The organism is Evansella clarkii (assembly GCF_002019695.1).
Lineage (GTDB): Bacteria > Bacillota > Bacilli > Bacillales > Salisediminibacteriaceae > Evansella > Evansella clarkii.
The window spans coordinates 425624-483294 of the sequence record NZ_KV917376.1; the positions used below are offsets into that span (position 1 = coordinate 425624).

Consider the following 57671-nt stretch of genomic DNA (forward strand, 5'->3'; position numbering starts at 1 on the left):
GATTTCAGTTCCGCAGTGGTAATGCCGTCAACGCCCTGGCTCCCTTTATTTTGGACTACCTTGAGATATGCTTTATTCAAATTGTCTCGGTGTAATATCTCTTCCAACATCACATTAACCTCCACGTGGCTCTTCCTTTCCATTGTGTGGTATCATTCTCCACGCTTCCTAAGCCCTGGAGGGATTCACCTCTGCTTCCTAGGCAAGCTGGTATGTTCTGTGTCATCGAATGATACGTACGCAGGTGGATGAGCACTCTTTTCATGATTCAGCCCTTCCCACAAAATCTAGAAATCTGTGGTACTATGGCTTCGGCTGACTTCTGACAGTTCAGTGATTCCTCCTGGAATCAGTTACCGCATTTGTACGGCGTTCCTGTCAGACCTCCCCGGGTAAGTGCATAAACTTCCTCTCCATATACCCGCCTCATTTACTGCCGGATCCTTCGGTCGTTAGGACTTTGACTTGTTTTGCAGCCTCATCCAGACCAGACAGCCTTGTATGAGATTCGTGTTCCTCGGGTCGGAGATTTGCCTCCGGCTTCCTTCAGATTCCGAGTCGCCCCGGACACCCTTGCCTTTAGCTAGCAGTTACAACGACCTTCACTGTTCGGGACTTGAACCCTAAAGCGTATGCACATGCCGGGCACACAAAAAAAAGAAAAGCCATTAAACAGGCTTTCCTCTTAAGAATATTTGTATTAACAATTACCCCAGGTATGCATCCAGCATCCATTTATCTTTCTCGATTGCCGTTTTCATTCCGATAAACATGTCAGCGGTTGGCTCATCTTCCTGTTTTTCCGCTAATTCGATTAACTCCTCAAATCCTTTGCTCAATTTACCAAGATCTTCAGAAAGGACGGAAACCATTTCTTTCGCCGATTCTCCACCGCCGGCTTCTTCCAGGCTGGCCAGTTCCAGATACTCCTTCATGGAAGCAGCTGGCTTTCCTCCGATTGTGAGGAGCCTTTCTGCAATCTCATCAATATTCGCTGCAGCACCTGTATACATTTCCTCAAACTTTTGATGAAGGGAGAAAAAATCAGGTCCTTTCACAAACCAGTGATAGTTATGCAGCTTTGTATAAAGTACTTGCCAGTTCGCTAATTGCTTGTTCATTGCTTGTGTAAGTTCGTTATTCATGTGTATCAACTCCTAATATTTTTATTAATTGTATTATATATTTAATTATAATAATTATCAAGTAGTAGGAATTATAATTTATATACCTCACTTTTTTACTCTTTAAACATATCTTCTTTCTCAATTGGAATTTCTATGCATTGAAAAAACAGCTCCCTTTTAAGAAGAGAAGCTGCTTAAAGCAATTACTATCGTCAGAGCCTGCTGAAAGAGTCCATAAAAAGATCACATTTTCTTTTTATTCATGCTTTATTAGGAGCTTCGTGATTTTGTCCCTCTTCCCTGATCATCGGGTGAGTATCATGGATATATGCCGGCGCCGGTTTAAGAACAGGCCTGTCACCATAAGCAGGTGCCTGAGGGTAATACTTGAAGTTATCGAGTCCATCCATACTTCTCCCTTTAGCCCAGCGTCCTGCTTTACTTTGCTCTCCTTCAGACAGATTATAGAAATCATACGCCGCCTGGAATTTCTCCAGTTCCGTAGGGAATGTACTTGGAACTACTATATTCTCCTGGGCTTCGAGCTCGGAAATCGCTGCTTGCCACATATTCTGATGCATTCTGTCACGTGCAATTAACCAGGAAAGCATATCCTTCACTCCACGGTCATTTGTCGCTTCGTAAAGCCGGACAGCCTGAAGACGCCCTTGAGACTCCGCATTCAGGTTTGCCCGGAAGTCTGCGAGGAGGTTGCCGCTTGCAATAACATAACTTGCCGTCCAGCGATTTCCAACTGCATCGGCAGGCATAGCTCCTAATCCGGAGACAATCGCATGCTGTGGGTTCATCCCCCCTAAAACAGCCCCAATGACTGGATTTTTCGCTGCTGTTTCCTGATCCCCAACAGGAGCTCCATCAAGCAGGCGCGCAATCATCGTAGCAAGCATCTCTATATGGGCCAGTTCCTCTGTACCTACATCCATTAGTAAGTCACGATATTTATCTGTCCCACGGAAATTCCATCCCTGAAATAAATACTGAATTGCCACCGAAATTTCACCGAACTGCCCTCCCAGTATTTCCTGAAGCTGTCTCGCAAATATTGGATCCGGCCGTTCCGGTTTCGCATGGTATTGAAGCTCTTTTATATGATAAAACATACGCCACAACTCCTTAGCAATTTTTTCTATATCAGCTAATTCACTATGGCATGTTCTCGTGACAATTTTTTAGGCGGGAATTTAGTTTATTGGTGTGGGCTGCTTAAGATTTAAAGAAACAGCACCATATGGTTTTCATCCCAATACTTGTCTTTATATTTAAGAGCCCGTTTCTCAACTCCATATGTGATGAAGCCTAAAGATTCATAAAAGCTGATTGCCGGTTTGTTCCTGGTGACAACGGCAAGCTGCACCTGCTCAACCTGTCTCTCTTTAGCTATTTCAAGAGCAGCTTCCACAAGCTTTCTGCCGTACCCTTTATTTCTGGCTTGAGGTGAAACATACATCGCCAGCAGATGAGCCTTATGCTTCAGCTTTTCGAGCGTGTAAAACCTGAGTGCTGCTGAAGCTGCCAGCTCGCCTTCCTGAAAAATCCCCAGTGTGACAGAATCATCTGAATTCAGGTTGGCACGTATATTCTCCAGTGCTGTATCTGATACAGTTTCCTCATAGGTAGAGGCAAAGGCTTCCGGACTTTGTTCCAATGCCTCCAGCCGGTAATCCCGGTATATCTCTGCGTCTTTTACCGTTAGAGTTCTAATTTCCATTTTATCTGCTCCCTTATATTACTGTTTATGTATCATTTCAATTGTCCTGCTGGCATACTGTTAAAAATAAATGTTGCATATTTTCCATAAGGATGGTATGATAATCAATGGTGTGTTTATACTCCGCCAATTTTCATGCTGTATTATGGTTTTAGACTTTTCAATTCGTAAAGAATTATTATATATTAAAAATCTCACGTAAACGATGTTTTACGATTATTATCTGGCATCCTGTTAATACTCTGAGCGAGCTTATTTACACTGGCGCGGTCTCGGAGCCGTTGGATGAAAGAGAGGTAGGGCTTTCATTATCCAGGAAGGGGTCGTTATCCTTCCAGGATAGGTATTTTAAGTAATTACAGGAGCAGTACAGGACATGTACCGCGGCATTTACTTTAAAATCATAATAAATAAGTAAGGGTATCTCAAGTTGCTGAGATACCCTTTTTCTATGCAGAGGTTTTGGGTCAGAAGCATTGGCAGAGGCAGGATTTTCTCCATCATTAGTCGCGGGCTGGGATGATGGACGCTCCAGCGTTACCTTTCTGCTCAGATTTTCCGAAGTTCGGGCATGATGGGCGCTCCAGCGTTACCTTTTTGCTCGGTTCTTCCGAAGTTCGGGCATGATGGACGTTCCAGCGTTACCTTTCTATGCGGATTTTCCGAAGTTCGGGCATGATGGACGCTCCAGCGTTACCTTTCTTTGCGGATTTTCCGAACTTCGGGCATGATGGACGCTCCAGTGTTACCTTTCTGCTCGGTTTTGCCGAAGTTCGGGCATGATAGATGCTCCAGCGTTACCTTTCTATGCGGATCTTCCGAAGTTCGGGCATGATGGACGCTCCAGCGTTACCTTTCTTTGCGGATTTTCCGAACTTCGGGCATGATGGACGTTCCAGCGTTACCGCTTAACTAGCATTTTCCCCCGAGCGGGCATGCAAGACGCTCTCTCGTTACCGCTTGACCATCTTTTTCCCTCGAGCGGGTATGCGAGACGCTCCAGCGTTATCGCTCGGCAATCATTTCCCCCCGAGCGGGTATGCGAGACGCGCCCAATTAATTACTCGAGGAAGTCAGCTTCCGCAATGCGTCTGCCCCCTGGATTTCATCCTTAATCCATGGGATCAGCACTGTATTTTCCGCCCGGCTCCATACCTCTCTGATCCAACGGACTTCATGATTGCCTCTCGCTTTAAGAATTGGATCGGTTGTGTCAGCTGCTGCAAGGCTTTGGTTAATCACCCACCAGCTTGGAGTTATCTCTGCCCGTTCCAGATCTTCTTCAAGTCGGGATGCTTCCAGCACAGGGGTTGCTTCCGGGAGTGTTACAACAATTACATCTGTTTCCTCTTTGTTACGAAGACGAGGGAGGAGTTTCACAACAGAATCAGGCACTTCACCGGAGGAACGTTCAATTTCCTTGTGATAAGACTGGGACGCATCGAGAAGCAGCAGCGTATGGCCTGTTGGCGCTGTGTCAATCACCACAAACTCAGAGTCCGCTTTCTCCACAGCATTTGCAAAAGAACGGAAAACTGCTATTTCTTCCGTACATGGAGAACTCAAATCCTCCTCTAAATAAGCAAGGCCTTCCTCATCAAGCTCTTCCTGCGCTTTAGAGAGCACTTCCTGTTTGTAATGCTCTACTTCTTTTTCCGGGTGGATCCGGCTTACAGAAATCTCTCCCGGTATATTCCCGCCTTTAATGACATGTTCTATATGGGCTGCCGGGTCGGTCGTTGTAAGATGGACCTTTTTTCCTTTTTCGGCAAGGCCGGCTGCGACTGCAGTTGCGATCGTTGTTTTGCCAACGCCGCCTTTTCCCATTGTCATGATTACACCTTTTGTTTTTTCAGCGAGCTTTTCTACGAGCGCTCCGAGCCCGGGCAGATCAGGCTTTTCCTGTTCAGCCGCGTCTCCGGCGACTTCCGAAACATCCCCCTGGAGAAAACTTCGCAGAGCACCAATTCCCGTCAGAGGATATGGAACATATGGAAGCTGGTGAACAGGCATCCCCTCTAACAGATGCTCCATTTTACTGATTGCCGCCTGCTGTTTGGAAAACAATGCCGCTGCGCTTTCGTCGGTATCATCACCAGGCTGGAACACCCCATTCATTAAAGCCATCTGATTTTCCAACCCTGTTTCAGCCAGTTCCGCCGCTGCACGCCCCCCTTCTCTTATAGAAGACTCATCCGGGCGCACAACAAGGAGAAGAGTCGTTTTCTTTTCATCGGCTAGAGCATTCACCGCAGACTCGTATAAAGACTTTTTCTCATCGAGACCGGAGAGGGGGCCTAAACAGGATGCCCCGTGGGTGCTCTCTTCAAGAAAGTCTGTCCAGGCATTCGGCAGCTGCAGAAGCCTCAGTGTATGACCTGTTGGTGCTGTGTCAAAAATAATGGTGTCATACTGGGAGGTCAATTCTTCCTTTGTGAGAATGGTTGTAAACTCATCAAAAGCGGCGATTTCTACCGTACATGCCCCGGAAAGCTGTTCCTCCATCTGGGAAACTATCGCTGCGGGAAACCTGTCACGGTAAGGGCCCACGACCTTGTCCCTGTATGCTGCAGCTGCGGCTTCAGGATCAAGGTTAACGGCTGATAATCCTGGCACAGCTGGAATAGCCGTAATATTTTCACCGATCTCCATATCAAAAACGTCCTGAAGATTTGACGCAGGGTCCGTGCTTACGATTAAGACTTTTTTTCCCTGGTCTGCCAGAGCAACCGCTGAAGCACAAGCTGCAGAAGTTTTCCCGGTGCCTCCCTTACCGGTGAAAAATAAGTAAGGGGTTTTCGGAATTTGTTCAGGTGAGAATTCTTGAAACATATTTACTCCTTCTCTCTATAACAAGTTCAGTTTAGTTTTTTCGTCTTTTTTATTCAGTTCTCCAGCCGGGACACCGCTCCACTCAGCAAGCTCTTCGTTAGTCGGGTATCCGCCAATCTTTTTAACTTCCCCGTCAACAAGAGTTAAAGGAAGCGCCTCTGTTTCACGTTCCGTGAGCAGCACTTCTACTTTTTCATTTATAATGAATGCGTCTGGTTCCGTAGCCAGATTATAGCGGTTTACATCAACACCCTTTTTTTCAAGGAGAAACAAAGCTGTTGCCACTCTCGTCAATTCCGGGTCCACACTCGGCCCGCATACTCCTGTAGGGCAGCACAGCGCAGGATCAAACACTTCTATTTTTGCCATATTAACATCTCCTCTTTGAAAATTATTTTCCAGTCTCGGCGTATCTTTTAATTCTCTCGCCTATTTCGTCACGGACACGGCGGAACACTTCCCACTTTTCTTCGTCGGTTCCTTCCGCTTTTGCCGGGTCGTCAAAACCCCAGTGGACACGGTCTCTGTCAGGAGGTGTTGCCGGACAGACGTCATTCGCATGCCCGCACAAAGTGACTACAAGATCTGCTTTTTGCAAAAGATCCTGATCGATCGTATCTGAGGTCTGGTCTGTAATGTCGATGCCAGCTTCCTTCATCGCTTCCACGGCTTTCGGGTTCACTCCGTGTGCTTCGATACCGGCGGAATAGACATCATTTTTATCGCCTAAATATTTTTTCCCCCACGCTTCCGCCATCTGGCTTCGGCAGGAGTTTCCTGTGCATAAAAAGTAAATGATTGGTTTTGACATTTCGGTTTTCCCCTTTACATATTGGATTAGTTATCGTTAGTTTTTCTCCGGAAGCTGTATTTCCACTGGAAACCAGTGTCTTGTGTTATTGGCAATTCGTACAAGAAAAAGCATAAGCGGGACTTCCACAAGCACACCAACAACTGTCACCAATGTTGCTCCGGAATTAAGTCCGAACAAAGCGATAGCAACCGCTACTGAGAGTTCAAAGAAGTTGCTTGTGCCGATCATTGCGGCAGGTGCGGCAACACTGTGCTCGAGCCGCCATTTTTTCGCCCACCAGTATGCGATGGCGAAAATAAACAGCGTCTGGATGATCAATGGCACTGCGATGAGCCCTATATGGAAAGGATTATTTAAAATGACTTCTCCCTGGAAGGAGAAAATGATTATGAGCGTAAGCAGTAATCCCACAATCGTAAATTTACCTGCTTTTTTCAGATAAACGTTCTCGAACCAGTCCCTGCCCTTTTTCCTGATGAAATACATACGGGACAGCCAGCCTGCCGCCAACGGGATGACTACAAAGGCGAGCACGGAGAACAATACTGTGTCCAGCGGGACAACCACATTATTCAGGTGCAGAAGGAGCATTACAATCGGCCCGTAGGCAAAAATCAGAATGATATCATTTACAGAAACCTGTACGAGTGTATAGCCTGCATCACCCTTTGTAAGATAACTCCATACGAAAACCATCGCGGTACAAGGCGCCGCTCCGAGCAGCACAGCCCCGGCGATATACTGGACTGCCAGCTCATCAGGTATAAACGGACCGAAGATGACCCGGAAAAACAGCCAGGCGAAAAACAGCATCGTAAACGGTTTGATCAGCCAGTTTACAACTAAAGTGACAGCCAGGCCTTTCGGTTTTTTCCCGGCATTTACAATACTCGTAAAATCGATTTGGGCCATCATCGGATAGATCATCAGCCAGATGAGGATTGCCACCGGAATGGAAACCTGGGCGTATTCAAACTGGCTCAGCGTTTCAGGCACCACCGGGAGCCACTGGCCTACAGCAATACCGATAATAATACAAAGGGCCACCCAAACCGTTAAGTATCTTTCAAAAAAGCTTATTCCTTTACCTTCCTTTTCTTCGAGTAATTCCTGTTCTTTATCCACATGTCACTCCCCCAGACTAATTATTTGCAACAGACTCTCAGCCCGTTATTTTCAAGATCTTTCAGCTTATCCCCCTGATCAGGAAGATGGGCTGCGACAGATTCAAGCAGGGGATAAAGTTCCGCCTCTGTATTAAGCCTGTAGAAAATCCACTGGCCTTGCCGCCTTTCTTTCACCAGGTCCATCGCTTTCAGCTTCTTTATATGCTGGCTGATGCCAGGCTGGCTCATTTTTAGGATTTCCACAAGTTCACACACACACAATTCATCCTTTAAAAGCAATGAGATAATTGTTAACCTTGTTTTATCCCCAAGGAGCTTTAACAAGCTGGACGCCTCTTCTATCTGTACAGGTTTTATGGTTTTCACTTTTTCCACCCTCCATTCATCGTCCATTATATAAGTGGACGTTTATATAATCAACTGTTTATATGTTAAGGTTTTGTAAAGATACCTTTCAGGTCATATATGAATCAATTTCATAATTCAAGATTTCCATCATTAATACGAACAATGTTACTTTGCTGTTCGATTTACGCTACAGTCGGACGCGTTCTTCGGGCACGGCTTCAACTAATTTTTGACGGCTGAATGCCGTCAAAAATGGATTTTCAGCTTTTCATGCTTTTCCCGCCAGAGTCGCCGTCTTACGCTGCAATCGAAAAGTAATTCGTCTTTTTTTTATGCAAAGTCTATATATGAAATTCTCATATAAAAAAACACACCACCCTCACAAAAGGGTAGTGTGCTCATAAACTTATGACATCTTTACTGAAGCTGGCTGCCAGGAGTATCCTGGCTGTTTTGCAGTGCCATGTCGGTAGCCTGCTGATCCATTGCGATTTGCTCTTCAAGGTTATACGGCTCATAATAGCCTTTGCTTACCATGTAGTCAGCAACCTGCTGCTGAAACATCACTGCCTGCTGCAGCTGCTGGTTCAACGCTTTACGTACATTAACAGAATGGGCTTCCGTAAGAGCCGCAGCACAATTTTTCACTCCTGCCTTTGCTGAAAGAAGCAAATCCGCGGCAACAGCCTGGTCATTCATCGGGTTCTGCATTTGATACATAAGTTTTCACCCCTATTAGCTAAGTAATTGCTGTAAAGCCTTAATATTAGTCTGAGACGCTTTAACATCCTGCTGCAAAAGGGTTTTCAGCTCCTGGTCCTGAACCAGGCTCTGCATCGCCTGGGACTTCTGCAGGCAGTTAGTTTTAAACATTAACATTTCATGCAGCTCTGCTTTTTCATGTACTGCCAAATAATCCTGAGCCAAATCATTTCACCTCCAAGATCAATGTTTCGTGCATTCAAGCGTGGTTTACGTTCATTGAACAGCTGATTCCGGTTTGGCCCCTTCAATTTAGACACCTACTGCTCACTTTTAGGTAGTCACTTCTTCACCTTTCGAAGGATAGTTGATTGCGCGCAAGCATCAAGCCAACACCGCTTGACCCTTACGCTTAATCAACTGCTGGGTAGTTAGGTGAAGAAGAGGAAAATCACTCCCCTTGGTTCTATAAGTTAATTATTTGTGGACAGTTTCCTTTGCTATATAATTTATAGAACTTTGCCGGCGATAAATATTTTAGGCTTCCATGGTAGCGCCGGTTATTATAAAAATCCATATACTCATCAATCCTGTAATAGGCTTCTTCGAAGCATTCAAAACGGTAACGTTGGTAACACTCCCTTTCGATGACGCTATGGAACGATTCAATATAGGCGTTTAAATCCGGTGATTTGCTTGGTATGCGTTCATGATATAGGTGTTGATGCTCACAAAATCTGCCAAAATGTTCACTGACAAATTGTGGGCCGTTATCTGTACGAATAATCAACTTCGAAGAAGTCTCACTTTCATAGTGAATACCGCGTCTCAATAACGCCCCTTGAAGCATTTTCGTAATGTTTGTTGCTTTACATTCTGGACCGCGATAGTATCCAACGATACACCGGTCATATACATCAATAGCACTAGCTAGAAAAACGAATCGTCCACTACCTTCAATCGAGCCATACTTTATATCCACTTGCCAAAGCTGGTTAGAAGCTGTTATCGTGTGCTGCTTCGCCAACCTTCGAGGATACTTAGATTTTCTTCGCTGAGGTAACAGAATATTTAACTTTTCACAGAGGCGATAGACCTTTTTAGGGTTTATTACCAACTTATGTTGGTCTTTAAGGTAGTTGGTGAGTTTTCGGTATCCGTAGATACCTTCCTCACCCTCTACAGCTTCCATTAGGAATTCTTCAATCTGCTCATCAGATATTTTTATACCAGTCTGAGCCAAGGAAAATCCTGGTACTGGCCGGCCCTGGAAGGACTCTTCTGTGACCTGTTTATTTTTTTGATGGTAATAATACAACGAACGTTCCACGTTTAATGCTCTTGTAGTTCTAGTTACTGGAAAACCGTCTTTCACCCACTCCTCGATTTCTTTTAGCAGGAGGATTAGAGGAACTCGTTTTTTTTTATAACATTCTTGAGCATGGCAACTTCCAACTCTTTTTCGCCTAATAGAAGCATCGCCTGCTCATATTTCTTTTGAAGTTCCTCCTTTGTGGGGTTATCGGATAAACCCGTTGATCCTTCGGTTTCCATCACGTCACGAACTTCATCTTCGTAAAGTTTGAACCAATTCCTAAGAGTTTCTCTGGATATTCCAGCCTTTCTGGCGATAGAGGTATAATTCCCAGTCTCCAAGGCCATGCGAACGTATTTCTTTTTTACATCTTCAATAACATCAATTCTCTTAGCCATTCTGTACTTTCTCCCTTTTTTAAATCATTTTTGCCATCATCTAGGTGTTTTCATAACCTGTATATGGTGTCTAAATGATTAAGGGGGCTTAAAAGATTCCGCACATTGCATCACCGTTTTCGTTCATTAAACCATTGATTTCGCACACGAAAACCTTCAGGCGTTTATATTTAATGCCCGCCTACAAGATCATCTTCCTCATCCAGAACGGTTCCTGCCATATATTTATGGAAGAACCATTCGCCGCCGCCAATTAACAATGCTGAAATAAAGGCAAGGCTGAATGGTACGGCCGCTCCAAGAATGAATGGAGCTAACACCCAAATTTTTAAAGTACAAAGCGCTATATCAGCTACTGTTGATACCGTATTATTAGCCCGCTGAAGTATCAGGAGATCACCGATAACATAAGCAAGCCCTGTGATTAGCAAAGACAGGAAAATGGTGTTCAGCAGCGGGTAGCCATTAAACATTGTAAGGAGGGTGACCAGCACTAACGTAATCATTAATGATTTAATTACTAACGCCCTTAAATGCTTCAATTGATCACTCCTTTAAATTATTGCTTTGCCAGAGCTTATGGGTGTTTTCCAAAAAAACCGGCAGTAAAACTTCAGCATTAATATCTTTTGTTTAATCAACATTTTTTATAGAAACTTCGCAAGGTAATTTCAGCCAGTCCCGTGCCCATGGTTTTTATGCCCTGAATGCCGGCCCGCAGTTAATAGCGGCCATCTATTACAAAGGTGTGCCGGGAGAACTCAGGAAGATTCTCAGGAAAACAGCACTTATTTTATAAGTGCTGTTTTCCATCCTTAACTTTCATCTCTGTCCATAATTGTATCAACGTCATTTTCATCCAGGTATTTTTCATACTTATGGTGGTCCACGCTGACACCGCTGAATTTCCCTTCAATGTCTGCAGTGAGAATATCTTCAATTTCCTCAGGCACTTCTGTGTCCTCTTCCCCTTCCACATACATGGCGTTATAGTCTTTGTCTGTATCGGAAAAATCGGAGGGTGTCTCCGAAGTTCCAAATTTGGCAACTGTCTGCCATGAGTCCTCAGCGTCAAAGAACGTTTGCTGCTCGTTGCTTTCATCGTATTCAAATTTTCCGAAAGCAGGCTTTAATACATCCTCTTCCACTGGTCTTGTATTTGATACAGTGTTATCTTCCGCATGCTTTACGCATCTCCGGGTGGTTGGCACAGCTTCCAGCCGCTCGTATGGAATAAGGTCACCGCACTTTTCGCATTTCCCGTACGTTTCTTCCGCAATGGCGTTCAGTGCAAGATCTATTTCCTTTAACGTATACTCGGAATGCTCATCGAGAGCCAGGTCCTTTTCCCGCTCATATAGCTCTGTGCCAAGGTCCCCAGGGTGGTTATCGTACCTTGAAAGCTCATCCATGGATTCTGTGGCATGTTCCAGATCAAGTCCGTAATGATGATCTTTAAGCCTTTTTTCCAGGCTTTCTTTTTCTTCAGTAAGCACTTGCCGCAATGTCTGTATTTGCTCTTCGCTTAGCAAAACTCCGCACCTCCTCAAGCATCACAAAATTCTGCTCTGTTCTAGTATGCGGCAGATACGGCGGGAATTTGCTAGGATTTTATGGAAGTAACAAGGGATGCAAAAACCTCTTGTGTCCCTTGAATTATAGGACCGCCCCTGCTCAAGGGATGCAAGACCTTCTTGAGTCCCTTCAGTTGCAGGATTGCACTTGCTCAAGGGATGCAAGGACCTCTTGCGTCCCTTCAGTTGCAGATTTACTCCTGTTCAAGGGATGCAAGACCTTCTTGCGTCCCTTGAGTTGCGGATTGCACTTGCTCAAGGGATGCAAGGACCTCTTGCGTCCCTTGAGTTGCAGGATTGCACTTGCTCAAGGGATGCAAGACCTTCTTGCGTCCCTTGAGTTGTAGATTTACTCCTGTTCAAGGGATGCAAGGCCTTCTTGCGTCCCTTGAGTTGTAGAATTGCTCCTGTTCAAGGGTTGCAAGGCCTTCCTGCGTCCCTTGAGATGTAGAATTACCCCTGCTCACGGTTAAAAAATACCACACCTCACAGATGTGTAGACGAGAAAAATTATATACTTTCTTATCTTTTGAAGAAAACCGCAGGCGCCTTCAGGCAAAAAGAAAAACCGCTATGCAGCGGTTTTTCACGGTAATTTATTACCTTTCATGATTTTTAGGATCGTCATCGAGGTCAGAACGGCTGCCAGACCCTCCTTCATGCTCTTTCCTGTCTGAGGTTATCCCAGTATCATTCCCTTCAATGTCTGAAACCGGAACATCCTCCACGTCTTCCGTAATTCCTGTATTATTTTCAGAGTCCTCCTGCTGATTGTTATACTGCCTGGCTGAGTCTGTGTAGTCTGACGGCGACTGGGAAGTGCCAAAGTCACTGACCGTCTCCCAAGCGTCTTTTCGATCAAAGGCGACTCTTTCCTTTGCTTTAGAATCGTCTTCAAGGGAAGCATTTTGTACTTCTTCTTCTACTGGCCGGTATCTGCCCCGGTCTTCCTCCTGTGCATGCTGCACACATTTTACAGCTTCCGGCACAATTTCAAGGCGTTCATATGGTATTTCTTCTCCGCACACTTCACATTTTCCGTATTCTCCATCCTCGATGGCCTGCAATGCTTTTTCCACTTCCTCTAGCCGCTGTCGTGAATGATTATTTAATGCTGTGTCCTTTTCCCGTTCAAACAACTCGGTTGCCTCGTCTGCAGGGTGGTTATCGTAGCGGGAAATTTCTCCTGTATCTTCGGCTCTTCTTTCATTGGCAGTTTCATTTTCTGCCGGCGCAAGACGTTCTTCGTGCTCCTTTTTCAGTTCAAGGAGCCTGTCCTTCAATGTATTTATTTGATCTTGTGTAAGCAATGGTATTCCTCCATTTCTGCAATCTTATCATCATGTGTAAAAAATATGGTTAGTTTGCTAATACACAAAAATCAAAATTACTAAACCTCTGCAAAAAGGGAAATCACCATCTCAGAAAGAGACGGTGATTGCAGCAGCAGTATTTACAATTAAAGCAAGAAGGTTTTTCTTGTTATTCATCTCGCATAGACAACGCCTGCCTGGCAAGACGTACATCGCCGTCCAGGAGCTTCTCTAAATTATAGGCAGGGTAATAGCTATTTTTGTACATATAATTGAACACAGCTGCATGAAGGTCTATATGCCTGTTCAGCTGCTTTCTTAAAACCTGCCGTACAGAAGGCGTCGCAGTTTCCGTAATTGCAATCGCATAGTTCCTTACAGATGTCTTAGCGAGGGCGAGCAGGTCACCGGCATAAAAAGCAGGTGAAACATTCCCATCAGCCCGCTCTTCTTCCTCTTCAGCGTCCCTTGGCATATTCGGATAAAATTCCAGAAGTTCATTCAGATTGGCAGTTAACCCCTGAATACCTGTCCGGTAAATTTGCTGCAGTTCTCTCTCTTTGACTTCCGGCAGAGCTTTTTTCAGTTTCATTAAACCAATGGACTGCATGGCTGTCAGTTCGTGGATTTCAAGTGTCTCGTGCCAGGCTAAATGTTTCTCGTTCATTCAATACAACTCCTTATAGGTAAATATTAGAACTACACATCTACCTTATTCTCCTAAGGGTTGTATTTGTGACGATTATCCATTTAATTACAATAAAGTTGACAGCTCAGCTGCTTTTGTCCGGTTAATCAAGCGCGTTATTTTCGTTTTGCTGCTTAAGCTCTTCTTTTGCCAGGTCCAGATTCATTTCTTCTATTTCTTTATGCTCGTTAACGGAATCCCCTGGATAATATTTATTTGTGTTAAATGGAGCCCTGGGGCTTGTCTCGGTACTTACCGTGATTTCTTCATCAACAGGTGTATTTGTTAATGTAACTTCGTTTGCGGCAAAGCTTTCCTTCTTTTGTTTTTTTGCCAATTAAATCTCCTCCTGTCATTATTGTGAAGTAATATTTTTACCGTTTATATTCCGCATCATAACTGTTTTCTCCCGCATGTACTGAAAGAAGGGTATCCGCATACCCTACAAGACGGTTCACAAGCTCATCACATGCGGCATACAGCAAGGGATAAGCCGGGATGTCGTGGAGAGCAGGATCATCAATGATAACAGTGGTGTTAATAAAAACATCCCTGTTGCCCATTAAATTATAATGAATGATGGCCTTCCCAGCCGCTCCTCCTGTTTTTGGATCTTCATACCCAGGCAGAAAAACATACCATTCCTCCGCAGTAGCTGACCGGAAATTCTTTGTAAAAGACAGACCTTGTACTAATTCTTCTATTTTCTCTTCCGTCTCAGGGGTGACGAGTTCAGTAATTTTTTTCTTATCCAATTAATTCCCCTCCCGGTTTTACAGCTTAATCAGCAGTGCTTGCGACGAAAAAAAGCTCATTATACATAAAGCATTTAGAATACTTTTTAATCACCTTACAGGCAAAGCCTCCATCCTGGAAAAAATCGAGATAATTTTTTTCACCCTGTATATATTTGCCCTTGTCGTATTTCTTCATAAACCAGTTGCTCAGCCGGGTATTATCAAACAGACATGGTTCAATTACGGCTACCTGGCCCCCTTCAGCTTTTAAAACTCTCCTGAATTCTTTTACAAAGGCCGGAATGTCTGCTGAAGGAATATGATGGAGCACAGCGATGATAAGCACGAGATCTACAGTGCCAGATTCTGCCGGAAGTCTGCTGCCATCACTCGTTTCAAATTTATATTCTGGGTACATATTTTTGGCAAAATCCACACGGTGTTTGTCCGGATCCACCCCAAGATAATGTTCTGCATCACAGAGACAGCAGTTTGCCCCTGTTCCACAGCCGAAGTCAAGTATTATTCTGTTTTGAAACTGAATATGGTCATTGAGCAAATCATGTATGTATTTTTTCGTAATCCATTTAGGTCGAATTAAATTATGATACAGCCTCGGTGTCAGTTCCAATTTCAGCGCCCTCTCCAATGTTGATATGCCAGGAAACCTGCCTCGCTCTGTTACATAGTGGTGAGCAATTAGACGCAAATTTATACTACCCTTTTCCGGACACATGCAGCTGCCATTCTTGCATTAGGAAGGCTGGTACTCTCCGGTGTATGGCCCCAAAAAAAATCGAAAGGAAAGGGGTAAGGTTGTTGGCCTTTAGTTAATCTTTGCTTAAAAATTCAATAATCTGTTTGTTAATAAGAAGTGGCTGTTCATGGTTCACCCAGTGGGTTGCTTCGCCTGCAAAAATAAGCTCCCCATTTTCGCAGTATTCAAGACTGGCTTTCGCAGACTTCATGCTCAGAAACTGGTCTCCCATCCCCCAGATAATTTTTACCGGGACATCAATTTTTTCCCCGTCAAAAGCGCTCAGACCACCATACCTTATTGCCCTGTACCAATTAAGCATCGCAGTTATACTACCTTCCTGTGACCATGCTTCTTCATATTTTTTCAGATCAGAGTCAGAAAAAACTTCTCTTTTTGAAGTTTTAAGAAGTGCTTGTTTCATAGGGCTGTAATTATTCCCTGCCAAAACCGCTTCAGGTAATTGCGGCAGCTGGAAAAAAGCCATATAGGAGCTTTTAAGCCATTGCGGCGGGTATCTTAACATGATTTTTTTCATCGCTTCAGGATGAGGAATATTTATGGCGATAAGCCTTTCGACTAGTTCAGGCTTCGTTGCGGTCAAATACCAGGCAACAGCACCTCCCCAATCATGGCCGATGATCGATGCTTTCTCTCTTCCGGAGGCGTGGATTAAACCAATAATGTCATCTCTTAATTTATCAATCGTATAATTTTCAATTCCACTTGGCTTGTCACTCAAATTATAACCACGCTGATCCGGAGCAATTACTCTGAATCCTGCATGGGCAAGTGGTTCAATCTGGTTTCTCCAGCCATACCAGAACTCCGGAAAACCATGCAGCAAGATAACAAGGGGGCCATCTTCAGGACCTGCCACAGCCGTATGAAGCGTTATGCCGTTTGTTTCTGTGAATTGGAATTTCATTTTTGGCTTCATTTTCCATCCTCCTTTTCTCACAAGATGTATTCATATCATTATTCCACTATGGTCTAGCCGTAAAACAGAAATATGGCAGGAGCAACCTGGTCGCTCCTGCCATCGATCCTATTTTATTCACCCTTGAAATACTGTACCGGGAGTGTGTCCCAGAAAGAAGCGTCTGTTGTATTAATGGATCTGTCTGCAATAGCATCTATCGCAGCTTCCATTGATATAACAGCTTGCTGTATCAAGTAACCGTTACTCTTCTGGCCAAGAACCTGGTTTGGATTCGTGTGGTCCGTCATACCTCTCATTTCAAACAGTAACGTAGCAATACCGTATTCATAAGCAAGTCCGTTACGGGAAATTGTAAGCGCATCTCCTCCGTTATATTTTCCTAAATGACCAAAACCTCTTGCTTCTACGGCGTCATACATAACAGCCCCTAACTGTTTGGACATTTCAACAACGCCTGCATCTACTTGTGCATTTGTCGGGTAAAGGATGGACCCTGATACATAGCGGTCGTCCACAGCAGAACGAGCTCCCTGATGGTGGAAGTCGACGAGATAATCAATATCGTACTTTTGGAGAACATTTGTATGAAGCGCATAAGTTTCAGGTTCATTTCGGTCTACATGGTCACGGTTTAAGTCAACGCCATTTGCGTTAGTCCTTGTAGCCTGGCCCCCTCCAACGTGATCAGAAATATCAAAATTAACATCGCCCGCAGCTCCATCAGGATTCAGACGGGGAACGAAAAATACATTTACCTCTTCGGCAAGCTCACGCACTTGTCTGCTGTTACCAGACAGAGTTCTAATAACATTTAACGCCCCTTCTGTAACAAGAGCTTCGTTTCCGTGCTGTTGTGTAAGGAAAAGAATAGTAGGGTTTTCCGGATTGTTCCCAAACTTAACTAAGTGAAGGTCACGCCCTTGTACAGATTGTCCAATCACTTCCAGCTCTATATTTTCTGAACGGCTGTCTGCACGCTCCAGTTGCTTCACAAGGTCTTCATAACTGGTCAGTCTTTCATTTTTAATTGTCTCATTTCCATTATAATTTGGCCCTTCTCCTACAGCACCCGCTTGAATCGGCAGTAATGACATAACAAGCAAAGCAGCTAAGATCAGTGTAATAGTCTTCTTCAAGAAAACCATTCCCTTCTATGTTTTTTTAGTAAGGCGAAACAATTAGCTAAAAAAAGACACCTCCTGTTTTACAGAATGTGAGTATATGTATGGAGAATCCTGTTGTAACTCTATTTTAACGGCATACTTTTGTTAGATATATCGGACGTTAGGCGTTTTGTGCACGTTTAAAAAGGATGTTCTTTCTGGTAATATAAGGAATACACTGCCGGGTTTTATAGGAATATTTAGACAGCAGACCTGCTGTAAAAGAAAAGAACATGACTAATTATTCAGGTATTTTCTTTATAAAAAATTGAAATTTAAATACATGAAGTCCTGTCCTGCCGCCTTTTTAACCAATTAACAGATTAATTACATAAACTTCTCCATTCAGGAGGAATATTTACGTACAGGGTTATTAATCACTTAGGTATTTTCTATATATTTAAAAAGGCTGCCAGGCTTTTCCGATAAACAGAGTGAAGAATTTAATAAATGGCCGATATTAACCGGCAGCGCCATAGGGAGGAAATCATACATGAAATTTCTGCGGTCTTTATATATACGTTTTAAAGATCATGGCTTAATTGACCTGGGAGCACAGTGTTCTTATTATTTGATCTTGTCTCTGTTTCCTTTTCTCATATTTATCATTACTTTGATGTCTTTCCTGCCTTTCACCTTTGAAGATGATCTGGGACTTATCAGCGATGATATTATCCCGTCTGGTGTACTCCAAGTTGTGGAGAACCAGTGGGATGTAATAACAGAAGCTCAGCATACAGGGCTCATGTCTTTTGGTATTCTATTTACACTATGGACAGCCTCCCTTGCTCTCAACTCCATCCTCCGCTCCCTTAACCTTGCATATAATGTTACAGAAGAAAGAGGCATGATTAAATCTAGGTTTATCTCTATTCTTCTCACAATCAGTATGTTTGCAGTTGTGCTGGTAGCTCTTGTACTTCAGGTTATCGGAGGGGCAATGAAAGAATTTCTGGCAGTTGGATTTACTTTTTTTGAGTTCGATCTCCTGCGCTGGGGTATAAGTTCTCTTATACTTTTTATTGTTTTTACTTTGTTATATGTCACCGGGCCAAGTCTGCGCCTCTCCCTGAAAGATGTTTATATTGGAGCTGTATTTGCAACTATCGGCTGGCAGCTGACATCCTTAGGATTTACCTATTATTTAAATAATTTTGCTGACTACACAGCAACATACGGGGCCATAGGAACAGTCATCGCCCTGATGGTCTGGTTCCACTTCTCCTCGATCATCGTCCTTCTCGGCGGAGAAATCAACGCAGCCCTGAAAGAAGACTAAAAATTCGAAGCCAAAAGTTCGGGGGCCAGACCCCGCACAATTTTGTGTGAAAATATGAAAAAATACGATGCCCCTTCCAGGAGCATCGTATTCTTCAAGTGTAAACAGAGGAGCAGCAGGTGGTTTCTGCAGAATTTTCCCGCACCATCCATCTCTCCTCTCATTATCATTGCTTTTTATTTTCTCTTTCTCATAGCTGCCCATGCAACTAGTCCGAATATTGCCCCGAGCAGAAGGAACAGTATGAGTACCATTGAAACACCTTCCAATGAAAACAACCTCCTTTCATTGGTCATTCATATTTTCTGTTAATCTCTGTAAATTTCTTTCATTGCCTTATTCTTAAAACCACTTTTCCTTGATTTCCAAATATTTAAACCAGCCTTGTTTTTTCTGGTATTGTGGTTGTTTGCTTCATTGCGTCCTGGAGGAGACTTTGCGGCCCTCCTTTTCTAAAGCAATTAACAATCTGAATTTCCCCATACAGGAACTATGATTACATGGAACAAAATCGGGTAATGTACACTCTGAAACTTATCATTTTTAACGCAGAAAGGAAGTTGTTATTATGCGCAAACAAAAATACTTATTGAGCACCGCAGCACTTTCAGCCGCAATGTTAGTGACTGCCTGCGGGGAAGGTAACGATACAACAGACAATACAGCTAACCAGAATGGTAATACAAACCAGGGAACAGAAGTTAATAATACAGATGAAAACTCTCCTGCAGACGATACCGGAAATAATAATTTAGATGATACAGATACGAATGCTGATACTGATGCCGATAATGATGCTGTTAATAACGGTGCGGCTGATAATAATGCTGCCGATAATGACAGTACAGCAGAAAACAACGGAGGCGAGGACACTTCAAGCACACTCGCATTCGGTGTTAGAGAATTTGAACTGGAGATTGATTTTCAGGACGGAAGTCAATGGGAATTCGAATATGAAGATGACAATGGGGAAACAGAGGCCGAAATAGAAAGGGAAAACGGAGACGAATCTGAGCGTGAAGGCTCTGAGGCAATTGAGGAAATGGAAGCGATGCTCCAGGAGCTTCAAATCTTCCCTGACACTGCAGAAGATGATGCAATTGACCAGGTTCTCTCTTACCTTGATATCACCGAAGATGAACTAACAGAATTTGAACTGGAGATTGAATATCAAAATGGAGATGAGCTTGAAATAGAACGTTCGTATTAATTAATTTTTGCGGGGGTTATTTTCCGGGTAAGCGGATATCGAGGAAAAAAGTGATGAAATTTTTATTTAATAAAGAGACAGCCTGATGATTCCAGGCTGTCTCTTATTGGTGTTTTAGTAGTACTGAATGGTTTGGTTCATTCATTACTTGAGAAGCAGGGTTGCTCTCTATCGAAGAGCGCGAGGTCTTCTTGCGTTACCGCTTGCTTCGTTTTTTTCCTCGAGCGGGTATGCGAGACACTCTTGCGTTACCGCTTGCTTTGTTTTTTTCCTCGAGCGGGTATGCGAGACACTCTTGCGTTACCGCTTGCTTCGATTTTTTCCCCGAGCGGGTATGTGAGACACTCTCGCGTTACCGCTTGCTTTGTTTTTTTCCTCGAGCGGGTATGTGAGACGCTCTCGCGTTACCGCTTGCTTTGTTTTTTTCCTCGAGCGGATATGCGAGACACTCTCGCGTTACCGCTTGCTTCATTTTTTTCTCCGAGCGGGTATGTGAGACACTCTCGCGTTACCGCTTGCTTTGTTTTTTTCCCCAAGCGGGTATGCGAGGCACTCCAGCGTTACCTTTCTACTCGATTCTCCCTAAGTTCGGGTATGATGGACGCTCCAGCGTTACCTTTCTACTCGATTCTTCCTAAGTTCGGGCATGATGGACACTCCAGCGTTACCCTTCTACTCAATTTTCCCAGAGTTCTGGCATGCAAGGACCTATCCGTCCCTGAGTAACAGTGCCCCCCCTCCTCAGGAGGCTTCAAGAAGCCTCCCTATCACACACCATCGCCCCAATACGTTTCTCCAAGCTTAAAGACCTTAAGCATCCCTTCATCTAAGTCCAGGCGGCTCCACTCTTTTAACAACCTGTCCAGTGCTTCCGGGCCTGTATCGTCGGCAAGCCTGTATGCCCCATAATGCATGGGCACAAATTTCTTCCCCTTCAGCTCCAAAAAAGCTTTTACAGCATCTTCCGGGTTGATATGTGACACCTTCATGAACCACTCCGGTTCATAGGCACCAATCGGCATTAAGACAATATCCACCTTAAATTCGTCCCCGATTTCTTTAAACCCGCGGAAGTAGCCTGTGTCGCCAACAAAATATACGGACCGGCCGCTGCTGTCCTCGAAAATCCACCCTCCCCAGTGGGAAGTATTCGTGTCTGTTATCGTCCGTTTTGTCCAGTGCTGGGCGGGAACAAAGGAAAGCTTTATGCCCCCTGCTTCAAAAGTGTCCCACCAATTCGCTTCGGTTACCTTTTTGTAGCCTCTTCTCGTAAAGGCAGACTTCAAACCTTCAGGGACATAAAAAGTAGGCTCTCCCTTCAATTTCCTTATTGACCTGAAATCCAGATGGTCGTAATGACCGTGTGAAATAACTACTATATCTATTTCCGGCAGCTCTTCCTGCGCCAGCCCGGGCTCTGTCAGTCTCTTCTGTACGCCCATGCGCTTCGCCCAGACCGGATCAGTTAAGATGTTGAGCCCGTCCATTTGAATCAAAAAGGTCGCATGGCCAATCCATGTAAGAGAGAAAGCCTCTTTATTTTCCCGCAATTCTTCTGCTTGTTTTTGTTCTGAGTGGGGCAGCTGAACAGAGAGATCTTTTTTCTTCTGCCTCCGTTCCTTCGCCCACCTGAGCATATCTGAAAAAGACTGTTCATTTTTTACGTTATCATAGTTTTTGTACCTTTTTCTTTTCCCCATCCACCATCACCTGCATTAACCTGTATAATAGTTCTGTCCGGAAAAAATTTATGCCTGACAGATAATAACAATGTGAATCATATTCATAGCTTACTGCAGAGGGCGATGATTTATCAAAAATATTGTCCCTTCCATCCAGCTGGAGTTCAAACCCTGAAACCCTTCTGCCAGTAAGACGTAAATACAACTGATACTATGAAAGTAATAAGGAGAAGAAAAAATGAATAAATTTACTGGGAAAATATTGACCGTGGCTCTGGGAGCCGGACTCGTGCTCAGCGCATGTTCAGGCGAAGGCGATACTGACTCTGAATCAGCTGAACAAACTGGAGAAGAGATAATCTCTAAACTTATTAATGAAGAATACGAGGATATATACTCCGAGTACTTTACGGCTAATTTGCAGGCTTCATTGTCTTCAGATGACTTCGGGGACAACTGGGAAAGTCGTACAGAAGACGCAGGCAGTTTTTTGGAAATTTCATCGATTACTGCTGCAGACTGGAATGACACCCATTCAGTAGCTGAGGCAATCCTTGAATACACAGAAAGTACTGTGGAAGTCAGGATGACGATTAACAGCGATGATCAGCTCGACGGGTTTAACATCACCGGAATTTATGCAAGTAATGAACTGCCTGAGGGGGCAGTTGAAGAAGAGGTCACTATCGGGGAAGGTACAGACTATGAGCTTGGGGGCACACTGACCATCCCGGTTGAACCACTTGATGGTGCTCCCGCAGTTGTTCTTGTTCACGGTTCCGGTCCGATAGACAGAGACGGAAGTGCTTTCGCCTATAAGCCCTTCCGCGATCTGGCCTGGGGCCTTGCGGAAAATGGAGTGGCAGTACTCAGGTACGATAAAAGAACTTATACCCACTCTGCTTCCATGGACCCTGACAGTATGAACAGATTTACCGTTAACGAAGAAACAATTGAAGACGCTGTCCGTGCAGCAGACCTGCTAAAATCAGATGACCGTTTTAACGAAGAAAACATTTATTTAATCGGGCACAGCCTTGGAGGGATGCTCGCTCCAAGAATCGATAAGGACGGGGGAGATTTTGCAGGCGTTGCTATTCTTGCCGGCTCACCACGCCCTCTCTGGGAAATAATCTATGACCAGAATATAAATATGCTTGAAAATGAATCTGCTGAGATGTCCGAGCAGGAGAAAACAGAATTTCTCCACCTGGTTGAAGCAGAGATGCAGAAAGCCCGAAACCTGGAAGAAATGACCGATGAGGAAGCTGCCCAGTCCACTCTTTTCGGCCTGCCAGCATATTATTTTAAAGAAATGGACCAGTATAACCCTGGGGAAATTGCAGCTGAGCTGGATAAACCTTTGTTTATAGCCCAGGGTGAGGCGGATTTCCAGGTATCAGTGGAAGAGGACTTTTCCGCATGGCATGATTATCTGGAAGAAACCGGCGATAATGTGACTTTCATTACTTATTCGCAGCTAAACCACTTTTTTGTTCCTTCAGAAGGGCCCGAAGCAGGTACTGCCGGGGAATATGAACTGCCGGCAACTGTTGAAGCACAAGTGATTGCTGATATTGCAGAATGGATGGAAGAAACATCAGGAAATTAAGTTTAGTGACCGCGGATATATGTGTATATTACGGAGGGAGACAGAATCCTGTGAAAAAGTCTTTGTATATCTTCATCATCTTAATGATCAGTTTAATTGCTGCCGGATGTAATAATGAGGACACCAGTGAATTAAATGAAGAGACTGAAGAGCTGGTTGAAACTGCGGAAAGTTTTATAGATCACCTTGACGCTGGCAATTATGAAGAGGCGTATGAGTACTTCGATGAAACAATGGCAGCAGAACTGCAGCCCGATGTACTGGAGGAAGTCTGGGAAACAGCTGCCGGCCAACTGGGCGGCTTTATCGATCATAATTACAACAGAGTAATAGACAGAAATACTGAGGCAGGCAATTATCAGGTTGTTCTCATGGACGGCTTGTTTGAGGCTTCTGAAATGGTTTTCCAGATTTCTTTTAATGAAGAGAACGAAATTGCCGGATTCTTTATCCAAAACCCACAGTAAATAACCGGATACGAACAATAGCCCATTAACTGGAGTGTTTATGCATGGAAAAAATATATCTGGATTACAATGCAAGTACCCCTGTAGACCCGCAGGTGACAGAAGTGATGACTTATTATTTAACAAGGCATTTCGGCAATCCTTCTACAACCCACTGGGCTGGACGGGAAGCGAAAGAAGCAATCGAACTTGCCCGGAACCAGGTTGCCCGAATGCTGAATTGCCGTCCTGACGAAATCATCTTCACAAGCGGCGGGAGTGAAGCGAATAATTTGGCTTTAAAAGGAATCTATTTTGCCTTAAAAGAAAAAGGAAATCACATTATTACAAGTAAAATAGAGCATCCGGCAATTATGAACCCTCTCGAATTTCTTAAACAGCTTGGGGCCGAAGTTACTTATGTAGAAGTGGATGAAAACTGCCGGGTTGATCCTCATGATATTGAGAAGGCAATTACAGACAAAACGATTCTCATCACTGTCATGCATTCTAATAACGAGGTTGGCACCATTCAGCCAATTGAAGAGATCTCACGAATTGCAAGAAAGCACGAAGTACTGTTTCATTCAGATACAGCACAGTCTATAGGTAAAGTCCCTGTGCAAACAGACAGCCTTGGGGTTGACCTGTTAACCTTGGCCGGCCACAAATTTTACGCGCCTAAGGGCGCTGGAGCTTTGTATGTGAAGAAAGGGACACCTCTCGAGCCTTTAATTCACGGAGCCGGCCATGAACACGGTCTGAGAGCAGGAACAGAGAGTCTTCCGCTTATTGGCGCTCTCGGGAAAGCGGCCGAACTTGTCTCAGAAACTGACAATCTGAAAGTCCAGCAGCTCCGTGATTATTTCTGGGAATCCTTACAAGCTCAATTTGGAGATGAACTCGTTCTCAATGGACAGCTCTCTGGAACGTTGCCTAATACACTGAGTGTTAATTTCACAGGACGAACCGGGGACGACGTTTTATCCTCTGTTCCTGAAATTGCCGCTTCAACAGGTTCCGCCTGCCATTCAGGGAATGTGGAATTATCCCCTGTGCTAAAAGCAATGAAAGTTAGTGAAGCAACAGGTAAAGGAGCAGTGCGCTTCAGCCTTGGAAGATATACAACGAAAGAGGATATCGATAATGCCCTGGATTTATTGAAGAGCAGGCTCTGATATATATGGTGAAAGACGCTGCAAAGGCAGGATACGGGCCTGTTTTCTGGCGGAGCGCCCTTTTTATTGGCGGGTCGCCGATAAATTGGGATTATCGCCAATAAAACACCTATTACGTTAAAAGAGGCGCATCCAATGATGCGCCTCTTAATTTTAGTAGCCTTCATATTCCCATTCCGAATGGCTCATTTCCTCTCTGTCCTTTATGGTATGTTTGGCGTCAACAAAATTTTCCCATCCCATAAATATAAGTATCCATGAAACTAGTAAAAATAAGGGCAGCAGTAGTCTCTTCATCTTTTTCCTCCGTTAATTTTTTGATGTACCACCATATCTTATTAACAACTCTCGAATTTATGACAAAAAAATTTTACAAATCTGTAACTCGTGCTAAGACCCCATTGCCATCAAGTTAACGAATCTTGTATCGTAATGCTGGCTTTCACTCTGGGCAGCCGCTTCACTCGGGCAATGCTTCAGCTAAATCGGGAACGAATGAGGCGCATTCATTCCCAGAGTATTGGCGTTACTCCGAGCGATGCACGAATGAGGCGTATTCGTTCCCTGAGTAAGGCACTTGCTCCGAGCGTGGGTACGAATCCAGTTTTCTTAACTTGATAGGTACGGGCTAAGACTCCTAAAATGGAAACACAGCCTGCAGGCAGCAGTACCTTCCCGACTCCCCGTAAAAACAAAACTTACCTGTAAAGTATACTTCCCGTTCTCATATTCGAATAGTTTTTCATTTTTTAAATAAGGGAATAGCTAATTGGTTCCTTATTTTGACGTTAATAATTCCCTTCACAAAATTATCACACTCTGTTCATTTTTTGCTCACAATTTCACAAAAATAGGTGTTTTCCCCTATAAACGAATGAAGTATAAATTATTAATATATAGATAGTGTTAATTTATTCACAAAGTAGCCATATAAAATTCAGATAATTATCATACAAAGATGGGAGAGAGCCAGTATGTTTGAATATGATCCGGTCCTGTACAGCCGGCTGCTGACGTCATTGACTCTGGGATTTCATGCGATCTTCGCTACCCTGGGCGTGGGGATTCCGCTGATGATAGCAATTGCCGAATGGATGGGGATAAAACGAAATGATCCTCACTATACATTAATGGCCAGACGCTGGGCCCGGGGCTTCGTAGTAATAGTTGCTGTCGGAGTTGTAACCGGGACAGCAATCGGCCTTCAGCTGAGCCTTTTGTGGCCTAACTTTATGCAGGCTGCCGGGCATACGATCGGCTTGCCTATGTTCATGGAAGTTTTCGCCTTCTTCTTTGAAGCTATCTTCTTAGGAATTTATTTGTATACGTGGGATCGGTTTAAGAGTAAAATGAAGCACTTCCTGCTGATTATCCCGATCGTCATTGGGGCTACAGCCAGTGCATTTTTCATTACAACAGTAAATTCATTTATGAACGTGCCTCAGGGCTTCGAGATAATTGACGGAGCAATCAGGGATGTAAGCCCGCTTGCAGCGATGTTTAACCCTGCCACACCGACAAAAATCTCGCACGTGATCATTACCTGCTACTTAACAGCAGCATTTGTCTTAGGGGCTATAGCAGCCTTCAACCTGTTAAAAGGAAGAAACCATGTTTACCATAAAAAAGCACTTCACTTAACGATGGTTTCCGCCGCTATTTTTGCCATTGGTACTGCTGTTATCGGGGATTTCTCCGGAAAGTATCTGCACGAGTACCAGCCTGAAAAATTAGCTGCTGCTGAATGGCATTTTGAGACGGAAAGTGAAGCACCTCTGATTCTTGGGGGTATACTCACAGAGGATAATGAAGTAAGGTATGCTCTGGAAATCCCTTACGCTCTGAGTATCCTTGCAGGTAATACTCCGGATACAGTCGTTACCGGCCTGAATGATTTTCCTGAGGAGCTCCATCCGCCGCTTTGGGTGCACTATATGTTTGACTTAATGGTATTTATCGGCATGTATCTTGCAGCAATTTCTGCCCTGTTCGTGTTTATGAACTGGATGAAAAAATGGAATGCCTTCAGACGCCCCGTATTATGGGCTATTTTTGCCGGCGGTCCCCTGGCGATTGTGGCCATTGAAGCAGGCTGGATTTTTGCGGAAGTCGGGCGCCAGCCATGGATTATTAATGGGGTAATGACAGTTGCAGAGGGTGCTACCGCATCTCCGCACGTCGATATTATGCTGTATGTGTTTATCTTGCTGTACGCAGTGCTTGGAGCGACATGTATTGCGGTACTGAGAAGAATGTTTAAATCAAACCCTGCCGAGCATGAACTGGAAGAACGGGGCATTGCCCACACGAAAGAACAAAATGTTAATTAAAAGGAGGGATAGGCATGAGCTATGAAGTTATTGGGATTACGGTGCTGTGGGTATTTCTCTATGGATATCTTATTGTGGCATCGGTTGACTTCGGTGCAGGATTCTTTAGTTACTACACGAAGCGGACAAACAAAAACCATATTATTCACGACATCATTCAGCGCTACCTGTCCCCCGTGTGGGAAGTGACGAACGTATTCCTTGTATTTTTCTTCATTGGAATCGTCGGTTTCTTCCCGCAAACTGCCTTTTATTACGGCAGTGCCCTCCTTATTCCCGGGAGTGTGGCGATTATTCTTATTGCAATCAGGGGTTCTTATTATGCATTTGCAACTTATGGCGCAAAGGAAAGCAGATTCTTCACCTTTTTATACGGGGCTACGGGGCTGCTGATCCCCGCCTCCCTCACCACGGTGCTGACGATTTCGGAGGGAGGATATATCAGTTACGAAGACGGCCACGTGCAGCTTCTTTACGGTGAGCTGTTCGGAAGCCTTTATTCCTGGGGAGTGGTTATCCTCGCCATTGTGAGTGTGCTGTTTATCTCAGCCAGCTTCCTCACCTACTACGCCTCACGGGCGCAGGATAAGGGAGCTCTCGAGCTGCTCAGGAAGTATGCGTTAATCTGGTCATTCCCTTCAATCATAATGGGAGTCATCGTATTCTTCCTTCTCGGAGGAAGAAATCCGGAACACTTCTCTAACATGGTTGACCTGTGGTGGATGTTTGCCATCTCATTCCTGGCCTTCGCAGCAGCAACGTATTTAATCTGGAAGCGAAGAAATTATGGAACTGCATTTATGATGGTTATGCTTCAGTATTTCGCAGCCTTCTTCGGCTACGGAGTCTCACATTTCCCATATTTGCTGTATCCTTATTTAACGATTTACGATGGATTTACAAATGAAACGATGGCTATCGCGTTAATCAGTGCCTTCATTGGCGGCCTGCTGATGCTGATTCCTTCACTCTATTTCCTGATGAAACTGTTCCTGTTTGACGCAGATTATGTACAGGGTAAAAAATAAACATTAATCTGTTGAACGAAAGCAATACTCTGACCAGATTAAAGGAGGCTTAAGCAATGGATTTAACACATTTCCTTTTAACATTTGCCCCGCCCCTTACGCTGTTCCTGTGCGTATTTATCGTCTTCTTCTGGGGAGCGAAAGCAAAACCAGTTTTTACAGAAGAGAAGGAACACGAGGTGACGGGCCGAAAATCAAGCAGATCAAAAAAATAGATGCAAGTTTAACAGCGAAGCCCATCGAGCTTTGCTTTGATATAGATGGCTCCTTCTTCAATTGAAGAGGAGCTTTTTTATATGCGGGAGCATTCATTCATTGAGTTAAATCCACTTCCACCGTAAAAAGGTGTAAAATAACCGGAGATTTTCCGGTTATCTGCAGATTGGGGCTCGTTTCGGGGCGATATAAGGGGAAGTTTTCCGGTTATGCAGTGCAAAACCTCCCATTTTCGACTTTTTTTAAGTAATAGGCGGAATACCTCCGCCTATTTAAGCGTATTTAATAGTCATTTACGTATTAAGCGGAATTTTTCCGTCTATTTATTACATCGGGTTGCTGGCCCTCCCCCCAGCCGACCAACCGGTAAGTAATTGCCAACCCTCTTTATCCTGGGTGAACGATAAAGAAAAAAGACGTATGCCAATTCATACGTCTTTTTGTCTCTTTTAGAGGGAAAGCATCCCTTACAAGAAATGCTTCCGAACCTATATTATCCGCAGCCCAACAACTACGATTACCATTACTGAAAGAGCCGCGGATAAAAACATAAAGTTAGTATACATCAGAGCGAGAGATTCAAGCGGCTTATCTTTCTTCAAGGCAGCCCCGTTCAGCTTTTTCCCCATCTTCCTGCTGTATATCGAAACAAAGACAATGGTTAATAAGATTATCATTGTTCCTGCCTGCTCCATAAAACTGAGATAAAAAGGCATGCTATCCCGGTCAAACTGTAAAATCATGAATACGCCTGTAATGAGAACGATAAACAATCCAGGTAATATCCCTAAATTAACCCAGCGTCTTATTTTTTCAAGAATAAAAGAATGATCATCAAGTCTTTCTCCCTTCTTAACTATAGACCTCAGCAGAAAACCAAATGCTGCAAAAGATCCAATCCATAAAGCAATGCCGACTATATGCAAAATATATGAAATTGAATACATACTGTTCCGCCCTTTCCTTTCACTTAAAAATTATATTAATTAAAACCGACAGGACAGGGGGAAGTTAAGGCTTCCCCTCTCCCTGTCTTCCTAAGCACGTTCTATATTTTTTAACGCAGTTTTCCCCCAAGGCCACCAGTTCCATTTTCCACACAGAGTAACAATGGAAGGAACAAGTATCCCTCTCACAAGAAAGGCATCCATTAAAATTCCAATGCTGACAATAAACCCAAACATAAACAGTTCTAATATTGGCTGTGTCATTAGTACCCCAAACGTGGCGGCTAAAATCAGGCCCGCTGAGGATATCACGCCACCAGTTAATGCGACGCCTCTTCTCACTGCCTGTGACAGAGAAAAGGCTCCTGCCTCCTCTTTAATCCTGGAGATGAGCATAATATTGTAGTCAACTCCCAGGGCTACAAGGAAGACAAATGCATAGAGAGGTATCCGGTAACTCATACCTTCAAAACCGAAAAAGTTCTCGAAAATGAACCAGCTAAGCCCCATTGCCGACAAGTAGGAGAGTAATATCGTCGACATCATATATACAGGTGCGACAAGAGAACGAGTATGGAAGATCAGCATTGCAAATATCACAATTGTTACTAATATTACTACCAGGGCTGTATCCCTTTCGTTCAGTCCCCTGATATCAGCTTGTTTTGCAGTCTCACCTGCAAAATAAAGGGAATATACATCCGGGCTTAGCCCGCTCTCTGAAAGGATCTCCTCCCGGTTTTCATTAAGAACATCCAGCGTATCAAGAGAGTCATGGTCATAAGGATGGCCGGAGAGTACTACATCAAATTTAAGAGCCTGATCGTTTTCAGCAAAAAAGCTCGTCCCCTGCGCCTGCCCCTCTGCTGCTGCCTCAACCTCTTCAGGCATAGTTGTTGTGCTAATACCATCTGTTTCCTGGAAAATTGCGTTTAAAGCTTCTACTCCTGCAAATTCTTCACTCTCATAGACAAATCCGCCTTCCCTCTCCAGGATGACAGTAACAGGAGCCAATTCCCCAGCCGGAAAACTCTCTTCCAGCTGCTCGAACCCTTCTCTGGAAGCCATATCTTCCGGAAAAGAATTTATCAAATTGAAAGAGTACTGGATAGTTGGAACATTTAACCCGTTAATAATAAGAAATATAAGGACTGCTCCTCCTGCAACTAAAGGTTTTTTCGTAACAAAGGAACCTGCAGACCCCCAGAACCTGTTTTTTTCCAGAGTATTTTCTCCGACCTTTGGTACGGATGGCCAGAAGGAACGTCTACCCACGATGGTAAACAAAGCAGGAATTAACGTAAGTCCCGCCAGGAGAACAATTAAAATAGTAATGGAAAAAATCGGCGCGAAGTTCTGGTATGGTCCGTAGTCCGCTACGAAAAGCACCAGCATAGCAGCAAGGACTGTCCCCCCGCTGTAAAATATAGGAGAAGCTACTTCCTTCACTGCCCCTTCCATAGCTTCATACTTCAATTCTATTTTTCGCAGCTCTTCCCTGTACCTGGAGAATATGAAAAGACTGTAATCTGTCGTCGCCCCGAAGAGAAGTATCATAACGATAGACAGAGATTGTGATTCAATGGTGAAAGCTCCATTCGCAGCCAGAAGCCCTAATACCCGGTCTGTCACCTGGTATACAAAGACTGCCGCTACAAGAGGGATAATCGCCAGTAAAGGAGAACGATAAATAACTATTAACAAAACAAGGACGAGTAAAATAGTACTGAATAACAGAACCAGATCAGCGTTTGTAAAAATAGCAATTGTATCTGAGGCAATTCCCGCAGGGCCTGTTATCAGCAAGGTTCCCCTTTCCATTGCCCCGTCTCCGTACTCCTGGATACTCGTAACCGTATCATTTACCTCTGACATCTCCAGACCATCCTGCAACATGGCTGGCAAAACCAGTGTGGTTCCATCCTCTGAAAGGAACGCTTCCTTTGCATGGTCAGGAAACTGGTGAAAAGGGACGACTCCCTCCAGTGCCGGAAGATCAGCCTCTTCTGTCATCCATTCACTGACATTATCCACCGGCTCATACCCAGCTGCATCCCAGCCGGATTCTTCCCGGAATACTAACAGCGCCAGCAGGCCGTCTTCATCGGGAAAATGCTCCTGTAATTTTTCAGAAGCGATAAATGACCTGGCATCCTCCGGGAGATCATTCTCCCCTGTATTAATCGTATAATCATTTGCAGACGGCGCCGCACTCAGTGTCCCCGCCGCAATCACCCAGATACCCAGGATCAGCCAGACCCATTTTCGATTTGAAACAAATTTCGCAAAAATATTCATGCTACTCCTCTTCCCTTCCGATTTACACATTGCTTTAAAGTGCAATAACAGCATACCAAGTTAATATGAACGTCTGATGAACAAAAAAGGACGACAGCTTCAGCCATCGTCCATTACTTCAATATATAATAACAGTTAAGCCAGTGGAAGTTTAAACGAGAATACTGTTCCCGCGCCTCGTTTACTTTCGGCTTTAATGGAAACACCGTGCAGCTCGAGGATCGATTTTACAATGGATAACCCAAGCCCTGTGCCTGATTTCCTGGAGCGGGCCGAATCCGCTTTATAAAACCTGTCCCAAATATGGTTCAGCTCTTCTTCATCCATTCCAATGCCCTGATCTTTTATGGATATCTTCACCCTGTCATTTTCTTTCTTCAGTTTTATCAATACTTTACTGCCTGTTGTTGAGAAATTCACCGCATTCTGGAGCAGATTTATGAATACCTGTTCCATCCTGTTCTGGTCCGCATTCACCATTATATCTTCCTCTGTGCCAATCAATTCGAGTTCGATCTGCTTTTTACTTAACTGAGGCTCCATTTTTGCCGCAGTAATCCTCAGCTGCTCCGACAAATTATAGTCAGCGGGCTGTATAACAATCTTTCCCGCCTCCAGCTGGTTCACATGAAGTAAATCGTTCACCAGCTTGATCAGCCTGTCTGTCTCGTCTTTCATCAGCTTATAGTAATGGCCTTTGCGGCTGTCAGGGATGGTGCCGTCCAGCAAAGCGGTAAGAAAACCATTAATTGAGGTAAGGGGAGACCTCAAGTCATGGGATACATTGGCGAGAAAGTCCTTACGCATTTGTTCGAGACTGTCCAGATCCTCCGCCATTGTATTAAACGTTTCGCCTAACTGGCCAATTTCATCCTTAGAGCGGATTTTTACTCGCTGGGAAAAATCCCCCTTTGCCAGTTTCATAGCAATTTTGTTCATTTCCCGAAGCGGTAAAGTGAGCCTTCTTGAAATAAACCACAGAATGACTCCTGCGCAAAGTATCGTAATGAAAATTGCAAAAAGAATCATAAGTACAGCCTGCCGGATTTCATGGTCCAGCTCATGGAAGACCATTATCATCACATCTTCGGAAGCCTGCTCGGGACCAGCCTGGAAAGGAGCCGCAATTAAGTACATTAAATCTCCATTAATCCTCATTCCCTGTGCAATTTCTTCCCCTGCCAGCACTTCCTCCACAACACTGCTGTTTATGCCGATAAAAGCTCCGTCACCAGGAGAAGGCTGATAGAGAAGCTCACCAGCAGAGTCATACAGATAAATGCTTCTGTTATCCTGCCTCAGGATAATCTGCAGGGAAGACGCGACCATATCACTGTCCCAGTTATTTTCTTCAGCATCCTGCAAATGGCTCTCTATCTGCTGCCGGGAATTCCCAAAAGAATCCTGGTAATCCTCATAAAGATTCAGATGGAACATATAGAGGTAAACAGAACCGAATAAAAACAGGGATACGAAGAACGTCACTAAGTATGTGAGAAACAGTTTAAGGAATATCCCTTTCTTTTTACCGGAAGGAAATAACTTCAAATTTATATCCAACTCCTCTTATGGTTTTAAGGGACCAGTCCGGAGAATGGTCTTTCAGCTTTTCCCGAAGCCTTTTTACATGGACATCTATTGTCCGGGGGTCTCCCTCATAATCGTACCCCCAAATCTGGTCAAGGAGCTGCTGCCGTGTAAAGACTCTGTTTGGATGAGACGCAAAAAAATAAAGGAGCTCCAGCTCTTTCGGGGGCATGAAAACCTCGGTGTTATCGACGAATACTTTATGCTCGTTCATATCAATCGACAGGAAAGGAATATCAATATTCTTCTGCGTGTCGTAAAAAACTTCGCTTCTTCGCATTACGGCCTTAACTCTCGCAACTAATTCGTTCGGATCAAACGGCTTAACAACATAATCATCAGCCCCTATTTCAAGGCCTTTAATTTTATCGTAGCTTTCACCTTTGCCAGTAAGCATGATTACAGGTACCTTCTGATCTTCAAGGCGGATCATTTTACATACTTCCCAGCCATCCATCTCCGGGAGCATAATATCAAGAATAACAAAGTCGGGATTCTCATCATAAAACTTTTGTATTCCTTCGTCTCCCCGGAACGCTGTGGTTGCCGTAAAACCTTGTTTCTCAATGTACATCTGAATGAGGTCAATGATACTCGGATCATCCTCAATAATGAGAACTTTCAGCTGTTTATTCATTCTGAAGTCCCCCTTTCCTAAAGTCCTATTGAATTTATAGCATACTAATATGAATATAAGATGAACAAAAGAGCGGTTGTTAACCCAGGCACCTGAGCCACCAAAACAAAAGACAGACAGGGCTCCTGTATCCGGATAAACCCCTCTGCCTGTATTATAGACTATAATCAGCTGTTACTTCCGCTCCCCTTTTCACCTGAGCTTGTTAAAGCTTTCATGAAGCAGGCTGTTGGCAGCAAAACTCCGAGAGATGCCTGAAGTAAGGAAAATAACCTCGCACTCCCTACTGGCACGAGATCACCATATCCTACCGACAGCATCGTTACTCCACTGAAATAAAGATATTCAAGAAAATTATGATCGGCAGGCTCACCTGTCGGATCGTTAATGACCAGTACTGTGCCATAAGAGGATAAAGCATAATACAAGACGGCAAAACCAATGGTCAGTCCGAGCATCGTATAAAAAAGCTTATAAAACAAAGCAGAACTGAAGTAGCTTTTCTTAAATGTTTTATTCGTAAAAAAATAATAAAGGTTAACAAGGATAAACAGCATTGTAATCGCCATTAAAATTGCAGGAATCACTGGTACCACTCCTTTTAATTACTGTATTTTTACAGTTTCCTTAAAAGGCAGACTGAGAAACATACTAAAACCAGGTGATATACTTATTTAAGGATCCGCTTTTATTTTTTTTGTTACACATTCAAAATCCGCCTTTAGCTATTATTTACGCAGCAATTTTGGTGTGCCAATCAAGTGTCAATATCGAGTAATTGTTGATGTATAAGCAAAAACAAAAGACCAAATCCCGGGATTCGGCCTTTTTATTGATATTCTTTTCATATAATTCTTCACGATACCGGTATTCTGCTCCCCACATATTTTTAAACTGCCCTGCTATGCGAAAACACTTTTTTCAATTTGTTTCATTTCATAGAAGTAGCCTTTTCGGGACATGAGGTCTTCATAGCTTCCTGATTCAATAATTCTCCCTTGCTCCATGACAATGATTTTATCCATATTTTCAAGCCCGGTAAGACGGTGGCTTATAAGTACCAGTGTATCATCTTTTCCCTGCTCAAAAAGGTGGTCAAAAATCAGCCTTTCCGTCAGCACATCGACAGAGGAGGTTGGTTCATCAAGAAGCCAGAGCTTTGCCCCTTTAAGCATCGCTCTTGCAATTGCAAGCCTCTGCTTTTCTCCTCCTGACAAATTTTCTCCCTTTTCAAGGATCTGTTTATCGAGGGAAAAACTCAGCTTCACTTTTCCCAGTACATCGTTCATCGCTTCATCACTTAGATCATCTTTAGCCAGTAGCAGGTTTTCTTTCACTGTACCGTAAAAGAAGTGATTGCTCTGCAACACTGGGTTAATACCCGCCCAGATGCTTTCATCTTCGAGATTTTCCACGAGCCGGCCATTCAGGCGTACTTCCCCTTCGTACTCGGGGTACATTTTAAACAGCAGCTGCAGCAGCGTCGACTTGCCGCTCCCGCTTGGCCCTACTATAGCAGTTTTTGACCCGGCAGGTAAATGAAGATTAATGTCTTTAAGTGCCTTTCTTTCTTCTCCCGGGAAGGAGAATGATACATTATTCATTTCAACCGCCGGTGCCTCCTGCAGATTATGCTTCGTTGTCCCTCCACCAGGTTCTGCACCAGACGACTCTCCTTCTTCAACCACCGAAAACAGCCTGGATGCTGCTCTTCGGCTGTCTTCTAAGTGTACTGGAAAGGCAGCCATCGGAGTAGATGTATCAAAAACTGTGAGCGAAATCATCACGAGCATCGCCAGAAAAATACCGTCCAGTTCTCCCCCTGCTATTAAATACGCCCCGGCACCTAAAACAAACCAGGAAATAATCAGTGCGATCATCTGGTTTACTGACTGGCTGAATAACGCCTGAAGACTGTTTTTTTCCTGCTCGCTGATATAAGCATTTGAAACCGATCCAAGCTGCTGCTCCTGCTCATCCAGCTTCTGATACAGCTTCAGATCCCGGAAGCCATAGAAAAACTCAGCAGCTTCCGCCGATAAGCTTCCCCGCATTTCCCTTAGCTCACTCTGAATCTTCCGCTGCTTTAATGCAAACAGAAGAGGGACAAGAAAGCCTGTAATGAACAGCCCCGCTGCAAGAATCAGGGCAATATACACAGAGAAGAACAGCGTGAAGGTAATCGTTGCAAGAAAAACAATTACCATAACAATCGGCGGATAATATACCCTGAGGAAAAAGTTCTGAAGGCTTTCCACATCTCCGACAATCCTCGCCAGAATGTCCCCGCTCCTGTACCGGTTAAATACTCTTGGCGCGAGCGGCTCCAGCCTTTCAAAGAAATACACCCTGAGGCTGCTCAGCTTTGTAAAAGTAGCCCTGTGGGAAAAATAACGTTCCCCGTAGCGGCTCACCGCTCTTGTCACACTGAAAATTTTCATCAGAGCAATGCTCAGCGTAAGCACTACAAGTGTCGAAGCGATGGCAGCCTGGGAAATTAAATAGCCGCTGTTGGCAAACAGGGCAACCGCCCCTGCCCCTGCGAGAAAACCAAACAGAATGGAAAGGAAGACATCCTTTCTTTCTTTCATTAATAATTTCATGACAATTTTTAAATCCTTCATCCTGTATCGCCTCCCTGCTGAACAGCAACCATGTTCCGGTATTCAGGCACAGACTCCATCAGCTCATCATGAGTTCCCCTGCCTGCAAGCAGACCGTTATCCAGAAAAAGAATCTGGTCGGCCCTTCGAATAGTATGAAGCCTGTGAGCAACTGTAATTACCGTAGAGGTTTCCGCGAGCTCTTTCATGGACCGCTGAAGAATTTGTTCCGTCCGCAAATCCAGTCCTGCCGTAGGCTCGTCGAATAATATAACCGATGGCTTTTTCAAGAAGGCACGGGCCAGCGCAACCCGCTGTTTTTCCCCGCCGGAGAGGCCTCTGCCCCCTTCACCAACCGTTGTATCATAACCTTTTTCAAGGCCGGCAACCATTTCCGAAATTCCCGCCTTATCAGCAGCTCTTTCAATTTCTTCCCTCGTTACCGTCTCATTAACGCCAACCGCTATATTTTCCGCTATAGTGCCTGAAAAAAGATAAGGATTTTGTGAAATATAGCTCAGTTCATTAAACCAGCTTTTTTCTTCATACTCACTGAGCGTCTCTCCATTTACAACAATATCACCTTCGCCAGGAGCTGCGATGCCCGATAGTAAATGGAGCAGAGTTGATTTACCTGAACCGCTTCTTCCAACAACCGCTGTTTCAGTCAATGGCTTGATAGTCCCGGTCACCTGTTTTAAGGCGAATGCCCCTTCTCCATAGCTGAAACCAACATTACGAAGCTGTATTTCCGGAGGTGCTCCCCTCTTTTCAATCTGCTTGTTTCCCCATTTTACCGGCTGCTCTTTTTCTTCCAGCTCCTCGATCACTTTCGCAGCCGCTCCTGTACTTCCTCTGCCTGTGTGGAATGCTGTACCCAGCTCTTTCAGTGAGTTGTAAAACTCAGGAGCGAGAATCAGGACGAAGAAGGCTGTAAAAAAAGTTAGCTGGTCATACAAAACGAGACGGAGGCCGACTTCAAGAGCAATAAGCGCAATGCTGAGCATGGAAATAAACTCAAGCATCAGCGAGGATAAAAATGCTGTTTTAAGTACCGTCATCGTGGCATCCCGGTATTCTAGACTGCTGTTTCGGATCGCTTCCCTCTGTGCCCGGGCTCGTCCGAAAAGCTTCAGTGTTGAAAGCCCCTGCAGTATATCAAGAAACTTTCCTGAGAACGCCGCCAGCTTCTCAAGCTGTTCTTCAGATTTTTTCTGGGCGGCACTTCCGAAGATAATAAAAAAGAGCGGAATAAATGGTGCAGTGATCAGCATGATCAATCCGGACACCCAGTTATAGTAAAAAACCGCACCTAAAATCATCAGTGGAACGACGCTTGTCTGAATCATCTGCGGATAATACTGGCTGAAATAGCTGTCGATTTCATCTACGGAATCCAGGAGGACACTAACCTTCTTCCCTGATTGTCCTTTCAGGGATGCCTGCACCGGGTTTCTTCGATATTTCGAAAGTAGAGACTGGCGGAAATCCGCCTTAACTTCAGAAGCCAGCTTTATACCTGTCCGCCCGTTCAGATAACTGAAGGCCGCTCTGGCCGCAAGAACAGCTGCAAGAACACCCATTAAAGAAACGATGCTCTGAAAAGGGGCTCCCTGGAGAAAAATCAAATCCACAATAGCAACTATATAATACGCCTGGGCGATGACAGCAGCCCCCGTTAATACAGAAAGCAGAAGGAGCAGATACATTTGCTTTTTTTTATTTCGTGCGATTTCCTTCAGCTGCTTCATAGGTATCTATCTCCTGTCTGAAAAAATAGTAATAAAATATGAATTATGGTTTACTTAAAAAGTGTGTTGAGGAGAACTACACGAATTCGCTTTCCTCGGGCAACGCCTCAGCCTCCTCGGGAGTCTCTTCCTCTGCGAGCAAATTCTTCGAAGTGTATACGTCGAGACAACTCGCAGCGGATTCATGACGTGTCGCTCGTCCCTGCGGGGTCTTCGGCTGCTCCTGCGGTTACTCGTCGCATGAAAACATGTTGCTTTTCCCGAAGGAGTCTCATTCGTTCCGCTCTCCTCAACAACTCTTGTATAACATGAATTATTTAATCATTCTGAGCTAACCACATACTCATTTAACTGAGAAACAACTCATAATAACCCCAGTTTTTTTCCCCATTCAAACCATTCACTGTTTCTGCCGATGCTAAGTTTCCGGCGAATATTCCGGCGGTGGTTCTCTACCGTTTTTGGGGAAATCTTCAGTATGGACGCTGTATCCTTTACCGAGAATCCTCTCACCTTCATATGAAAAATCTCTTTTTCCCTGTCAGATAACAGATGGCTTTCCTGGTTATCATTACCTGGCTGATGCCTGCTTTTCCCTGCATGCAGAAAGGCGGTTTCTCCCTTTAAAATTCTCTGGAAGAACTCCATTAACTCATCTAAAGTTGCTCCGTGGTAAAACGCACCTTCCAGACCGCTGTCCTCTGAGTAGCTTTCTGGTGCGCCTCCCGGATTTCCAAGCATGAGCACCCTCTTCGTACCAGGGGACAGATTCTTTAGTTCAGAAATCAATACAGGAAGGCCGCCTGCTCCTGGAAGTGTGGTATTGGCGACAGTAAGGTCAAATTCATATTTTCTCAGGGAATCTATAAATTGCTCTGTATCTGAAGCTTCCACCATATACTCTACCGGCTGAATGTCTTTCAACAGCTGAATCAGACCGTAACGAAGCAATTCATGCTCTATACCAATCAAAACCTTCATATAGTTACTTCTCCTTTGAAGAGATCAGCAGCAGTTCTTTTTTATCAAGCTGAGCTCTGTCAGTAAAAAAGGCTTTATATCCAAGCTGGACAAATAAGATGACTGTCAGCGACACACAGCCGACAATTCCAAGCATAATAGCGATCTGATACTGGATAGCCGTAACAGGAGACAATCCTGCTAAGATCTGCCCTGTCATCATCCCTGGCAAAAATACAATTCCCATACCTACCATAGAGTTAATAGTCGGAAGGATCGCTGCATCAAAAGCCTGATTTACTATTCTCTCCGACGCTTTTTTAGGATGAGCACCAAGCATCAGGGCTGACTCTATATGTGCACGCTGGTCATACATCCCTTCCACCAGACGCTGTACACCTAAAGATATTCCAGTCATAGAGTTTCCAATCAGCATACCGGCAATCGGGATAAAATACCTTGCCTCAAACCACGGAGAAACCTGAACAACGACAAGTATAAAATAGAAGATACTTGTCAGGGTTCCTGCAGCCATGGAAAACATGATCATTTGCTTTATCCTTTTACTGAGCCTGTATTTCACTCTCCTGAATATGTTACGTACTGCAAAAATCTGCATCAAAATCACAACGAGAATAACGAGCCACACATTGTTCGCTTCAAATAAATAAGCAAGTATATATCCGGCAAGTACGAGCTGCAGAGTCATTCGCACTGTTCCAATAAACAATTCCTTTTCTCTGTTTATCCCCCGTGCTTTTATAATAAGAAAAAGCAGTATGATAAATACATAAGCAGCGGCCATCTGCCAGAATCCAAGTTCGATTATCTCATTCATCGGTGCCGCTCCTTTACCCCGGCGACTTTCCCATCAGCCATCTCCACAACTATTTCTCCATACTCTTCAGCAACAGCTTTCGAATGTGTGATCATGAGCAGCATTTTACCTCTTCCCGAAATATTCCGGTATATATTTTCTATGACTTTTCTTTCTGTTGTTTCATCCAGGCCTGAGGTGGGCTCGTCAAGAATGTATACTTCAGGCTCGAGAAGTAAAGCCACGCCGAGAGCAAGCCTCTGTTTTTCCCCGCCTGACAGCTGGTCGGCACTCTCATCCAGTTTTTTCTCCAGGCATACTGTCTTTAAAACCTCAGTAAGAAGGCTATCTTCTGCTGGAGGGTGTCCGGAAAACTCCAGACCTGCTACCAGATTATCTTTCACTGTTCCCCCAAACACAGGGGGAGTTTGCGGTACCATAACAACTTTCCTTCTGAGCTCCACCGGATCAGTTTGTTCAACAGGTGTACCCTGATAAGTAATTGTCCCCCTGTCAGCAGATATGATATTATTAAGCAGTTTTACGAGCGTACTCTTACCACTGCCGCTTTCACCTGTAATACAGGTAACTTTTCCAGGCGGTATATAAAGCTCCTGTATCTCGAGAATATTCCCGTATGTCACATTTTTCAGCAGAAACATCCAGATCACCTGATTTCGTATAGTTACTGTTTAAGTTCATTATATATTCCGTCATATTTCTCTGCTAATTGAAAGTCCAGCTTTGTTAATCCTCTGGCATGCCAGGAGGTGATCTTCACTTTAATGAGCTTATAGTCAATAGAGATAAACGGATGATGATTCGCTTCCTCTGAAAGCCGGGCTATCCTCTGGACAAACTCCACCCCTGTTAAATAGTCGGTAAAACGATATTTTCTTTCGATCCATTTTTCTTCTGTAAGCTTCCATTCGTTTTGTTCCACCAGAAAGGCTCGAATTTCCTTATCAGTAAGTCTTTCCATTTCCCCCAGCCTCCTAAGTTTTTTTATTGCAGGCCTGTTGTTATACTCTTCTTCAGACATTGGTATGCCGGAGACAGACGACCGAATGAACTAATATATTTCCTCTATTATAAATCATAGGAAAGCAGACATCTAACTTCTTCCATCATGGTTCAGCATGCTCGACTCAGGAACTTCTGAAAAAAGGTGTTCAGATGCCAAAAACAGTGCAAAAGTTTCATATTTTAGGATTCCCGTATTGATTTACAGGGTATAGAAATAGATAGAGCAGGTGAGGAGGCAGAGGAAATAACCATATTGTGGGTCTTCTTCCTGAGGAATCTTCAAAACTTCCCACTGATTTAGTTGTTTAAGCTATGCCAATATGGTACATTTTTGTGTGAAATTCTATTTATTTTTATATAAGCTTGCAGAATTTCACCTTTTCAGACGAATGGTGAGTAAAGTATTATATAAGACTCCCATTTTCTCCGCATGCGCCCTAATTAATTTTAATACCAAATAATTTTATATTAAAAGTAATGTGTTTTTGAGTGGCATTTACTTGAAGGGAGTTGTTTTTGTGCATGAATTAGCGTACATGAGTATTTTTGCGGCAGTTGTACTTATAATTGGCATTATGGAAAAAAGGCGTATTGACGGTCGTGTGGAGAAGATTCCCCTGAGAATTCTTGTTAACGGGATCCGGGGAAAGTCAACAGTTACGAGACTGATCACAGGGATCTTAAAAGAAGACGAACGCCGCGTTGTCGGTAAAACCACCGGGACATCTGCCCGGATTATTTATTGGGACAGGGATGAAGAAGAGCCGATTGTCCGCGCGCTTCAAGGACCCAACATTAGTGAACAGAAGCATTTTAACCGTAAAGCCGTTAAAAGGAACGCCGATGCAATCGTTTCTGAATGTATGGCCGTAAACCCTGAATACCAGGCAGTGTTTCAGGAGAGGTTTGTAAAAGCCAATATTACGGTTATAGCGAATATTCTTGAGGACCATATGGAAGTGATGGGGCCTTCCCTCGATCATATTGCTGAAGCATTCAGTTCCACTATCCCGGAAAACGGGCATCTCGTTATGCCTGACACACCATACCGGAGATACTTCCATAAGCTTGCGGAGCAGAAAAATACGAAGCTTGTCATTTGTGACGAAGACGCTGTTGATGAAGAATACTTAAAGAAGTTTCCATTTATGGTATTTCCACAGAATGCTGCTCTGGCACTTGCTGTGGCTGACATACTTGAAATTGACAGGGAAGTCGCCCTTCAGGGAATGCTGAACGCACCTGTAGACCCGGGAGCGATGAGAGTCCACCAGATTGGCGAACCTGCTGACCAGAAGTTTTTCTTCAACGGCTTTGCCGCAAACGATGCCACTTCCACGCTGAATATCTGGGAGCGGATTAAACAGCTTGGTTACCCGGTCCACAACGCAACCATTGTGATGAATTGCCGTGACGACCGTGTGGAAAGAACAATTCAGTTTGCTGAGGATGTCATCCCGCACATTGAGATGAAGAATCTCATCGTCATGGGAAAAGATGTCTGGCCAGTCAAGAATGCTTACGAAGAAGGCAAGTATAAAGCCGATAATTTCATCAACCTGGAAGGCTATGATACGGAAGAAGTAGTACAGCAGCTGAAAGACCTGCCGAGAGAAACGGTCATTTACGGAATTGGCAACATTCATGGCGGCGGCGATAAACTGGCTGATGAAATGGCCCTGCTGGCCGAAACTCATATGACGGACGAAGAAGAGCTTACCTCCATTAGAGAAGCAGATTCTAATAAAGGCTACCGCACATCCTATCAGGGAAACTGATAGCAGCTACTTTAAAAGCTTGATAGTTTCCTTGGATTATTCACAGTAATTTCTATAAAGAAAACTCGCCGATTGGCGAAGACAGAGGCATAGTTGCACTTATACTTTAGCCATAAAATTTTCTACTGCGTCGAATTAACTTCATCGCAAAAAATTTATACTTTCTTAAAGTGTTAAAAAGGGAGGAACCCTCGTGTTTGGTACGGATTTATATATTGCAATAGTTATTGGTGTTATTTTAAGTCTGATTTACGTAGAAAAGACAGGAATCGTTCCAGCCGGGCTGATTGTGCCCGGCTATTTGGGGCTTGTTTTTGATCAGCTCATGTTTCTGGTAGTTGTGGCGCTGATTAGTCTTGTAACCTATTTATTTGTTACACAAGTGATTGGAAGAATAACAGTTTTATATGGAAGGCGGAAATTTGCCGCGATGCTCACTGTCGGTGTGCTTCTGAAAATGAGCTTTGATTTTCTCACAGGCTTTGAAGTCCCCTTCGAGGTATATGAGCTCCGGGGTATCGGTGTTATTGTACCGGGGCTGATCGCTAATACAATTCATAAACAAGGAATCATTCCAACATTTAGTTCAACACTTGTTATTTCATTTTTCACATTCGTAATCATAACAGTTTATCACCTGTTTTAGAGGGAGCGATCCTAGATGGAAGATTATACTTTTAAGGAAAAGGTTCTGGACTGGATTAAAAAACACCGAAAAAATGCAACCAGAGATTCTCTGATCGCATTAGCTGTAGTTATTTTAATCATTGCAGTCGACAGTTTACTCATAAATCCGGAGGCTCCGGAAACTACCCGCCCTGACAATGTGGAGTATCGTATGTCAATGATTGGCGACATTATGATGGGGCGCCATGTACAGGATGCGGCAAGATATCAGGGCGAGCCAATTTCACGTGTTTTTAACTATGTGTATCCTTACTTTCATGATTCTGATTACACTACCGCTAACTTCGAAGCAGCAATTATGGACCCAGATGATCCGGTAGTGGAAAACGAAGTCGATGAATGGGCTTTGGAAAATAAAGATATTCACCTGTATGCAAAACCAGATACATTAGATGCGATGGAAGCTGCCGGGATTGACTCTATCAGTCTGGCTAATAACCATACAATGGATTACGGCGATCTCTCCCTGGAGCAGACATTAGAACATGTAAAAAATTCCAATGTCGATTTTGTAGGCCTGGGAGAAGTCCGCGGAGGTGCTGGCACTGCTTTAGGAGATACTGATGAGGACTCAGGCTTCCAGGGTGAAGAAGGAACTGAGTCAGAAGAAAATGTTACAGAGGAAGGCGTACCTGCCGGTGAAGATTCAGCGGAAGAAGACTCTTCAATCGAGGGCTCAAATCCAGCCGATGAAGAGACTGACTTAACAGACCGGGACTTAGAAGATCCAATTGAAGCAGCGAGAATTTCTTACTTCGAAATGGGAGACGGTTTGACAGGAGCTTTAATTGGTTTTACTGAGGTCAGGGTTGTCGGCTTTGATGCCAACGACCATGTAGGCGGCGTATTTTCTTTCTTTGACGGCGGTGATGCTGTCCTTAGGGAGAGGCTCGCAGAAGCAAATGAAAACGCCGATGTAGTCTTTGTTCATGTCCACTGGGGCGATGAGTACCAGGTAGGCTATAATGACGACCAAAGAAGGCTTGCCCAGCTGATGGTTAATTACGGAGCAGACGTTATTATTGGCCACCACTCACACGTACTGGAGCCCGTTACAATTATTGAAGGCACTGCAGGAAACAGAGCAGTTGTTATGAATAGTTTAGGAAACTTTATTTTTGACCAGGGCTGGTCCAGAACGAAAGAAACTGTAATTGCCCAGCTCGACTTTCTTGAGGACGGCAGCAAAGAATTATCTTTTGTTCCTATCAGGCTCTTAGATTCACAGCCTCGGGAAACGAGCGGTATTACAAAACCTTACCGGAATTTCAGGATATTCCGCACGCTCAGAAAAGAACTGGATGAAAGTTTATGGCGAGTGGAAAATGACCGATTAATTATCGACTTGGACGCGGCTGGGGTACTGGAAGGGGTTGAGTTATAACTATGAATTACTTAAGAATCACAAACATACTCGCAGTTGTTATTTTTCTCGGCCTCGTAGCTTACAGCTATTTTGAGGATGAGCACTTTGACCCTAACCGGCAGCCATACTCCGGCGGAGAATTTACAGAGCGGCAGGAAGATTCGGTGGAGGTTGCACAGGATCCGGCAGCAACTGAAGAAGAACGGGAACATGTTGGTGTATACGGTGTCAGTGCGGCCCACCCTCTTGCAGTGGAAGCAGGGATGAGAGTCATGGAGGAATATGGCGGCAACGCCGTTGACGCTGCGATCGCTGTTTCATTTGTTCTTAACGTAGTAGAACCATATGGATCAGGTATTGGCGGAGGCGGATCTATGATCGTCCACGAACCTGAGAACGGTGCTGTCCACTATGACTACCGTGAATTAGTCCCGGAAAGCGGAGCGTGGGGCACTCGGGCTGCTGCTGTGCCTGGAATGGTTGATGGTATGGAAACACTCTATCAGGACTACGGCTCCGTTAACTGGGAGGACCTGCTTCAGCCGGCAATTGATCATGCTTACGATGGTTTTCTCGTAGATGAAAACCTTCATCAGCGTATAGCCAATTCCGCTCGCTGGCTTGAATTTACCGACGGGGGTTCAGAGCGATACTATCCGGAAGGGCGGGCAATTGGCCTGCGTGATAACTTAGTTCAGGAAGAACTTGGCCGCACACTGGAATTAATACGTGATAACGGGGCTGCCGGGTTCTATGAAGGTGAGATCGGCGAAGCAATTGCCCAGCATACGGGCTTTCAGGTTAGCGATTTAGCAGCTTATTCGACTGAAAAAAGAGCTCCTGCAACTGCTCAGTATAATGGCTTTACCATTCACGGTGGTGCTCCCCCTACTTCCGGTGTAGTTCTTGCACAGGCTTTGCAGATTGCCGAAACAATGGATTTGTCTGAAATTCTTGATTCGGATCTGCCGATGGATGACGGCCTAAAGCTCGGGGATATTATTGATAATGAAGACTGGCAGCATGTATATCTGCATTTAATCAGTGAAATTACCAAAACAGTGTACGCTGACAGGCTCGATACACTGGGCGACCCGCTGTTCGAGGACGTGGATTATGACGCACTTACTGCTCCTGAGTATACAGCAGGACTGATTGATGAAATTGATTTTGATTCTATAGATGTGGAAAATTTATGGGACAGCCCGGCTGAAATTAATGACTCCCGGCATACAACTCACTTTGTGGTTGTTGATAAAGACGGGATGATGGTTTCAGCGACAAATTCACTTGGTGAGTTCTTCGGCGCCGGGTTAAATATCAAAGGCTTTTTCATGAATAACCAGCAAAATAACTTCTCTGAAAATCCGGAATCGCCAAACTTCCTGGAACCAGGAAAGCGCCCTCGTTCCTTCGTTTCTCCGACAATATTTGAGGAAGAAGGCCGCGCAGTGCTTGGTATTGGTACACCTGGGGGTACGAGAATACCTGCAATGCTTTTCCAGACTATCATGCAGTATGAATATGGTCTCCACCAAAGTACCGGGGAACCATTAACACTGCAGGAGGCAATCACACGCCCTCGTTTTTACGCAGATGGGGATGTTATGTATGTTGAACAAGAGCTGCCTCCATCTGCGGAACAGGCACTGAATAATATGGGGTATGCAGTCCGGCTGCAGACTTCTCCTCTTTATTACGGTGGTATTCAGGGGCTTGGTATAGAGCTTGACGAACATGGCTATGTCCAGCGTATGTTCGGCGGAGGAGACCCACGCCGTGACGGAGCCTGGCAGATCGCAACTGAAGAAGAAGGCGCTGGTGAGATCCAGCAGGAAGACTAGTAATATTTGTTATTGAGCAATAAGATATAATATCAAGCAAAAACGCCTGGAGTTTTTATCCAGGCGTTTTGTTTGTTTTATAGTGAATGTGCAATGAGGATCCGCTCCACATTCCTATAGCACCTTTTTATCTGTTATACCGCCATTCCGCATGATAGAGGCTTTTCTGTTACTTAGTAATTAATTACACAAAATTTCACACCAAACAGTACCAGGCGAGCGTTTAGGTTCGTTCTGCAAGGGTACTACTACATATAAGATAAAATATATCCTCCGCCTGAACTTTACATAGTCACGAGCTGACTAAACTACTCTATGTATAAAAGGAGCTGAAGTTAATGAAGGTAAAAACCCCCATTCCTAAAGCTAAGGGGATTGACAACTCCATGTCTCTTATTAAGGAAGGATTCCACTTTCTCCCGAACAGACGCGAGGAGCTTGGATCTGATATTTTTGAAACACGTCTTATGGGGAGAAAAGCTGTTTGTATGAGCGGTGAAGAAGCAGCTGAAGTCTTCTATGATAATGATAAATTTAAGCGAAAAGGGGCTCTTCCAAAGCCGCTCCAACTGTCGCTGTTCGGAACTGGCAGTGTTCATGCCCTCGATGGAGAAGCACATAAAAACAGAAAAAGAATGTTTTTATCCATGTTTACTCCTGAAAGGGTCGAGGATCTGAACAGAATCGCCTTAAAGCACCTTGATAATAAAGTGAACCAATGGGTAAAGCGAGATAAAGTTATTTTAATTGATGAAATGCACGAAATTCTCACCCGTGCAGGATGTGAGTGGGCCGGCGTACCGCTGAAAGAAGAAGAAGTGGAACAGCGGACGGCGGAAGTTGGTCAGATGATTGACTCATTCGGAGGCTCTCTCTCCAGATGGCGGAACGGTAAAAAGGCTCGTGACAGCCATGAGGAATGGCTCGAAGGAATTATTAAAAAAATCCGCAAAGGGAAAATGGAAGTTCCGGCGAACACTGCCGCATACATTGTCGCCCACCACAGAGAATTAAACGGTAAACGGCTGGACAGCAGGCAGGCGGCGATTGAACTGAGCAACTCCTTCCGTCCGCTTATCGCTACTGCATACTTCCTCACTCTTGGAGCGGTAGCAATGCATGAGCACCCGGGAACTATGGAGAAGCTTAAAAAAGACGAGGGAAATTACAGCCACATGTTCTCTCAGGAAGTAAGGCGTTACTACCCGTTCGTTCCTGCTATGGCTGCTAAAGTAAAGAAAGATTTTGTATGGCACGATTATAAATTCAAGAAAGACACCCTTGTAGTACTGGATATCTTCGGCACTAACCGCCATCCTGACAACTGGGAACAAGCCGATGAATTTATTCCTGAAAGGTTTAAAGACTGGAAAGGAAGCCCGTTTTCCTTTATTCCCCAAGGAGGCGGAGACCATCATATCGGCCACCGCTGTGCCGGTGAATGGCTGACAGTTATGGTAATGCGCTCGTTCTTTAAATACTTTGTTAACAATATGAATTACCATGTCCCTGAACAAAACCTCGCATACAGCCTTGAGAGGATGCCTACATTCCCAAAGAGCGGCTTCGTAATCACCGACGTGAAAAAAGCATCCGACTCAGGAGAAAAAATGCAGGAAATGATGCATAACCCGATTACAGTGAAATAATAAGTACCGTCCAAAACTCTGCCTTGTATTCCAGGCGGAGTTTTTTTATTTAGCAAAATAACGGATAATCACACAAATTTTCGGTTATTGAGCATAATAACAACTAATTGTGAGGTGATAAGCTATGCAGAAAACTGATAATATAACTGCATATATTAACAAGCATGCCACTCCTTATACACAAACGGCAGACCTTGAACCATTAATCAAGGAAGCGTCCAAAGCACGGTACGTAATGCTTGGAGAAGCGTCCCACGGAACATCAGAATTTTATACAATAAGGGCTGAAATTACTAAGCATCTTATTGAAGAGCATGGTTATTCCTTTGTAGCTGTCGAAGGAGACTGGCCCCCCTGTTTTGAAGTAAATCGCTACGTTAAGGGCATGGCTCCTGAGTACTCCACTGCCCGTGATGTGCTCCGGTCATTTAACCGCTGGCCCCAGTGGATGTGGGCCAACGAAGAGATCATTCCCCTCATTGAGTGGATGAAGGAGTTTAATAAAAAGCAGCCCGCCAGGAACCAGGCTGGATTTTACGGGCTCGATGTGTACAGCCTCTGGGAATCCATGGAGGCGATAATAGAATACCTGGAGAAAATTAAGTCCCCTGATGTTGAAAAGGCAAAAAATGCCTTTGAATGCTTTGAGCCATTTAATAAGAAGCCGGAAAAATACGGCGTATCTGCAGCTTATTATGGTGAAGACTGTATGGAAGAAATGCTGGAGATGCTGCGGACACTAAGGCAGAATAAAAGTACGTATGACGATGACCCGGAAGCCTCATTAAACATGCAGGCAAACGCAGTTGCTGCAAGTAATGCTGAAGCATATTACCACGCCATGGTAAGCCATGATGCAGAATCATGGAATATCCGTGACAAACATATGATGGAAGCCCTTCGCATTATTAGCGAGCACTACGGTACAGGTACTAAAGGAATCGTCTGGGAGCACAACACTCACATAGGAGACGCCCGGGCTACTGATATGGCCAGTGAAGGGATGGTTAATGTGGGGCAGCTTGCCAGGGAAATGTATGGAGAGGAAGATGTTTATGCGGTAGGTTTCGGCACCCATAGAGGCACAGTCATCGCAGGAGCAAAATGGGGTGCTATTCCTGAAAAGCTGGTAGTTCCTAAAGGAGTAGCAGGAAGCTGGGAAGACCTCCTTCACAAGTCAGGCTCTTTTAATAAATTTATTATGTTTAATGAGGAGAACCGGAAGCTTTTCAGAGATATTATCGGGCACCGGGCAATTGGTGTCGTTTATCATCCTGAAATGGAGCACCTTGGAAACTACGTCCCTTCCCGGATTTCAGAACGGTATGATGCGTTTATCCATGTAGATGAAACAAAAGCCTTAACTCCACTAAATAGCTAGCTTTTTTCCGGCACTCCGGAATCTTCCGTTTGTGACAATTTTTCATCATATCGCCCGAAGAACTCCATCTGGCTGAAAAAACCTATAAAATGATAGTAGCAGTAAGAATGAAAAAAGAGGTGCAGCAGATGGAACAGAATGAAATCAATCAGGAAATAATGCGTATTTTAGATGAAAGCAAATTAGGAAGCCTGACTACTATGAAAAAGGACAGACAGCCATTTTCCCGGTATATGATTTTTCGAAATGAAGGGTACACGCTTTACGCTGTGTCGAGTAAAAACACAGATAAAGTACGGGATATTCTGAACAATAAAAAGGTTCATATTCTGATCGGCTTTTCCGGTTTTGGAAAACCCTTCGTTGATATGACAGCAGAAGCAACCATTCATGAGGATGAGAGTTTAAGGAAGAAATTCTGGCATGAAAATTTCCGTAAATACCTTGAGGGACCCGATGATCCGAATTATGTAGTCATCCGGTGTGAGCCAGCTGTTGTTCGTCTGATGAGCCATCCTCAGCTTGATGGTCCAGTAGTATTAACATCCGAAAAAGTTTAGATTTTCTTTTCTGCGCCCTTGCCATTGCCAGGGCGTATTTATATGCTTCTAAAAAGAAAAACACTCATAATTTATCAAAAATTCCAATTATTACCCGGAAAATATTATATAATGAAAATGACCGATGTTCTGTCCTTCGGTAAAACTGCAGATCTTATTATTATTACATACTTTTCCTGGGAGGATGCCAGTTATGAAAGTAAAGCTCTACATATTTTCCTTGTTTGCAGCAAGCTTACTGGTTGCTTTCTCTTCAGGTCCTGTCCAGATCGAGAGTACAACTTTTCTTACTGCCTTAATCATTTATTTGTTTTTTTCCATAATATATTACAATATGAGAATCTTTCAGAAAAAAGGCGGAACTACCACAGACTACGGGATAAGCTACAGTATGTCTTTCGCTTTGTTTACTGGCCCTTTAGGCCTTCTCATATATGAGTTTTTATACCGTCTGAGCAGTTATATTATGCAAAAATCGGCCAAAAGGGCTGATCCTGATGAGTTCCTGCATATTTTTTATAATGCTGGCTCCTTTGTGCTCGTCCATTCTGCAGGCTATTACTTATACCAGTTTCTGCTTCCTTATTTTCAGCCCCTCCCGTTCGGATTCTGGCTGCTATTAATTTTACTTGTAATTATTACATCCTTTTTAACGGATTTCATCATATCCATCCTGTTTTACTTACTGGGCGAAATCACTACCCGTGAAGAAGCCTTCCATTTCTTTAAAGACAGAAGCCGGTTGGATATGGCAAAAACTTCCTTTACTAATGGCTTTCTGCTGCTTTTCCTTATTGAGGGGCGCTGGGAACTCCTCGTAAGTCTGTTTATACTCAATTATATTGTTAACCAGTCGTTCCATACAAAGACTCAGAGCCTCCAGGCAAAAGAGGAACGGGATAAATTCAGAAAGATGGCTTATACTGATTTTCTGACTGGTTTATATAACCGGGCTTTTATGGACAAAAAAATGGAACAGTTAAACCAAACAAAAGAACAAGTTGGGGTAATAGTTGCTGATATTGATAATTTCAAAAGAATTAATGACGATTATAATCATGCTGCCGGGGACTCTGTTATCAGGCATTTCGCCCAGACTCTGGCAAGCACGTTAAGTAAAGATGATTATTTATTCCGCAGCGGAGGCGAGGAATTCGCGGTCTTTCTCAGAAACAGGAGCTTTGAAGAAATGGCTGAGCTGGCAGAGAAAATGCGCCGGGAAGTGGCCTCAGGCTCCGCAGAAGCAGAATTTAAAGGGGAAACAACCCAGATTAGCTATACCTCCTCCTTTGGTTTGTACTGCTTTACTATTTCTGAAAAAATGCCCATGGAAAAAGCGTTCATAAGAGCTGATCATCTTCTTATAGAGGCTAAACGAAACGGTAAAAACAGGGTTACTGCTGAGTCTCCACAACCTGCAGCGGCAACAGTTAACTAGCCCCTTGTTGTTTGAGATGGCTCAAAAAAGGTAAATTAGTAATAATACAAGTTTTAGCCGAAAAACAGGAGGGATTACAATGGCTAACCCAATTGTTTTATTTGATGGTGACTGCAACTTTTGCGACTCAAGTGTGCAATTTATTTTAAAGCGTGATAAAGAGGAAAAATTCTATTTTACCGCCTTACAAAGCAAGGCAGGCGAGGAGCTGCAGGAAAAACATAATGTCTCCTCTGATATTGACAGTATGGTTTTAATCGATGGAGATAAAGTTTATTATAAATCCGGAGCTGCCCTGAGAATCGCAAGGCATCTTAAAGGCCTGTGGAAGCTCTCCTATATCTTTATTATCGTCCCGCCCCCGATCCGGAATGCGGTATATAATATTATTGCAAACAACAGATATAAGTGGTTCGGAAAAAAAGAAGAGAGCTGTGCCCTCCCATCTCCTGAAGTAAGAAAAAGGTTCCTCTAACCCAGCCGGTTAAATAGCAGTTGAGCACAAGAGAAAGCCTGCCATTCCGGCAGGCTTTCTTTTTTTAGTCCCCTTTTACTCTTACTCAAAGTTAGAACTTCGCCAATGTTGATTTGCAATCGGAGGAGCCATCCATGCCAGGCCTTTGTTTTCCGCCTGATGGACCGCCTCCCAGTCCTGGCTGTTTCCGCCCTTTAAGTAAACCTCATGGTTGGGCGACTGATCATGTTTTCCAGCGATATCAAAATACCCGTTCCTGTTAAAGACAACATGCACTTCATATTTCACATCAGGGGAAGCAACGAGAGGATTACCTACAGAATGATTCAGTGTAAAAAGCAGATTTTCCCCGTCTTTCCGAATGTTTTTCAGGACAATTCCTTCATTAGAAGCTGCCTCTTCTTCCCTGAGTTCCTTATTCTGGTCAAATGATCTGGAAGTCCCCGTCTTTCCTTCCAGTTTTACATCAGGTACCGCTTCGCTGAAGTTTATGGAAATATCAGCTCTTGTACGGTAATGCTCGCTTTCAGCATCAAAGCCTCTTCCGTCACCTTCAAAATACCGGTCAAGTGACAGGACATTTGGATTTTCAAGCAGCTTTTCTCCTAAAAATGTCGTATAGCGCAGTTCCCAGCGCTTTCCTGTATCGTCTGTGATATCCTCGGTATCCTGTTTAAGCAATTTTCCGGGAGGCCCGATTTTTTTCATGATCCGGAATTTTTCCATTGCAGGTTCTTCCTGGGATAAATCAGGGTTAACTGCTCCAAAGGCCCGGGCAATCAGCGACTTTTGTCTTTTCAGGCTTTCCTCGGAGTCTTCCAGCGGCCGTTCAGCCATAATCCAGTAAATGGCGTATTCACCAGGATCAGTTTCCTCGTCCGTAAAATGAGGAGTATCTGTTACTGTAACTTTTTCACCATTTTTATATACATCATAGGTTCCTGTCCCCTCAATTTCCTCCCAGAAGAGCTCTGTATGGGCTGCAGAAACGACTGCTGCCATGCTCATCTCCTGAAGAATATTATCAGGATTTCTCGCTTTTGGACCGGTTGTAACCTGCAGCATTAATTTCTCAGCTGGCTCTTCATCGTCTTCATGTTTCAGCCCTTCAAGTGTATAAATACACACTTCTCCTGGAATCAGTTCGTTATCTTCCAGCTTCCTTCCCCTGTCTTTAAATATAAGCTCATCATCACGGAAAATCTGATAAATGCTCTCTTTCCCTTCCCAGGTAAACGTAATACCGCCTGAACGGAGTTCCACCGAGTTTATTTTCATCTTACCCTCCCCTTCCAGTGTTGGATAGCAGCTGTTTTTGTTCTATATACCCTTTTTCCTCTGGAAAAACTCAGCTGTGTTTAATCCGTTGCAGACTTCAGCCTCCCCCTGATTGAATATTAATCATACGTATTTGCAGCTGTCAGCAAGATATGATATAGTAGAGAAAGGATTGAATGACAGTCAGTCATTTTAGGGGAGAATACTATGGTAACTATTAAAAACGAAAAATACGAAAAACTGCTTGATGCGGCCTTTAAAGTGATGCAGGAAAAGGGGTTTGAGAAAGCTTCCGTTTCTCATATTGTAAAGGAAGCAGGCGTTGCTCAAGGTACCTTCTACCTTTATTTTTCTTCAAAGAGTGCAGTAGTGCCTGCGATGGCTGAAAAAATTCTTCATGAGCAGCTGGCGGAATTAAAAGGAAGGCTGCCGGATGCAACCGATATTTATGAAACGATACGAAGTATAATAGACGTATCCTTTGAGATAACGGAAAGGTATAAAGATGTCATCCTCTTCTGCTATTCCGGTATGGCTTTTCACCACTCCTTCGACCGGTGGGAACAAATATACCTTCCATACTACAGCTGGCTGGAAGCCCGGCTACAGAATGCAGCTGAATCAGGAACAATTCAAGCGGATATAAACATGGGCTATCTTGCCAAAATGATTGTTGGTTTAATAGAAAACTCCGCGGAAAACTGCTATCTTTCACATCAGCAGGAAGACAGTCCGGAACAATACAAGGAAGAAGTAAATAAATTTATTTTAAAAGCTCTTCATCCGTAAGAGCTTTTTCAGAACTCATTAATGACTGATAGTCAGTCACAATTTCAAAAAGAGGTGCTAGTATGAATAGCTTTATTAAAACAGAAAAAGGAATACTCACTATATCTGTATACAGTGCAGTTGTTTTTTCTGTTGCCGGGGTACTGCTCGGGATTTTAAGTATGTCACAGATGATTTTATTTGATGGTCTGTATTCTTTTATAAGTGTAGTACTGTCCCTCCTTTCTCTCGGGGCAGCGCAATATATCCGTAAAAATGATTTTCAGCGTTTTCCTTTTGGGAAAGAAATTATTGAACCGATCGTCTTAATTGTAAAATACACAGTTATACTTGTTCTCTGTTCCGGTGCTTTTATCTCGGCCGCCGCTGCCTTGTTCACAGGGGGACGGGAAACAGCCTTAGGATATGCTCTGTTATATGCTGTCCTGTCTGCAGGCGGCTGCTATCTCGTATATTTATTCCTAAGCAGGAAACAGCAGACAATTCGTTCAGGTTTTATTAAAGCAGAGGCAAACCAGTGGAAAATGGATATGTATTTAAGTTTTGCCGTACTCGGTGGTTTTATCGTTACCGCAATGGCCTCTGCTGCCGGCTTCAGCTTCATAACTCCTTATATGGACCCTCTGATGGTACTTCTTGTTTCAGGGTACTTTATTAAAGTGCCGCTTGCTGAAATAGTAAAAGCTTTTAAGGAAGTACTGGAGATGGCTCCCGATAAAGAAATTCAGCAGCAAATCAGCGGAACAATAAAGAAAGTTACTGTACGCCATAATATTGAAGAATCATTTCTAAGGGTCTCCAAAGTTGGAAGCAAGCTTTATGTGGAAGTGGACTTTGTTCTGCAGACTGAATCAAACGTGAAAACTGTGGAACAGCAGGACCAGGTGAGAGAAGAAATAGCTGACGGAATTAAGAAAATCAAATATGATAAATGGCTGTCTGTTTCCTTTACTAAAGACAGGAAATGGGCAATATAATGATAGACCAGCCGCCAGAAAAAAAAGAAATGATTTTTAGGAAGAAAGCCGGGGATATTTCCGGCTTTTTCTCTTTTTATAACTTACTTTTTTATAATAATTACTAGAATCACCTCTACTTTCAGACTTTTTGATAGTAAACTCCTCCTCCATTCCTCCTGGTCATTCCTGTCTCCCCACTATTTCCGGATATTTCGTGCACCTTCTGCAAAATCCGACGCTCAGACAATTTATTTAATGAATATCAAAATAGATTAGAACTATTGGCAGTTTATCGATAGTTTAAGAGAATAAAGTCATACGGGGTTTTCCCTGTTTTTTGCCAATAAGCAAGAAAAGGAGGTTCTAAGTATTATCCATCTGCTAAATTATCACAAGGAGGTTTTGAGTGAATGACAAAGAAATTCAGTCTTATAACTTTAACAGCTATGCTATTTTTCTCAACTATGTTTGTCATTAATCCAGGTTTGAATCTTTCCTCATCCGGAGTTTCGACTGCTTTTGCAGAAGCACCTGGTAAATCCGCTTCTGCGTTTGACCGTAAAATTACAGCAAGGTTCAGCTCCGATAATGCGATGGAACATATTTACCACCTTTCTGTAGAGATCGGCCCCCGTGTTGCAGGTACTGAGGAAGAATGGGAAACAGCCGAGTATATACAAAATGAGCTTGAAAGCTATGGGTACAACACACATATTCAGGAATTCGGCATTCCTGACAGGGTAGAAGGTTCACTTACCGCCTCTTATACTAACGATGAGATCCCGATGCGCCTCGCTACAGGGTCTGCAGGTACTGATGCAGAAGGGCTCACTGCGGAAATCTATCATACGGGACTTGGGTATCCTGAAGACTTCACAGAAGAAGCTGAAGGAAAAATCGCTCTCATTCAGCGCGGCGGATTTACCTTCTGGGAGAAAACGGTGAATGCAGCAGAAGCAGGCGCTGCGGGAGTTATAATCTATGACAATTCAGCAAGCTCCAATCCTTTTACACCTAGCCTTGGAGGAAATGTTGCACCTGTCCCGGTAATGGGAATAACAATGGCTGACGGTGAAGCGATGGCAGCTGCTGCAGAAGATGGGCATACCGCTACTATTCAGGTTACAGCCTTTGAGAACCAGTCTTCCCCTAATGTAATAGCTGTTAAAGAACCTAAAGGGGGACCTCCAACTGGCCAGGACCCTGAAATAGTCTATGTTACCGCGCATTTTGACAGTGTTCCAGGTTCACCCGGCGCCAGCGATAATGCTTCAGGAACAGGAACAGCTTTAGAGCTTGCGAGAATTTTGAAAGCGTATCCAACGGAAAAAGAGATTCGCTTTGTTTTTGTAGGTGCGGAAGAAATCGGCTTATTAGGAGCAAGACATTATGTGAGTGAGCTTTCGGATGATGAAATCAGCCGGAGCGCAGCCAACTTTAATATGGACATGGTAGGAACTGCCTGGGAACAGGCTACAGCACTTTATGTGAATGTAGTGGACGGACAGCCAAATGCTGTATGGCAGGCTGCAAGCGCAGCAGCGGAACGCCTTGGAAACGATACTCTCGTACTCTTCCAGAGGGGGTCGTCCGACCATGTTGCTTTCCATGACGCAGGTATTGACGCCGCTAACTTTATTCGAAGAGAACCAGGTACAGCCAGTCTTGAACCTTGGTACCATACTCCGGAAGATACATTTGACAAGATAAGCCAGGAACGTATTCAGGAAGCTGGGGAGTTAATTGGTTCGGCAATATATGATTTCAGCAGCAGAACTGTTCCAGGTCGTGGGCCTGGAGGCCGATAATTTATTAGTAGTTTTTCAGATATTAAGCGAATTTAATAAGGAGATGATTAGCTGTGAAAAGACAGATATCTGTTTTGTCTGTCATAATAATGCTGTTCACTCTGCTTCCTTTTGCCGCACTTGAGGCAGAGGCCAGAAACCCATCTGCACAGGCTTTTGATAACAGGATTATTAAGCAAATTGACGTTGACAATATTTATGATCATGTGTACCACCTGTCTGAAAACATCGGGCCTCGTGTATACGGTACGGAGGCTGAACTGGAAACAGTTGAATATTTAGCAGATCAGTTTGAAAGTTACGGTTACACAGATGTAGAAATTCAGCCATTCCCTGCGCGGAATACGACGGCATATAATGTTGTAGCTACAAAGTATCCTAATAACAGAAATATGGACAGCGGACAAATTCTAATTGTCGGCGCCCATCATGATACTGTCCCTGGATCTCCCGGGGCGAATGATGATGCATCTGGAACAGGGGTT

At 44.0% G+C, this 57671-nt stretch carries 57 protein-coding genes (1 of these 57 cut by a window edge); 21 read left to right on the plus strand and 36 right to left on the minus strand.

The window, feature by feature from the left end; all coding sequences use genetic code 11:
* Positions 1–707: 707 nt before the first annotated feature.
* The 21 genes from BK582_RS01860 to BK582_RS01960 all read right to left on the minus strand — a co-directional run bounded on the left by BK582_RS01860 (position 708) and on the right by BK582_RS01960 (position 17549).
* A complete protein-coding gene (locus BK582_RS01860) occupies positions 708–1145 on the minus strand; it encodes a Dps family protein (protein WP_078592726.1) in 438 nt (145 codons plus the stop codon).
* A 242-nt stretch (positions 1146–1387) separates the two neighbouring features.
* Complete coding sequence (locus BK582_RS01865) at positions 1388–2248, minus strand: manganese catalase (RefSeq protein WP_078592727.1); 861 nt, start codon at positions 2246–2248, stop codon at positions 1388–1390.
* A gap of 110 nt (positions 2249–2358) precedes the next feature.
* Positions 2359–2856 (minus strand): GNAT family N-acetyltransferase, encoded by a 498-nt coding sequence (locus BK582_RS01870; protein ID WP_078592728.1) that lies wholly within the window; start codon positions 2854–2856, stop codon positions 2359–2361.
* 1056 nt (positions 2857–3912) lie between these two features.
* Positions 3913–5688, minus strand: a complete 1776-nt coding sequence (gene arsA, locus BK582_RS01875; RefSeq protein ID WP_078592729.1) for an arsenical pump-driving ATPase — start codon at positions 5686–5688, stop codon at positions 3913–3915.
* Between the two features lie 15 nt (positions 5689–5703).
* Positions 5704–6057, minus strand: a complete 354-nt coding sequence (gene arsD / locus BK582_RS01880; protein WP_078592730.1) for an arsenite efflux transporter metallochaperone ArsD — start codon at positions 6055–6057, stop codon at positions 5704–5706.
* A gap of 22 nt (positions 6058–6079) precedes the next feature.
* Complete coding sequence (gene arsC, locus BK582_RS01885; protein WP_078592731.1) at positions 6080–6499, minus strand: arsenate reductase (thioredoxin); 420 nt, start codon at positions 6497–6499, stop codon at positions 6080–6082.
* Between the two features lie 36 nt (positions 6500–6535).
* Positions 6536–7627, minus strand: coding sequence for an ACR3 family arsenite efflux transporter (arsB, locus tag BK582_RS01890; RefSeq protein ID WP_078592732.1), 1092 nt, complete (start codon positions 7625–7627; stop codon positions 6536–6538).
* A 20-nt stretch (positions 7628–7647) separates the two neighbouring features.
* Positions 7648–8022, minus strand: coding sequence for an ArsR/SmtB family transcription factor (locus BK582_RS01895; RefSeq protein ID WP_078592733.1), 375 nt, complete (start codon positions 8020–8022; stop codon positions 7648–7650).
* Positions 8023–8394: 372 nt separating this feature from the next.
* The gene (locus BK582_RS01900) at positions 8395–8697 is read right to left on the minus strand and encodes a spore coat protein (RefSeq protein WP_078592734.1); all 303 of its coding nucleotides are present in this window, start codon (positions 8695–8697) and stop codon (positions 8395–8397) included.
* 15 nt (positions 8698–8712) lie between these two features.
* On the minus strand, positions 8713–8904 hold the full coding sequence (locus tag BK582_RS01905) for a spore coat protein (RefSeq protein ID WP_078592735.1): 192 nt from the start codon (positions 8902–8904) through the stop codon (positions 8713–8715).
* 241 nt (positions 8905–9145) lie between these two features.
* Positions 9146–10054: an IS3 family transposase gene (locus BK582_RS01910; RefSeq protein WP_078592736.1), complete on the minus strand. Its 909-nt coding sequence runs from the start codon at positions 10052–10054 to the stop codon at positions 9146–9148.
* Between the two features lie 29 nt (positions 10055–10083).
* Positions 10084–10392: a helix-turn-helix domain-containing protein gene (locus BK582_RS27585; RefSeq protein ID WP_139368201.1), complete on the minus strand. Its 309-nt coding sequence runs from the start codon at positions 10390–10392 to the stop codon at positions 10084–10086.
* A gap of 170 nt (positions 10393–10562) precedes the next feature.
* Positions 10563–10934, minus strand: a complete 372-nt coding sequence (locus BK582_RS01920; RefSeq protein WP_078592737.1) for a DUF2512 family protein — start codon at positions 10932–10934, stop codon at positions 10563–10565.
* A 273-nt stretch (positions 10935–11207) separates the two neighbouring features.
* Positions 11208–11924, minus strand: a complete 717-nt coding sequence (locus BK582_RS01925) for a TraR/DksA C4-type zinc finger protein (protein WP_078592738.1) — start codon at positions 11922–11924, stop codon at positions 11208–11210.
* Between the two features lie 641 nt (positions 11925–12565).
* The gene (locus tag BK582_RS01930; protein WP_169910732.1) at positions 12566–13276 is read right to left on the minus strand and encodes a TraR/DksA C4-type zinc finger protein; all 711 of its coding nucleotides are present in this window, start codon (positions 13274–13276) and stop codon (positions 12566–12568) included.
* Between the two features lie 172 nt (positions 13277–13448).
* Positions 13449–13946: a spore coat protein gene (locus BK582_RS01935; RefSeq protein ID WP_078592740.1), complete on the minus strand. Its 498-nt coding sequence runs from the start codon at positions 13944–13946 to the stop codon at positions 13449–13451.
* A 124-nt stretch (positions 13947–14070) separates the two neighbouring features.
* Complete coding sequence (locus tag BK582_RS01940) at positions 14071–14304, minus strand: hypothetical protein (RefSeq protein ID WP_078592741.1); 234 nt, start codon at positions 14302–14304, stop codon at positions 14071–14073.
* Positions 14305–14341: 37 nt separating this feature from the next.
* The gene (locus BK582_RS01945) at positions 14342–14722 is read right to left on the minus strand and encodes a hypothetical protein (protein ID WP_078592742.1); all 381 of its coding nucleotides are present in this window, start codon (positions 14720–14722) and stop codon (positions 14342–14344) included.
* A gap of 25 nt (positions 14723–14747) precedes the next feature.
* Complete coding sequence (locus BK582_RS01950; RefSeq protein WP_167553298.1) at positions 14748–15335, minus strand: class I SAM-dependent methyltransferase; 588 nt, start codon at positions 15333–15335, stop codon at positions 14748–14750.
* Between the two features lie 199 nt (positions 15336–15534).
* A complete protein-coding gene (locus tag BK582_RS01955; protein WP_244895317.1) occupies positions 15535–16401 on the minus strand; it encodes an alpha/beta fold hydrolase in 867 nt (288 codons plus the stop codon).
* A gap of 113 nt (positions 16402–16514) precedes the next feature.
* The gene (locus BK582_RS01960; RefSeq protein ID WP_078592744.1) at positions 16515–17549 is read right to left on the minus strand and encodes a M14 family zinc carboxypeptidase; all 1035 of its coding nucleotides are present in this window, start codon (positions 17547–17549) and stop codon (positions 16515–16517) included.
* Positions 17550–18060: 511 nt separating this feature from the next.
* On the opposite strand from BK582_RS01960, the gene BK582_RS01965 reads away from it, so the two are divergent.
* Positions 18061–18846: a YihY/virulence factor BrkB family protein gene (locus BK582_RS01965; protein WP_078592745.1), complete on the plus strand. Its 786-nt coding sequence runs from the start codon at positions 18061–18063 to the stop codon at positions 18844–18846.
* Positions 18847–19022: 176 nt separating this feature from the next.
* Here BK582_RS01965 and BK582_RS26385 read toward each other — a convergent pair whose 3' ends face one another.
* On the minus strand, positions 19023–19142 hold the full coding sequence (locus BK582_RS26385; RefSeq protein ID WP_134163605.1) for a DUF4006 family protein: 120 nt from the start codon (positions 19140–19142) through the stop codon (positions 19023–19025).
* A gap of 272 nt (positions 19143–19414) precedes the next feature.
* Between BK582_RS26385 and BK582_RS01970 the strand changes: the two genes are divergently transcribed.
* Positions 19415–20056 carry a YusW family protein gene (locus tag BK582_RS01970; RefSeq protein WP_078592746.1) on the plus strand — a complete coding sequence of 214 codons (642 nt, stop codon included), beginning with the start codon at positions 19415–19417 and terminating at the stop codon, positions 20054–20056.
* 767 nt (positions 20057–20823) lie between these two features.
* Here the strand turns inward: BK582_RS01970 and BK582_RS01975 are convergent.
* Positions 20824–21756 carry an MBL fold metallo-hydrolase gene (locus tag BK582_RS01975; RefSeq protein WP_078592747.1) on the minus strand — a complete coding sequence of 311 codons (933 nt, stop codon included), beginning with the start codon at positions 21754–21756 and terminating at the stop codon, positions 20824–20826.
* Between the two features lie 220 nt (positions 21757–21976).
* On the opposite strand from BK582_RS01975, the gene BK582_RS01980 reads away from it, so the two are divergent.
* Genes BK582_RS01980 through BK582_RS01990 form a run of 3 tightly spaced genes read left to right on the plus strand, consistent with a single transcriptional unit; the run spans position 21977 to position 24974 of the window.
* Positions 21977–23350 carry an alpha/beta hydrolase gene (locus BK582_RS01980; RefSeq protein WP_078592748.1) on the plus strand — a complete coding sequence of 458 codons (1374 nt, stop codon included), beginning with the start codon at positions 21977–21979 and terminating at the stop codon, positions 23348–23350.
* 50 nt (positions 23351–23400) lie between these two features.
* Positions 23401–23817, plus strand: a complete 417-nt coding sequence (locus tag BK582_RS01985; protein WP_169910735.1) for a DUF3887 domain-containing protein — start codon at positions 23401–23403, stop codon at positions 23815–23817.
* Positions 23818–23861: 44 nt separating this feature from the next.
* The gene (locus BK582_RS01990) at positions 23862–24974 is read left to right on the plus strand and encodes a cysteine desulfurase family protein (RefSeq protein ID WP_078592750.1); all 1113 of its coding nucleotides are present in this window, start codon (positions 23862–23864) and stop codon (positions 24972–24974) included.
* A 153-nt stretch (positions 24975–25127) separates the two neighbouring features.
* Here BK582_RS01990 and BK582_RS26710 read toward each other — a convergent pair whose 3' ends face one another.
* Entirely contained in the window at positions 25128–25271 is a 144-nt protein-coding gene (locus tag BK582_RS26710; protein ID WP_169910738.1) for a hypothetical protein, read from the minus strand.
* A 677-nt stretch (positions 25272–25948) separates the two neighbouring features.
* On the opposite strand from BK582_RS26710, the gene BK582_RS01995 reads away from it, so the two are divergent.
* Genes BK582_RS01995 through cydS form a run of 3 tightly spaced genes read left to right on the plus strand, consistent with a single transcriptional unit; the run spans position 25949 to position 28547 of the window.
* The gene (locus BK582_RS01995; RefSeq protein WP_078592751.1) at positions 25949–27304 is read left to right on the plus strand and encodes a cytochrome ubiquinol oxidase subunit I; all 1356 of its coding nucleotides are present in this window, start codon (positions 25949–25951) and stop codon (positions 27302–27304) included.
* Between the two features lie 14 nt (positions 27305–27318).
* Positions 27319–28332 (plus strand): cytochrome d ubiquinol oxidase subunit II, encoded by a 1014-nt coding sequence (locus BK582_RS02000; protein WP_078592752.1) that lies wholly within the window; start codon positions 27319–27321, stop codon positions 28330–28332.
* A gap of 56 nt (positions 28333–28388) precedes the next feature.
* Positions 28389–28547, plus strand: coding sequence for a cytochrome bd oxidase small subunit CydS family protein (cydS, locus tag BK582_RS26715; protein ID WP_169910741.1), 159 nt, complete (start codon positions 28389–28391; stop codon positions 28545–28547).
* A 489-nt stretch (positions 28548–29036) separates the two neighbouring features.
* Here cydS and BK582_RS02005 read toward each other — a convergent pair whose 3' ends face one another.
* The 11 genes from BK582_RS02005 to BK582_RS02055 all read right to left on the minus strand — a co-directional run bounded on the left by BK582_RS02005 (position 29037) and on the right by BK582_RS02055 (position 41130).
* Positions 29037–29495 (minus strand): hypothetical protein, encoded by a 459-nt coding sequence (locus BK582_RS02005; RefSeq protein ID WP_078592753.1) that lies wholly within the window; start codon positions 29493–29495, stop codon positions 29037–29039.
* Between the two features lie 90 nt (positions 29496–29585).
* Positions 29586–31793: an MMPL family transporter gene (locus BK582_RS02010; RefSeq protein ID WP_078592754.1), complete on the minus strand. Its 2208-nt coding sequence runs from the start codon at positions 31791–31793 to the stop codon at positions 29586–29588.
* Positions 31794–31928: 135 nt separating this feature from the next.
* Positions 31929–33341 carry a sensor histidine kinase gene (locus BK582_RS02015; protein WP_078592755.1) on the minus strand — a complete coding sequence of 471 codons (1413 nt, stop codon included), beginning with the start codon at positions 33339–33341 and terminating at the stop codon, positions 31929–31931.
* Positions 33319–34017, minus strand: a complete 699-nt coding sequence (locus BK582_RS02020; RefSeq protein ID WP_078592756.1) for a response regulator transcription factor — start codon at positions 34015–34017, stop codon at positions 33319–33321. Before BK582_RS02020 ends, BK582_RS02015 begins: the two co-directional genes overlap by 23 nt.
* Before the next feature lie 167 nt (positions 34018–34184).
* Positions 34185–34604 (minus strand): ion channel, encoded by a 420-nt coding sequence (locus BK582_RS02025; RefSeq protein ID WP_244895319.1) that lies wholly within the window; start codon positions 34602–34604, stop codon positions 34185–34187.
* Between the two features lie 315 nt (positions 34605–34919).
* Positions 34920–36641, minus strand: a complete 1722-nt coding sequence (gene cydC, locus BK582_RS02030; protein ID WP_078592757.1) for a thiol reductant ABC exporter subunit CydC — start codon at positions 36639–36641, stop codon at positions 34920–34922.
* Positions 36638–38371, minus strand: a complete 1734-nt coding sequence (cydD, locus tag BK582_RS02035; protein ID WP_078592758.1) for a thiol reductant ABC exporter subunit CydD — start codon at positions 38369–38371, stop codon at positions 36638–36640. The genes cydC and cydD overlap by 4 nt, the downstream gene beginning before the upstream one ends.
* Positions 38372–38734: 363 nt before the next feature.
* The gene (locus BK582_RS02040) at positions 38735–39352 is read right to left on the minus strand and encodes a response regulator transcription factor (protein WP_078592759.1); all 618 of its coding nucleotides are present in this window, start codon (positions 39350–39352) and stop codon (positions 38735–38737) included.
* Positions 39353–39356: 4 nt separating this feature from the next.
* A complete protein-coding gene (locus BK582_RS02045; RefSeq protein WP_078592760.1) occupies positions 39357–40169 on the minus strand; it encodes an ABC transporter permease in 813 nt (270 codons plus the stop codon).
* Positions 40166–40810, minus strand: a complete 645-nt coding sequence (locus BK582_RS02050) for an ABC transporter ATP-binding protein (RefSeq protein WP_078592761.1) — start codon at positions 40808–40810, stop codon at positions 40166–40168. Before BK582_RS02050 ends, BK582_RS02045 begins: the two co-directional genes overlap by 4 nt.
* 23 nt (positions 40811–40833) lie before the next feature.
* Entirely contained in the window at positions 40834–41130 is a 297-nt protein-coding gene (locus tag BK582_RS02055; RefSeq protein ID WP_078592762.1) for a 4a-hydroxytetrahydrobiopterin dehydratase, read from the minus strand.
* Between the two features lie 580 nt (positions 41131–41710).
* On the opposite strand from BK582_RS02055, the gene pgsB reads away from it, so the two are divergent.
* The 9 genes from pgsB (at position 41711) to BK582_RS02100 (ending at position 52352) form a co-directional block, all read left to right on the plus strand.
* Positions 41711–42952 (plus strand): poly-gamma-glutamate synthase PgsB, encoded by a 1242-nt coding sequence (gene pgsB, locus BK582_RS02060; protein ID WP_078597748.1) that lies wholly within the window; start codon positions 41711–41713, stop codon positions 42950–42952.
* Positions 42953–43145: 193 nt separating this feature from the next.
* Positions 43146–43598 carry a poly-gamma-glutamate biosynthesis protein PgsC gene (gene pgsC, locus BK582_RS02065; RefSeq protein WP_078592763.1) on the plus strand — a complete coding sequence of 151 codons (453 nt, stop codon included), beginning with the start codon at positions 43146–43148 and terminating at the stop codon, positions 43596–43598.
* 15 nt (positions 43599–43613) lie between these two features.
* Positions 43614–45023 (plus strand): CapA family protein, encoded by a 1410-nt coding sequence (locus tag BK582_RS02070; RefSeq protein ID WP_078592764.1) that lies wholly within the window; start codon positions 43614–43616, stop codon positions 45021–45023.
* A gap of 2 nt (positions 45024–45025) precedes the next feature.
* Positions 45026–46849, plus strand: coding sequence for a gamma-glutamyltransferase family protein (locus tag BK582_RS02075; RefSeq protein ID WP_078592765.1), 1824 nt, complete (start codon positions 45026–45028; stop codon positions 46847–46849).
* Between the two features lie 338 nt (positions 46850–47187).
* Positions 47188–48498: a CYP152 family fatty-acid peroxygenase CypC gene (locus BK582_RS02080; RefSeq protein WP_078592766.1), complete on the plus strand. Its 1311-nt coding sequence runs from the start codon at positions 47188–47190 to the stop codon at positions 48496–48498.
* Between the two features lie 124 nt (positions 48499–48622).
* Complete coding sequence (locus BK582_RS02085; RefSeq protein ID WP_078592767.1) at positions 48623–49879, plus strand: erythromycin esterase family protein; 1257 nt, start codon at positions 48623–48625, stop codon at positions 49877–49879.
* A gap of 89 nt (positions 49880–49968) precedes the next feature.
* On the plus strand, positions 49969–50439 hold the full coding sequence (locus tag BK582_RS02090; protein ID WP_244895320.1) for a pyridoxamine 5'-phosphate oxidase family protein: 471 nt from the start codon (positions 49969–49971) through the stop codon (positions 50437–50439).
* 193 nt (positions 50440–50632) lie between these two features.
* On the plus strand, positions 50633–51877 hold the full coding sequence (locus BK582_RS02095; protein WP_244895321.1) for a GGDEF domain-containing protein: 1245 nt from the start codon (positions 50633–50635) through the stop codon (positions 51875–51877).
* 79 nt (positions 51878–51956) lie between these two features.
* Positions 51957–52352 (plus strand): thiol-disulfide oxidoreductase DCC family protein, encoded by a 396-nt coding sequence (locus tag BK582_RS02100; protein ID WP_078592770.1) that lies wholly within the window; start codon positions 51957–51959, stop codon positions 52350–52352.
* Positions 52353–52433: 81 nt separating this feature from the next.
* Here BK582_RS02100 and BK582_RS02105 read toward each other — a convergent pair whose 3' ends face one another.
* On the minus strand, positions 52434–53630 hold the full coding sequence (locus BK582_RS02105) for a DUF3238 domain-containing protein (RefSeq protein WP_078592771.1): 1197 nt from the start codon (positions 53628–53630) through the stop codon (positions 52434–52436).
* A 207-nt stretch (positions 53631–53837) separates the two neighbouring features.
* On the opposite strand from BK582_RS02105, the gene BK582_RS02110 reads away from it, so the two are divergent.
* The 4 genes from BK582_RS02110 to BK582_RS02125 all read left to right on the plus strand — a co-directional run.
* Entirely contained in the window at positions 53838–54419 is a 582-nt protein-coding gene (locus BK582_RS02110; RefSeq protein WP_078592772.1) for a TetR/AcrR family transcriptional regulator, read from the plus strand.
* Between the two features lie 62 nt (positions 54420–54481).
* Positions 54482–55396: a cation diffusion facilitator family transporter gene (locus tag BK582_RS02115; protein ID WP_078592773.1), complete on the plus strand. Its 915-nt coding sequence runs from the start codon at positions 54482–54484 to the stop codon at positions 55394–55396.
* Between the two features lie 392 nt (positions 55397–55788).
* The gene (locus tag BK582_RS27980; protein WP_078592774.1) at positions 55789–57186 is read left to right on the plus strand and encodes a M20/M25/M40 family metallo-hydrolase; all 1398 of its coding nucleotides are present in this window, start codon (positions 55789–55791) and stop codon (positions 57184–57186) included.
* 53 nt (positions 57187–57239) lie between these two features.
* Positions 57240–57671 carry the 5' portion of a M20/M25/M40 family metallo-hydrolase gene (locus tag BK582_RS02125; RefSeq protein ID WP_244895322.1) on the plus strand. Its footprint extends 546 nt past the window's final position, so 432 of the gene's 978 nt are visible here — the first part of the coding sequence; the start codon lies at positions 57240–57242; the stop codon falls past the right edge of the window.

Excerpts from the sequence above, each read along its gene's own strand:
- BK582_RS02080 (WP_078592766.1), top strand. The coding sequence starts at position 47,188 with ATGAAGGTAAAAACCCCCATTCCTAAAGCTAAGGGGATTGACAACTCC.
- BK582_RS02085 (WP_078592767.1), top strand. The coding sequence starts at position 48,623 with ATGCAGAAAACTGATAATATAACTGCATATATTAACAAGCATGCCACT.
- BK582_RS01955 (WP_244895317.1), bottom strand. The coding sequence starts at position 16,401 with ATGAAGCCAAAAATGAAATTCCAATTCACAGAAACAAACGGCATAACG.
- cydS (WP_169910741.1), top strand. The coding sequence starts at position 28,389 with ATGGATTTAACACATTTCCTTTTAACATTTGCCCCGCCCCTTACGCTG.
- BK582_RS01980 (WP_078592748.1), top strand. The coding sequence starts at position 21,977 with ATGAATAAATTTACTGGGAAAATATTGACCGTGGCTCTGGGAGCCGGA.
- BK582_RS02070 (WP_078592764.1), top strand. The coding sequence starts at position 43,614 with ATGGAAGATTATACTTTTAAGGAAAAGGTTCTGGACTGGATTAAAAAA.
- pgsB (WP_078597748.1), top strand. The coding sequence starts at position 41,711 with ATGAGTATTTTTGCGGCAGTTGTACTTATAATTGGCATTATGGAAAAA.
- arsD (WP_078592730.1), bottom strand. The coding sequence starts at position 6,057 with ATGGCAAAAATAGAAGTGTTTGATCCTGCGCTGTGCTGCCCTACAGGA.
- BK582_RS02075 (WP_078592765.1), top strand. The coding sequence starts at position 45,026 with ATGAATTACTTAAGAATCACAAACATACTCGCAGTTGTTATTTTTCTC.
- BK582_RS01935 (WP_078592740.1), bottom strand. The coding sequence starts at position 13,946 with ATGAACGAGAAACATTTAGCCTGGCACGAGACACTTGAAATCCACGAA.
- BK582_RS26385 (WP_134163605.1), bottom strand. The coding sequence starts at position 19,142 with ATGACCAATGAAAGGAGGTTGTTTTCATTGGAAGGTGTTTCAATGGTA.
- BK582_RS01860 (WP_078592726.1), bottom strand. The coding sequence starts at position 1,145 with ATGAATAACGAACTTACACAAGCAATGAACAAGCAATTAGCGAACTGG.
- BK582_RS27980 (WP_078592774.1), top strand. The coding sequence starts at position 55,789 with ATGACAAAGAAATTCAGTCTTATAACTTTAACAGCTATGCTATTTTTC.
- BK582_RS01900 (WP_078592734.1), bottom strand. The coding sequence starts at position 8,697 with ATGTATCAAATGCAGAACCCGATGAATGACCAGGCTGTTGCCGCGGAT.
- BK582_RS02090 (WP_244895320.1), top strand. The coding sequence starts at position 49,969 with ATGATAGTAGCAGTAAGAATGAAAAAAGAGGTGCAGCAGATGGAACAG.
- BK582_RS01970 (WP_078592746.1), top strand. The coding sequence starts at position 19,415 with ATGCGCAAACAAAAATACTTATTGAGCACCGCAGCACTTTCAGCCGCA.
- cydC (WP_078592757.1), bottom strand. The coding sequence starts at position 36,641 with ATGAAGGATTTAAAAATTGTCATGAAATTATTAATGAAAGAAAGAAAG.
- BK582_RS01990 (WP_078592750.1), top strand. The coding sequence starts at position 23,862 with ATGGAAAAAATATATCTGGATTACAATGCAAGTACCCCTGTAGACCCG.
- BK582_RS01995 (WP_078592751.1), top strand. The coding sequence starts at position 25,949 with ATGTTTGAATATGATCCGGTCCTGTACAGCCGGCTGCTGACGTCATTG.
- arsA (WP_078592729.1), bottom strand. The coding sequence starts at position 5,688 with ATGTTTCAAGAATTCTCACCTGAACAAATTCCGAAAACCCCTTACTTA.
- BK582_RS02005 (WP_078592753.1), bottom strand. The coding sequence starts at position 29,495 with ATGTATTCAATTTCATATATTTTGCATATAGTCGGCATTGCTTTATGG.
- BK582_RS01865 (WP_078592727.1), bottom strand. The coding sequence starts at position 2,248 with ATGTTTTATCATATAAAAGAGCTTCAATACCATGCGAAACCGGAACGG.
- BK582_RS27585 (WP_139368201.1), bottom strand. The coding sequence starts at position 10,392 with ATGGCTAAGAGAATTGATGTTATTGAAGATGTAAAAAAGAAATACGTT.
- BK582_RS02105 (WP_078592771.1), bottom strand. The coding sequence starts at position 53,630 with ATGAAAATAAACTCGGTGGAACTCCGTTCAGGCGGTATTACGTTTACC.
- BK582_RS02095 (WP_244895321.1), top strand. The coding sequence starts at position 50,633 with ATGAAAGTAAAGCTCTACATATTTTCCTTGTTTGCAGCAAGCTTACTG.
- BK582_RS01965 (WP_078592745.1), top strand. The coding sequence starts at position 18,061 with ATGAAATTTCTGCGGTCTTTATATATACGTTTTAAAGATCATGGCTTA.
- BK582_RS01975 (WP_078592747.1), bottom strand. The coding sequence starts at position 21,756 with ATGGGGAAAAGAAAAAGGTACAAAAACTATGATAACGTAAAAAATGAA.
- BK582_RS02020 (WP_078592756.1), bottom strand. The coding sequence starts at position 34,017 with ATGAATAAACAGCTGAAAGTTCTCATTATTGAGGATGATCCGAGTATC.
- BK582_RS26710 (WP_169910738.1), bottom strand. The coding sequence starts at position 25,271 with ATGAAGAGACTACTGCTGCCCTTATTTTTACTAGTTTCATGGATACTT.
- BK582_RS02040 (WP_078592759.1), bottom strand. The coding sequence starts at position 39,352 with ATGAAGGTTTTGATTGGTATAGAGCATGAATTGCTTCGTTACGGTCTG.
- BK582_RS02050 (WP_078592761.1), bottom strand. The coding sequence starts at position 40,810 with ATGTTTCTGCTGAAAAATGTGACATACGGGAATATTCTCGAGATACAG.
- arsC (WP_078592731.1), bottom strand. The coding sequence starts at position 6,499 with ATGTCAAAACCAATCATTTACTTTTTATGCACAGGAAACTCCTGCCGA.
- BK582_RS02110 (WP_078592772.1), top strand. The coding sequence starts at position 53,838 with ATGGTAACTATTAAAAACGAAAAATACGAAAAACTGCTTGATGCGGCC.
- BK582_RS01960 (WP_078592744.1), bottom strand. The coding sequence starts at position 17,549 with ATGGTTTTCTTGAAGAAGACTATTACACTGATCTTAGCTGCTTTGCTT.
- BK582_RS02055 (WP_078592762.1), bottom strand. The coding sequence starts at position 41,130 with ATGGAAAGACTTACTGATAAGGAAATTCGAGCCTTTCTGGTGGAACAA.
- BK582_RS01870 (WP_078592728.1), bottom strand. The coding sequence starts at position 2,856 with ATGGAAATTAGAACTCTAACGGTAAAAGACGCAGAGATATACCGGGAT.
- cydD (WP_078592758.1), bottom strand. The coding sequence starts at position 38,371 with ATGAAGCAGCTGAAGGAAATCGCACGAAATAAAAAAAAGCAAATGTAT.
- BK582_RS02045 (WP_078592760.1), bottom strand. The coding sequence starts at position 40,169 with ATGAATGAGATAATCGAACTTGGATTCTGGCAGATGGCCGCTGCTTAT.
- BK582_RS02010 (WP_078592754.1), bottom strand. The coding sequence starts at position 31,793 with ATGAATATTTTTGCGAAATTTGTTTCAAATCGAAAATGGGTCTGGCTG.
- BK582_RS02100 (WP_078592770.1), top strand. The coding sequence starts at position 51,957 with ATGGCTAACCCAATTGTTTTATTTGATGGTGACTGCAACTTTTGCGAC.
- BK582_RS02000 (WP_078592752.1), top strand. The coding sequence starts at position 27,319 with ATGAGCTATGAAGTTATTGGGATTACGGTGCTGTGGGTATTTCTCTAT.
- BK582_RS01895 (WP_078592733.1), bottom strand. The coding sequence starts at position 8,022 with ATGGACGATGAATGGAGGGTGGAAAAAGTGAAAACCATAAAACCTGTA.
- BK582_RS02115 (WP_078592773.1), top strand. The coding sequence starts at position 54,482 with ATGAATAGCTTTATTAAAACAGAAAAAGGAATACTCACTATATCTGTA.